This window comes from uncultured Mucilaginibacter sp., from assembly GCF_913773635.1.
In the GTDB taxonomy this organism is placed as follows: Bacteria; Bacteroidota; Bacteroidia; order Sphingobacteriales; family Sphingobacteriaceae; genus Mucilaginibacter.
In genome coordinates, this window is sequence record NZ_CAJYGQ010000011.1 from 230,686 (window position 1) to 288,356 (window position 57,671).

Below are 57,671 nucleotides of genomic sequence, written 5' to 3' on the forward strand. Positions count from 1 at the left end.
GAATAAAAGATAACAACAGCAAGGCGCTCACCATGTATTTAAAAAACACATTTGATTTTAATAAATGGCTAACGGCATCTGTAGGCTTAAATGGAAGATACACCAATTCAAATGCTACTGATAACACTTTTAGTAACTATGATTTACAAGAGCGTTATGCGCGCATTGTTGATGAAAACGGAAATCTTGTTTATTCTGATTATGCAAACGTGAATGATGGTTTTTCGAGTGGAGGTTTAATCAATGGTCAGGTTGCTTCAAAACTTTCAACTAACCCCGATTTTAAATCATATAAGTTTAACGTATTAAATGAGCTTCAAAACGGTATTACCAACACCAAAGCTTACAACCTGCGTGCATTCACCAGCCTGCGTGCTAAGCTGTTAAGAGGTCTGAACTACGAAATATCATTCCAGTACGAAACCAGTAACAGAAACGTAGAGCAGTTTTATGATCAGGAATCGTACAAAATGCGCTTTTTGTATAACGTAATGACTACGTTTAATACAGCCTCCAATAAGTTTGAACACAACGTAATTTCAAACGGCGGGCGCTTATTACAACAAAACGCACGTTCTTACAACTACACCTTCAGGCAGCAGTTGAATTTTGACCGCACTTTCAAAACCGGCAATTTGAACCATAATATAGTTGCTATTGGTGGTTTTGAAGCCCGTCAAAATGAAAGTCCTTTGTTTATAAACGATATCAGATATAGTTATGATCCTCAATTGCTGTCTTCGCAGCCTATGGATTTCAAAACTTTGAGCACAACGGGCATTACCAGTTATTTATATGGCCGCCGTACCATGAGCGGTAACAACGCATCGCTCGAAAACCCGTTAAACCGTTACGTTTCTATTTACGGTAACGCGGCTTATACTTTGAATGATAAGTATAACCTTACCGGTAGCGTGCGTATAGATCAGGCCAGCTTTTTTGGTTTAGATCCTGAGTATCGTTGGAAGCCAATATGGTCTGTAGGTGGTGGCTGGAACTTGAGCAACGAGGAGTTTATGAAAGACGTTGACTGGGTTGATTATATAAAAGCCCGTATAACATATGGTATCAATGGTAACTCCGATTTAACCTCATCGCCTTACGCAACCGCTACTTACCGTAACGATAACCTTTACCCGGCTTTGGTTTACACCAACATTTCGGCGTTCCCTAATCCTAAACTAAGGTGGGAAAAAGTAACGACCACCAACGTTGGGTTCGAATTTTCGATGTTCAAAAACTTACTTAGAGGTAGCATCGATTTGTATAACCGCTACAGTTCAGATTTATTGACCAATAATGATCTGGACCCAACCGTTGGTTTAAAATCACGTGTTATTAACAACGGCAATATGCGCAACCGCGGTATTGAGGTGAGCTTAAGTTCAGACTGGTTTAAAAACAAAGACTTTACACTGGGTTCAACCGTAGTTTATGCTTATAATAAAAACACCATTATTGACGTAAATAACAGCAGCACCAGTGCTTTCAACTATATCTCTGCTCCAACAAACTATTATTTCGCCAATACATCTTTCCAAACTATGTATGCCTACAAATATGGCGGCATGGTTAATGGGTATCCATATTTTTTAGATCAAAACGGCAATCCTAACGTAACGTTTGATGCAAATGGTACGCCTACCGGTGTAGTAGCTATAAACTCACCGGCTGCATTGGTGCCCGTAGGTAAACTACTGCCATCATTTAATGGTTCATTTTCGCAACGCATCCGCTACAAAAATCTGCAGTTAAATATGTTGTTTGTTTATTCGGGCGGCAATAACTTGCGTAAAGAGGTAGTGCCTTTAGACCCAATTGCAAACAATGTATTCAACGAAGGTATTGGCCAGTTATACACAAACGGATTTACTGATAGGCCGCGTTTGTATTTTGAATATCCTAACGCCATTAAAAACTACGCAAGTACACTAAGTAGCAACTGGCGCTATGGCGATAACCAGATACTAAGCGCTGATTATATAAAACTGCGCAATATTTCGCTATCATATAACATTCAAGGCGACTTTTTGAAGCGCATACATATGACCAACCTGCGTTTAACTGCACAGGCTAATAACCTTGTGTATTGGAGCAAAGCCGGCAATGATATTGATCCTGAAGCATACAGCCTTAACAGCGGTACCCGCAGTTTAACAATTCCTAAATCGTTTTTATTTGGTTTAAGTGTCGGATTTTAATAATGCAGTTTATCATGAAATTAAGAACATACATAACGCTTGCCTTAGTTACTTTATTTACCCTGCCTGCGTGCAATAAATATTTGGATATAGTGCCTAAGGCAAAAACGGTAATCTCATCAACTGAAGATTACTATAAATTGATTTCTTTACCAAACAGAGGATATTATACCGGTAATTTTACTTACCTCAGCGATGATTTCTGGATTCGTGAATCATACGTAATAGGTTTGCCAAAAAACATGGACATCATCAACTTCACATTTGATGAGCAAGTCAACCGCCCTGAATACTTAACCTCAAGTAACTATTACAACCAGATATATACTTACATAAACCGCTGGAATATGGTGCTGTCGTTAATTGACGATACTAATGGCGATGCATCGATAAAAACCTTGGCCAAAGCTGAAGCTAAGGTTTTGAGGGCTTTTGATTATTTCATGCTTATTAACGTTTACTCGAAATCATACGACCCGGCAACAGCCGCAACTGACGGTGGTGTGATCATCATGGATAAATATGATCTGGAGGCAAAAAAAGCAAAATCGAGCGTTGAAGAAGTTTATAAGTTTATACAAAACGATCTTGATGAGGCCTTGCCTTATTTGCAGGAAAAGCCTCTAGACGTGTATCATCCATCACTGGCATTTGCTTATGCTTTAAAGACCAAGGTGCATTTATTTAAGCGCGAGTATGCCCAGGCTAAGGCGGCTGCTCAAAAGTCATTAAGTTATAACGGGCAGATATTTGACCTGGTTAAATATACAGCTCAGGGTGGTCCAAACGTGTTGTCGGTTCCGGCTGCTGATAACCCAGAGGTACTTAGTTATGCTTATGTAAGTGGGGTAACTGAAATGAACTTTGCTTACACAAATTTAATGAGCCCTGAACTTAGAAGCTTATTCAACACCACTGATTCCCGTTACAACCTGTTCTTTACCAGTGGTCCAAACTCCAATATTGATGCAGGTTCAGGTACTGCTTACTGGAATGTGCCTTATACGAAGTTTTTTTACCCTACAGTAGGCATGAAAACTACCGAGGTTTACTTAATGCTGGCCGAAATATATGCCCGTGAAGGTAATTACACCGAGGCCATGAGCATTATTAACAATTTGCGTTCAAAACGTATAACCAACCCTGCCCAAGCGCAACTTGCGGTGCCAGCCACCACAAAAGCCACCATGGATATTATTATACAGGAGCGCCGTAAGGAGTTAATGTTTGGCGTTAACCGATTCTTCGACCTTAAGCGATTTAATTTGGAGCCCGATTACGCCAAAACGTTGGTACATACATTCCCTATTGTAAACAAAACGGTACCGCAAGTAACGTATACCTTAAAGCCAAATTCGCGTATGTACATTATTCCGTTTGCGCAGGATGTGCTTAAGCTTAACCCGTTGCTTACACTAAACACCAACGAAACTGTACCATTCAGATAAGCAATCTATTTTAATATTATATGAAGTATGTGATGATGTATGGCCTTTTGCTGTGCGGTTTTGCTGCCTTTGCGCAAAAGGCTGTACCCACCCCGGCAAAAACCGATACAGTGAAAAAGCCAGTTGCTGTGCAGCCGTACAGTAAGATAGTGCCGGCAAGTGCCCGCAAGCAACATGGTGTATTTACCGTGGTTTATAATGATAACAAGTATTATTTTGAAATACCCGACTCGTTGTTTAATCGCTACTTTTTGGTTGTAACCCGTTATGCAGGCACCCCATCGGGCAATGTAAGCATGGGCGGCGAGGCCACTAACGAGCAAACGATTTACTTTGAAAAAGCACCGGGCAATAAAGTATTCATGCGGGGTGTGGTTTACCGTAATGATAGTGCAGATAGTACACAGGCTATTTACAAATCGTTAAAGGTATCAAACGTAAACCCAATAGCAGCTGCGTTTGATATCAAGGCAGTTAATACTGCTGATAAACGCACGGTGATTGACGTAACCGATTTGTTTAAAAAAGATAATCCGGTAATGAGTATCAGTACCAGAGATAAAGGTATATCTAAAGCGGGCAGTATTGCTGACGACCGTTCGTTTATTGAAAAGATCGCTGCTTATCCACTAAATATTGAGGTTCGAACTACCAAAACTTACACATCAACATCATCATCACTTTATGCTGCGCAGGTAGCGGGAGCCATTACTTATAGCTTTAACGTATCAATGGTGTTGTTGCCTAAAGTGCCTATGAAAAAGCGCTTTTTTGATGAGCGTGTAGGTTACTTTGCTAATCGCTTTACCCTGTTTAACGAAAACAGCCAGCGCACCCAAACGCAGGATTATATCCAGCGTTACCGTTTGGAACCTAAACCCGAAGATGTAGATAAATACAACAAAGGGATTTTGGTAGAGCCTCAAAAGCCTATTGTATATTACATTGATCCGGCTACGCCAAAAAAATGGCGTCCATACCTTATTGCCGGTGTAAATGATTGGCAAAAGGCCTTTGAAAAAGCAGGCTTCAAAAATGCCATTATGGCTAAAGAATGGCCTCAAGGTGATAGCACTATGAGTTTGGAGGATGCCCGTTTTTCGGTAATCAGGTATATGGCATCAGAAACACCTAATGCATACGGTCCGCGTATAAGTGACCCGCGCAGCGGCGAAATTATGGAGAGCCACGTGGTTTGGTATCACAATGTAATGAAACTGGTGCACAACTGGTATATGATACAGGCAGGAGCTATTGATCCGCGTGCCCGTAAAATGGAGTTTGATGATGAACTAATGGGTGAGCTGATCCGTTTTGTGTCATCGCATGAAATTGGTCACACCATAGGCCTGAGGCACAACATGGGCGCTAGCAGCCAAACCCCGGTTGAAAAGCTGCGCGACAAAAAATGGGTGGAAGCCAATGGCCATACCGTATCAATTATGGATTATGCGCGCTTTAACTATGTTGCACAGCCTGAAGATCACATTAGCAAAGCAGGTATATATCCGCGCATCGGTGCTTATGATAAGTGGGCCATTCAGTGGGGCTATAAAGTTTTTCCGGGTAATCAAAACGAGGAGCAGGAACATAAGTTGCTAAACAAGCTGGCGGTTGACAGTTTAGGACGTAACCCGCGCCTGTGGTTTGGCGGCGAAGGAAAAAATGAAGATCCGCGCAGCCAGGCCGAAGACTTGAGTGATAACGTAATGCGCGCTAACGAATACGGCATAAAAAACCTGAAAAGAGTAGTAGCCATGCTGCCGCAATGGACGCGTGAAGAAGGCGACCAGTATGATAATTTAAAAGAGCTGCATAAATCTGCAGTTGGTCAGTTTTCACGATACCTCGATCATGTGGCTAAAAACATAGTTGGCAGGTACATCACCTCTAAAAGTGTGGAACAAAGCGGCCCGGTTTACACCTCAATACCTAAGCAACGTACTAAGGACGCCATAAGGTTTATAGGCCGTAATGTATTTGAGGCACCGTTGTGGTTATACCCTGATAACATTACCGATAAACTGGGCACCAAAGTAACCGATGATATCCTTGACCAGCAAAGCAGGTTTATTAACACGCTTATAGCGCCAACATACTTATACAATATGCACAATATGGAGCTTACCACGCGTAAAAATTATCCGGTAGCAGAGTACCTGAATGATATTAAGCGTGAGGTGTGGAAGCCATTTGGCAAAAATGAACTGGCCAACAGCATGAGGCGTAGTTTACAGCGCTCATATGTAGAGAAGCTGCAGTTTATCATTAACCCTAAACAGGTTAAAGAGGGCTGGATAAAATCAAACGCCCAGCGCGATGATACCCGCCTCATTGTAATTGAGCATACTAAGCGTTTGCGTGCCGAAGTACGCACTATGGCTGCACAAAGTCCTAAATACGCAGCCCATTACAATGATATTGTGCACGAGATAAACAAGATACTTCACGAACAAAGTAAACTTTAAATAATACGCTATGAAAATATTAAAAGTGTTAACCATCGCAATAATGGTATTGGCCGGCAAGGTTGCCTTTGCACAGCAAGACAGTACATTGGCCCAACGCGACTCTGCAATTTCGCGCCGTAATGACACAGCCCTGCCAGCCTACCTGGCTGTGAAAGACGGGTTGGTTAAATCAGACTCGGTAGGTGTTGCTGCTGCTGCCCAAAAATTTGCCGATGAATTAATCAAAGTAAGGTTTCGCACACACGTACTGGAGAACTTAATGGCTTTGAAAAAATTGCGTACCGATATTATTGACGAAGCCAAAGCCATAGCTGCTACAAAGAACATTAACGAGCAGCGCAAGCATTTTGCTAACGTATCAAAAGGGTTTTGGGAGCTGGCCGGTAAATACCGTTTTATCAAAGAAACCAAAATATACTATCAGCAATGCCCAATGACGGGCGTAACATGGGTGAGTAACAGCAAAGAAATTAAAAACCCATATTATCCAAAAAACATGCTTACCTGCGGCGAGGTAAAAGCACAACTGTAAAACATTTTAGCCGCTACCAATCTTCATTCGTTCTTTATTTTTGAGTTAGTTATATAGTTATCAAGGCATCTTGTTGAAGAGGATGCCTTGTTTATTAAAAAAGACATTGAGTATACTATCAAAAGGCAGCAATCGTTAACTTTGTAATGTTGGAAAGCAGGAATATATATACGTTTATGCTGATAATAGCTAGCCTGGTATTTTTTTTAATGCCTGCGCAAACTCATGCCTGTTCTTCCACCAGCGCGCACAGCAAAAGCCAGTTATGCAAAATGAAGGCAGGTAAGCATGGTGCGCAAAGCAATTGCTGTAAAAGCAAGAAGCCGCATAGCAAGCAATGCGATGGCAAATGTAAAAGTTGCGTTTGCAGTAATGCTGTGGGTTCCCATCCAAGTTTGTTGGCCGGTACATCTCAAAGTAAAGTTCATCCATTTGCAAGCCTTAATAAGCAAGTATTTGGTTATACGTCATTTTATTTCTCCTCGGGCTACATTTCTGTGTGGTTACCGCCCAAAATAAGCTGAATTTATGGCTTAACAGCCATAGGTGTGTCTTAATAGTAAGGAGCAACGCAGCTTCTTTATATTCTTATTCAGCTTTAAAATTCCAAAATGAAATTAGTATTAAAATTGGTAGTGCTTGCTGTATTGCTGGCTACCCAAACTATAAACGCGCAAATTAAAAATTCAAAAACCGTAAGCGTTAAAGTATATGGCAATTGTGAAATGTGTCAATCGGCTATTGAAAAAGCCGGGAGCCAGAGAAACGTTGCCACCGTAAACTGGAACAAGGATACCAAAATGGCTACGCTTAATTATGATAGCCAAAAAACCGGTACTGATGATATACTTAAGCGCATTGCCCTTGCAGGTTATGACAGTGAAACCTTTTTAGCGCCTGATGATGTTTATGCAAAACTGCCCGAATGCTGCCAGTATAACCGCGATTTAAAACCTGCTGCCGGCGAAAATAAACTTGCCGGTGAGGCATATGCAAATCATAATGCAGCTCAGCAAAAGGGGCAATTACAACTGCTGTTAGATAACTATTTTACTTTAAAAGACGCTTTGGCAAATACTGATGCCGTTGCGGCTGCTCAAAAAGCCTCAGTAATGAGTGTTGCAGCAAAGACTGTGGATATGGGCAAACTTAATGCTAAGGAACACAACGCGTGGATGAAAACAATGAAAGATATAGCTGCCGGTGCCGAGGCTATATCAGCTTCAAAAGATATAGCTAAGCAACGTTCGGCATTTATCACCCTCTCTGCCAATATTTATGAGCTGGCCAAGGCAACCGAAAACAACCAGGCACTATACTACCAGCATTGCCCTATGTTTAACAGTGGTAAAGGCGCTAACTGGTTAAGTAAAGAAGAGGAAATAAAAAACCCTTACTACGGTTCGCAAATGCTCAACTGTGGTTCGGTACAGGATACTATTGGCGGTAAATAAGCCTTGCGTTCAGCAATAAGGTACATGGATGTAAAAAGGCATCCAACAGCAAAGCACTCAAAAATGATCAGATATAAATTAGTAACTAAAGTGGTGTTACAGGCAGTTATGCTGCTGGTAACACCATATGTATATGCTCAAAAGGTTGTACGTTATAACTTAACGGTAACCGACACTATGGTTAACTATGCAGGTAAGGCCAAACGGGCCATTGCAGTTAACGGGCAAATACCCATGCCCACCCTTACATTCACAGAAGGCGACACTGCCGAGATAGTGGTACATAACAAGCTTCAGGAAAATACATCACTCCATTGGCATGGCATCTTTCTTCCAAACAAGGAGGATGGGGTGCCCTTTCTTACCCAGCACCCTATTAAGCCGGGTGCGGTTTATTCTTACCGGTTTCCTGTCATACAAAGTGGTACACACTGGTATCATTCACATTCGGGCTTGCAGGAGCAAATTGGCATGTACGGCAGCCTTATTTTAAAGAAACGTGCTGATGATAAAACCTTTCGTAAAGGAATAGATGATTTACCCGCGGTGCCTTTAATTTTAAGCGAGTGGACAAACCTTAACCCTAATAACATTGACCGTATGCTGCACAATGCTAACGATTGGGCTGCTATTAAAAAAGGTGCAACACAATCATACGCAGAAGCTATACGGGAAGGGAAACTTGGGGTTAAAGTGAAAAATGAATGGAAACGCATGACGGCCATGGATGTGAGTGATGTGTACTATGATAAAATACTTATTAACGGCAGCCATGCCACCGATTTGAAAAGTGTTGAAGGAAAGAACCTTAAGGCTGGCGATAAGGTGCGGCTGCGTATCTCAAACGGCGGGGCATCTTCATACTTCTGGCTGCGTTATGCAGGTGGAAAAATGACAGTTGTAGCCAGTGATGGTAACGATGTTGAGCCTGTTGAGGTTGACCGTTTAATTATTGCCGTATCTGAAACTTATGATGTTGTAGTAACCATACCGCAGCAAGGGCTGGCTTACGAATTTTTAGCCACCACAGAAGATCGTACCCAATCGGCCAGTTACTACGTTGGCAACGGTATCAGGCAGCTTATTTCACCGCTTCCGCGCCTTAAATATTTTGAGGGCATGAAGATGATGAACGACATGATGAAAATGAACGGCGACCTTGATGATATGGGCATGAACATGAGCCTAAATAAAATGGACATGAACGTGGTAATGTACCCGGAGATAACCGGAGAGGCAGGTAAAAAACAAGCCCATAAAGGTATGGATATGGACAAAGATCCAAACCGTTACAATGCCAATGCACTTGCCAGTATTATTACGCTTAATTATGCCATGCTCAAATCGCCGGTCAAAACCACGCTGCCGCCTAATGCCGCTATCAGAAATTTAAAGTTTACCCTAACCGGAAACATGAACCGTTATGTGTGGAGCATGGACAACAGGGTACTATCTGAAAGTGATAAAATTCCGGTTAAAAAGGGTGAGGTACTGCGTATAACGTTGTATAATAACTCGATGATGCGCCATCCTATGCATTTGCACGGGTTTGATTTCAGACTTTTGAACGGTAAAGGTGATAAAGCACCGCTTAAGAATGTTGTAGACATAATGCCAATGGAAACCGACACCATTGAGTTTGCTGCCAATACCGAGGGCGACTGGTTTTTTCATTGCCATATTTTATATCACATGATGGCCGGAATGGACCGTGTTTTTGCGGTAGGCGACTATAAAAATCCATATCTTACCGATAAAGCCGAGGCGTATAAAATGCTGCAAAAGGAAAGTAACATGGCTCATTTTATGGCACAAAATGATTTTGCTACCAACGGTAATGACGGTGAGGCTATGTTTCAAAACACGCGTTGGTCGGTAGGTACGGAGTGGCGCCTGGGTTATAATGACATGCATGGTTATGAGGTGGAAACACATGTAGGGCGCTATATTGGCAAAATGCAATGGCTTATGCCATTTATAGGGTTTGATTGGAGGTACCGCCGTATGGGTATGGACGAGCATGAAAGTAACATATTTGGGCAAACCAACACAAAGGATAACCGCAGCGCTTTCAGCGTTGGTGTGATGTATACCTTGCCAATGCTAATCAATTTCCAATCTGAAATTTACCATGACGGCATAGTACGCTTGTCACTGATGCGTGAAGACATTCCGGTTTCAAAAAGATTACGTGCTGGCTTTATGCTTAACACCGATCGTGAATACATGGCCGATTTACGTTATGTAGTAAATAAAAACGTGGGCGTACGTACGCACTATGATAGTGATATGGGCTGGGGAATTGGCTTGTCGCTTAATTATTAGTATTTATAAACTGATGCATTTTTAGTATTGCATTGTTCTGTTAAACGCCATATATATGCTTTTAAGTGCTATATATGGCGTTTTTTATTTCCATAACTACCTTTAAAATAAAATCATATCACTTTGTGTAAAAAAATAAACTTAAACTTATATTTGCACTTTAAAGTTAAACGGTGAAAGTTGCTGTATTACAAGGTTAAACATCAGTTTTAATTTCATTTTAACGTATTAAACTATATATACCGGCTTTAGATTAACCTCCTTTAGCCACCGTCTATCCCTACCTGAAATGAATAAAGTTGTGCGGCAGTAATGCTGCATAAACTTAGGCAGCCCTCTGTTTAAGAGATGTCTTACAGCTGTTTACGTGCTGATGCACGTAGCTTGGAACTGTATGAAACAAACTGAAATATTATTTCGTAAAGATTAATATTTCTAATTGGTTTTCATATTGCTTTCGCAGCTTGTGTGGCTAATAAACGTGGGCAAAGTTAGTTTGGGTTTGATGTAGTTTTTATACATGGGAAAAACGTTTATAAAAAGGTTACTGATTTTTTTAAGGCTATTTATCGGGGTGTTATTATTGTTGCGGACGAGCATATTGTTTGCATATGTACCTGCAAAAACAGTTGTACATAACCGGGGTAGCCGGCTGGCAATTGACCAAACAATTACGTTTAATAACATTGCTCCAAAAGTTTATACCGATGCCGACTTTTCGCCGGGCGCCACTGCAAGCTCGCAGCTCCCGGTTACCTACATAAGCAGCGACCCTACTGTAGCAAGAGTAGTAAATAACGGTACCACAATACGTATTGTTGGTGCAGGTGAAACAGTTATTACTGCCGAGCAACCCGGCAATGCTGAATATAACAGGGCAATCCGCGTAAGCAAAAGTCTTGTTGTTAATAAAGCCGATTTGACTGTTACCGCAGTGAGTCAAACCCGCTTGTATGGTACAGGTAATGCTGCACTTAAGTTTACCTATACTGGTTTACGTACCAGCGAAACTGCTTTATCACCGCAACCAACTATTTCCACAACCGCAAGGATCGAGTCGCCGGTTGGTGTTTATCCAATAACGATAAGGGCAGCAACCACTAAAAATTACAATATCACCGTTGTTAACGGAACCATCACAATAAATCCGGCTACACTTACCATACGGGCCGACAATAAAACGAAATCATATGGTGCCAATATTCCTGCGCTAACAGTTACTTACGCAGGGTTTAAAAATAACGATAACGTAACCAAGCTTACTACACGCCCGGTTATTACCACTACAGCTGTGCGTTCAAGCGAGCCCGGCATATATCCTATCACTGTTAGCGGGGCATCAAGTAATAACTATAATATCAATTATGTTGATGGTACGCTAACCGTGGGGCGGGCAATCTTAACGGTAACCGTTACTGCAAAAACAAAAACCTATGGCGCTAATCTGCCTGCACTTACTTATACTATTACAGGTTTTGCACAGGGACAAACAGCTGCCGTACTTACCAGCCCGGTTGTTATAAATACTACTGCGCAGAAAGAATCACCTGTTGGTGTTTACCCTATTACAGCCTCGGGGGCAGCTGCCGAAAATTATGATTTTAAATATGTACAAAGTAATTTAAGGGTAACTAAGGCTAATTTGGCTATAAGAGCCGAAAATAAAACAAGAACTTATGGCAGCCAGAACCCTGAATTAACTGTAGCCTATTCGGGCTTTGTATTGGGCGAAACGGCCAGTGTTCTTACCTCCCAACCCATTATAACCACCACCGCCGATTTGGCTTCAAAAGCCGGTAACTATCCTATAAGAGTTACCGGAGCTGCTGCCGAAAGCTATAATATAACCTATACCAATGCCGTGCTTACGGTAAGCAAGGCTCCGCTACGCATAGTAGCAGTTGCAGAAACACGTACTTACGGGAGTGAGAATCCTACGTTCTCGGTTACCTATACCGGTTTTGTGAATGGCGAAAACGAAACCGTGTTAACACAGCTTCCAACTATTAAAACTACGGCAACAGCAAAATCGCCTGTTGGGCGTTATTCAATAACGCCTTCGGGTGCAACATCCGTAAACTATGCCATAACGCATTCCAGCGCTCCACTTATTATTACAAAGGCAACACTTACTATAAAAGCAAATGATGTAACCCGCTTATACGGCGCCACAACCCCTGCTTTTACAATTACTTACACAGGTTTTGTAAACAGCGAAGCCCAGGGAGTGCTGGCCAGGAGGCCGTCGCTTACCTCGCCCGGCACGGCAACCTCACCGGCGGGAACTTACACCATAACCCCTGCCGGTGCCATTGCAACTAATTATGATCTTGTTTACCAAACAGGTACGCTTACTATTGAAAAGCGTGTTTTAACGGTAACTGCTGCCAATAAGGCAAAAACATACGGTCAGCCTAACCCAACTTTAACGGCAACCTATACTGGGTTGGTTAATAATGAAAGGGCATCAGTGATCCTAACCGGCCGGCCTGTGTTTACTACAACGGCAACAACAGCATCAGTACCCGGAACCTATCCCATTGAAATTGATGGTGATTTAAGTGCCGATAACTACGAAATTAAGTTTGTAAACGGTACGCTCACCGTAAATAATGCGCTTCTTACAGTAACGGTTAACAATATAACCAAAACTTATGGGCAAGCTATTCCCAGGCTCCGGTACATCATTACCGGTTACGTAAATGGCGATAATGAATCGGTTTTTGAAACGCTGCCACCTGTGCCGGTAACCACAGCTACTGCCGGATCTTCGGTGGGTAATTACAGTATAACAACCGGCGGGGCTGCTGTACGTGAGGGATATTATGATATTAAATACGTTGCGGGCAGGCTAACTATAGTCAAAGCTCCGCTTAATGTAAGGGCTACTAATCAAACCAGTGTATATGGGCAGCCCCTGCCTGCATTTAATTACACCATATCAGGTTTTGTAAATAACGACAATCAGGAGACAGCCATTACAAAGCAACCTGTTATTACATCTGCAGCAACATCATCATCTCCGGTTGGAACCTATGCCCTTCAAGGTGCCGGAGCAACTGCTGATAACTATACTTTTAATTACATAGCCGGCCGCTTAACCATTACTCCGGCTAATTTAACTATCAGGGTAAACGATACAACCCGCCGTTACGCACAGCCTAACCCGCAATTTACAGCGAGTTACGTGGGACTTGCAACGTTTGATACACCAGGGAGTTTGACCAGTTTGCCCGTTTTCAATACCACAGCAAGTGTAAATTCAGCGCCCGGTGCTTATACTGTTACTGCTAGCGGTGCGGCGTCACCTAATTATAATATAAGTTATGAGAACGGAACGCTTACTGTAGCCAAGCCTCAGTTAATTGTGAAGGCAGTTAACCAATCAAGAAACTATGGGGAAGCCAACCCGGCTTTCACATTAAGCTACGCCGGCTTTGTAGGTAATGATAATGAATCTGTATTTACCGAATTGCCTAAAGCGGTTACAGCGGCAACTCAATCAAGTAATGCCGGCACTTACAGCATCGTTCCGTCCGGAGGTGTTAATCAAACTTATGACGTGGTTTATGAGAATGGTACACTCACGGTTAACAAGGTTAATTTAACTGTCACCGCAAAAGATACTTCGAGGTTTTACGGCGTTGCTAATCCTGTTTTTATGGTCAAATATGCAGGCTTTGTAAATGGTGATAGTGAAGCTTTGCTAACGGTAAAACCTGTTGTAACTACCACCGCTGTTCCAACATCTCCGTTAGGTACTTACGCTTTGGTGCCCGCTGGTGGTGCTTCGGTTAATTACAATCTCATTTACGTAAACGGAACCCTCAGTATTTTACCGGGCACCTCTACTATCTCATTTGCTGCTATCCCTAAAAAAACTTACGGCGACGCTGCTTTTGACGCCGGGGCAATCAGTAACGTTAATGAGCAAGTTTTGTATACATCTCATAATTTAAATGTTGCTGCCATTGTAAACAACCGCATACAAATTAAAGGAGCGGGCACCGCAGTCATAACAGCCGCTTTGCTTCCTGGTAGTAACTATGCACAAACACTACCGGTTTCGCAAACACTTACGGTAACTAAGGCAATGCTTGTAATAAATTCTAATAACCAAAGCCGCGTGTATGGCGGTGCAAATCCGGCTTTTACGCTTTCCTACAACGGTTTTGTAAACAATGAAAATCAATCTGTTTTAAAATCACCGGTTACCGCTTCAACAATTGCCACTACATCCAGCAATGTGGGTGCGTACCCTATAACCTTAGCAGGCGCTGCGGCCGATAATTATGATATTGCTTACACAGCTGGAACGCTGACTGTAAGTAAAGCAACGCTTACCGTAACGGCAAAAAATGCTACAAGAGCTTACGGTGTCAATAACCCGCCTTTTGAGGTGGCATACACCGGCTTTGTAAATGGTGATACGCCAACCGCTTTAACGGTGCAGCCAACAGCATCCTCATCAGCCACGGTAACATCTCCTATAGGTACTTACGCTATAGTGCCTAACGGTGGTGCAGCAACTAATTATGACTTCGGCTACATCAATGGTACTCTCACCATAAGCGGTGGTGCAGCAACAATTGTTTTCAATACATTGCCTGTACAAACCTTCGGAAATCCCGATTTTGATCCGGCTGCTTCAAATAACGTAGGCGAAAGTATTGTTTACTCATCAGGCAATCCGTTGGTAGCAACTATTGTTAACGGGCGCATACGCATTACAGGTGCCGGAACAACAATTATAACGGCTGCCTTTGGCCCTACAAGCGGTTATACACAAACGCAGCCTCAAACGCAGCTTTTAGTAGTAAACAAGGCGCAGCAAACCATTAATTTTAATGCAATACCTACGCTGTCTCGTGGCGAAAATTATTCCTTGCAAGACGTAACTGCTACATCAGGCTTACCGGTTAGTTTCACATCCGCGGATGCATCGGTTGCGGCCATACAAGGGCAATTACTTAACGCCAGGCAAATTGGAAGCACTTTTATAACGGCTACACAGTCGGGCAATAATAATTACCTGCCGGCTACGGCCATAATGCGCAACGTTGAGGTAAAAAACACAGCCCGTAAAATAGAAATTGAAGTGCATCAGGCGGTGTCGCCTAACGGTGATGGTATTAATGATGTGTTATTTATTCAGGGTATTAATAAATATCCGGGTAATAAGGTTACCGTTTACAATCGTAACGGGGTTAAAATATTCGAGGTTGATGGCTACGACAACATAAGCAGGGCCTTCAACGGGCGGTCTAACATCAACGGGCAACTACAGCAGGCCGGTACCTACTTTTATGTAATACAATTTATGGCCGGAGACGCAGGCAGGCGTGCAAGCGGAGCCTTTGTTTTAAAATATTAAGCAGTGCTTAAAATGACCACTTTTTTCAGATACATTACAGTTATCACCATCCTTATTGTTAACAGCGTGCATGTTAATGCACAGCAGTTTTTTAGCTATACCCAGTACATGAATAACCTTACGCCACTTAATTCGGCTTATTCATTACTCGATAAAAATGCCTCGTTGAGTGCCTTGCTACGTAAGCAATGGAATGGTATTAAAGACGGATCGCCAACCACCTTCATATTCAACGGTAATATGCCTATTGAATCAATGAATGCGGCAGCTGGTTTAACGGTGCTTAATGATCAGTTTTTTGTTGAACACCTTACTGAAATTAATGCCTTTTTTGCCAAGGGTATCCAGCTAAGCGAAAAGCAGTTTTTAGGTGTTTCAATCAATGCCGGAATCAGGCGTTATGTAGCAAATTATTCATCTTTAGATCCAAACGACCCGGTTTTTCGCAACGATGTGCGTGATAATAAGCCCAATGTTGGTTTTGGTATAATGCTGTATTCGCCCGATCAATATTACTTCGGCGTTTCTGTTCCTGAATTGAGCATACGTGATTTGGGCAATGCCTCGGTACAAACAGCCGATTTTTTTAGAAACCACTACAACTTTGCTGCAGCCTATCTTTTTGGTAAAGAGGACGACGATGTAAGAGCCAAGCCGGCATTTTTAGCGACTTATACCAAAGGTGTTCCGTTCATTGCCGATATGTCAATGTCGGTTTATGTAAAGAACACGGTAGGCGTTGGCTTCAATTATCGCACCAATAATGAAATGGCGGGGATATTATCAGTAAACTCCGATTTGCTGAAATTGGGCTATAGTTATCAGTTTGGAACCGCATCAAACAACGTTGGCGGGCGGCTGGGCAATGCATCCCACGAAATTACACTCACCTACCGTTTTGGCAGCGATTTGCTAAAGCGAAGCGTACTTTAGATAACTTTACCGTGTAGCTAGCGCACACATACTTATCAAAGGCGTTTATTTCAGAACGAAACATTGCTTTTGGCCTAAGCGGGTTTAAACAAACCAAACAAATTATTACAAAAAGAATGTGCTTTATGTACGCCTGTGGCTTATATTTGGTTAAACCAAACTTTAACGCATGAAATATATAATTGGCCTTATTGCTGTAGTATCGCTAATTGCCGCAACAACCACCAAGCCGGCAAACGGCTACAAAATAACTGGCAATGTTACCGGCTTGCCTAATAATACCTGGCTTTACCTGCGCCTGGCCAAGCCAGATAAAACAATTGACTCATGTTTGGTAAATAACGGAAAGTTTACCATGAATGGTAAGATTGCAGAAAAAGCTACGCAAGTTTATTTATACACAGCTGGTTATACTAATTATGTAAGCTTTTGGCTCGAAAATACCAATATTGACATCAATTTAATGGCCGGGCAGTTTAAGAAGGCAGTAATTAAAGGATCGTCTACCCAGGATGAAAATCATATGCTGGCTGAAATTCAAGAGCCGGTGAGCCGGAAAATTGATAGTCTATCAAAAGCTATGAGAGCAATAAAGGAAAAAGAAGCCCGGAAAAGCATCATAGCACAGATAGAGACACTTGAAGAGGAACAAAGACAACTGGAGCGTAACTATGTGCGCAATAATCCCAACTCAATTGTTTCGGCCAACATACTTAATGTATACTCTTCAACCTGGGGTAAAGACACTACTATTTCCTTGTACAATAATTTCAGCGCTGCAAATAAGGCTTCACATTACGGGCGAGATATAAGTGAATTTATAAAGCTCAATAGAGATGTTAAAGTAGGTGGCCGCTTTGTTGATGTTGAACAGGCAAATGCCTCAGGCAAACTGGTTAAAGTTTCTGATGTGAAAGGTAAATACATCCTGCTCGATTTTTGGGCATCATGGTGTGGCCCATGCCGGGAAGAGAACCCTAACCTGGTAAAAACATATGCGGCTTTTAAAGATAAGGGCTTTGCTGTAGTAGGCATAGCATTAGATGATAACAAAGCGCAATGGCTAAAAGCAGTAAAGGATGATAAGCTAACCTGGGAAAATCTTTGTGATTTACGAGGCGATAAGAACCGGGCGGCGTTAACGTATGGCATTAATGCTGTGCCCACAAACTATTTAATAAACGAGAAAGGTATTATTGTTGCCAAAAACCTGCGCGGTAAGGCACTTGATGATAAACTCAAAGAACTACTGGGAGCAGGTATATAATTTGGCAATTCAGAGATGGCTCCAGCCACATGAACGCTTAAGTTATTTTGAATAAAAATGATGACGACGTCATGTATTTGCCGCCCTGTGATGCGGTAAAGAGATAGGTTGGTTTGCCGTTTTGAAATAATAGCTGCGGGCGCTCAAATCTCCCATACTTCTTTAGGTAAGATGGTGGTGGAGGTTGAATGATGTTGTAGTGCGATGCGCCATAGTAAGCTATCTTGGGTTGCTGCCACTTTTTTCCGTTTTTTGATTCCATGAGCAAACCATTTTCATGATTAAAGATGCCCATATCGCGGGCAAGCATTTTAAACTTTCCTTTATCTAACCAAACAAATGCATCTTCTAACTGAGCGTTGCCGGAGAGTTTAGAGAAATCTACAACAGGGTTGCCATCATATTTAACATAAGGTCCTGCCAAGGTTTCTGCAATGGCCAAACCGTATTTGCGATTGCCTCTTACTGTTAAATCTTTAGCGTTATCATATTCGGCCGTATTCCACGATTTATAAAACAACCAGTATTGTCCGTTGGGATGTTTAATAAAGGCTGGGTTGGTAGTGCAATGGTCGTCCCAGGCACCGGTAGGGCCGGCTTCCAACAAAGGAGTATCAGGGCGAATCCAGGGCCCCTCAAGAGTGGGGGCGGTTGCAAGCCCAATACGCTTGGTGTTGGTTTTGCCGTTAGCATTTCCCATGTAAAACAGATAGTACTTGCCGTCAACAAATTTTATGGAAGGGTTATGGCAGGTTGTAGCATCCCAAAAGCCGGCACCACGGGGAGCTAGTATCACATCGGTAAATTTAAACTCAGCCTCTGGGTGGTCGGCAACCGCATGGCAAACTTCCGAGCCGTTTATCCAGCCGCCCATTTTCTTTTTGTCTACCCAACGTGAAAAATATAGGTGTATGCGGCCGTCTGGTCCCTCTATAGGGCTGTTGCACCAAACATAGTAACCTTCCATTTCAAGCCTGCGGCCAACGGGTTTAAGTCGACGTGCAAAATCCGATTCATCGCCTCCGGCACCAAAGCAAAAGCCGGGCGTAAATACTAATGCCGATGATGCCATTCCAATTTGTTCAATAAACTGGCGTCTTTTCATAATAGTAAACTGGTTGCGGCAATTTAAAAAACAATGTTGTTGTTAGTGCAAGGGTTTGCGTTTTATTAGCGTTGCTGTAAAATAATGGTGCTAAAGTTTTGATTAAAGAGAATGCTTTGCTTTTTGAAAAGTCTCATTATAACGCCACGTTGGTTGCGTTTTTCTTAATTACAAATATGAAAATGTAAGAGAAGTAGAATAATCCGGTGGATATATAATTTGGTGTAATGATATTTATAGCAAATTATTGTACGGTGTATTAAATTTATTTTTATAAATAATTTGCAGCCTGATATTTCTTTCTATATTTGCCAACGTAATGAATGCAAAATTAAATAATCTTACCTGGTGGCACCTTAGCAATAAGGCGGCGTGGTTTGTTTATTAATGAGCTAAAGATATTAAGCAATTATAAACCTGATTTGAGACCCGGCGCTAACCACGACCGGGTTTTTTCATTTATATAATTTTAGGTAATGCAAAAATTTAAACTTACTACAACTTATAAAAAGCTACTGGCCGATACTACCACACCAGTGAGTGTTTATCTGCGCCTGCGCGATATATTTCCAAATTCGCTATTGCTCGAAAGTTCTGACTATCACAGCCGTGATAACAGTTTGAGCTTTATATGCTGCGAACCAATTGCCGGTATGGTGTTAAGAAATGGCACGCTCAGCAAGCAGTACCCTGATGGTAGCCAGGAAACCTTTGCAACGGGTGAATTTACTTTGGTTGACCAAATTGATGCTTTTTTAAAACGCTTTGAGACTGATGAGCTCCCGTTGAAAGTAATATCAAACGGTTTATTTGGCTATTTTACCCATGAGGCCGTTGAGCATTACGAAACCATACAGTTAAAAAAAGTTGATGATGATGCACGCCGCATTCCTGAAATGCAGTATCATATTTATAAATATATTATTGCAATAGATCATTTTAAAAACGAGCTGTATATTTTTCAAAACCTATATGGCAATGAGGGTGATGAAAAGGGTATTGAGAAAATGCAATACCTCCTGAAAAACAAAGATTTTCCGGAATACTACTTCCAAAGTAAAGGGCAAGAGCAATCAAACCTCACCAACGAAGGCTTTATAGCTATTGTTGAAAAAATGAAACAGCACATTTACCGGGGTGATGTTTTTCAGATTGTACCTTCCAGAGCATTTTCGCAGGAGTTTCAGGGCGATGAGTTTAATGTTTACCGCGCTTTGCGTTCTATAAATCCATCGCCTTATCTGTTCTATTTTGATTACGGCGATTTCAGGATATTTGGCTCATCGCCCGAAGCACAAATAACTATTAAAAACCGTTTGGCCAGTATTTACCCTATAGCAGGTACTTTTAAGCGTAGCGGTAACGACGAAAAGGATGCCGAAGCAGCGCGTGCATTGCAAAACGACCCAAAAGAATCGGCAGAGCATGTAATGCTGGTTGATTTGGCCCGTAATGATTTAAGTCGCCACTGTGAGCAGGTAGAAGTTAAGGCATTTAAACAGGTACAATATTACTCACATTTAATTCACCTGGTGTCACATGTAAGCGGCAAATTAAGGCCCGATGTATCGTCATTCAAAATTGTGGCCGATACCTTTCCGGCCGGTACATTGAGCGGTGCTCCAAAATTCAGGGCCATGGAAATTATTGACGAAAATGAGAATATCAAACGCAGCTTTTACAGCGGCGCTATTGGTTACTTAGGCTTTAACGGTGATTTTAATCATGCCATTATGATTCGCTCGCTGCTTAGCAAAAATAACACGCTGCACTACCAGGCCGGTGCCGGCATTGTGGCCGATTCGGTACCCGAAAGCGAATTGAACGAAGTAAATAACAAAGTTGCAGCCCTGCGCCGCGCCATTGAACTGGCAGGCGAAATTTAATAGACCATTACCCATGAACAAAATATTAATAATAGATAATTACGATTCATTTACCTACAACCTTGTGCACCTGGTTAATGAACTGGGGCTGGAGTGTGAAGTATGGCGTAATGACCAGTTTAAGCTGGAGGACGTGGATCAATTTGATAAAATCATTCTATCTCCCGGTCCGGGCATTCCATCTGAAGCGGGTTTACTGCTTGATGTGATACGCACTTATGCGCCTACCAAAAGTATTTTTGGTGTATGTTTGGGTCAGCAGGCCATTGCGGAGGTATTTGGCGGTAGTCTTTATAATCTAAGTCGCCCTATGCACGGAATTTCAACCCCGGTTAAAGTGACTGATGATAATGAGCAGTTGTTTATAGGATTACCTGAATATATTAGCGTTGGCAGGTATCACTCGTGGGTAGTATCAAAACAAGATTTGCCGGAGGTGCTGACTATAACTGCCGTTGATGAAAAAGATGATTCGATAATGGCTTTGCGTCACAAAACATTGGATGTGCGCGGCGTGCAGTTTCACCCCGAATCGGTATTAACAGAATATGGTAAGGAGATGATGGGAAACTGGTTAAATCAAGCCCCCCAGCCCTCTAAAGGGGGAGCCACTGTAGTAGCGGAGAATCAAAATAACAGAAAATAATTACACACTAATAATACTCCCCTTTAGGGGGTTAAGGCATATGACCATCTTAGATCAGATTGTAGCCAAAAAGCATAAAGAAGTAGCAGCATCAAAAATTGTTACACCATATAGTCACCTCGAAGAACGCGAGATGTTCTTGCGCGAGCCGTTATCATTCCGTGAGTTTTTGCTTGATCCGGCGCGTACGGGTATCATAGCAGAGTTTAAGCGTAAATCGCCGTCAAAAGGTATCATAAATGATCAGGTAGCTGTGAAGGATGTAACTACGGCTTACGCAGCTGCAGGTGCATCGGCATTATCAGTGTTAACCGATAGGCACTTTTTTATGGGTGCTAAAAAGGATTTGCTAGAGGCGCGTAAGTATAATAATATACCTTTACTGCGTAAGGATTTCATGGTTGACGAATACCAGATTGTGGAAGCCAAAACACTGGGTGCCGATGTTATATTACTAATAGCCGCCATACTTACGCCCGAGCAAGTGAAGCAATTTGCTGTATTGGCCAAAAGTATTGGCCTGAGCGTGTTGCTTGAAGTTCATAACTTGCAGGAACTTGAACGCAGCCTGTGCGATAACCTTGATGCTATAGGTGTTAACAACCGCAACCTGGCTGATTTTACTGTATCCGTTGAAACATCGTTCCAATTGGCGGAGCATATACCTGATGGGGTAATGAAAATTTCAGAAAGCGCCATCAGCAATACTCAGGTAATAAAGCAATTGAAAACCGCAGGGTTCAACGGCTTTTTGATAGGAGAAAACTTCATGCGTCAACCTGATCCGGGTGCGGCTATGGCCGAGTTTGTGAAGGAGCTTTAATTTACTCAAATATTTGCTTAGCCAATGTGATTACAACTAAAAACTGCCATAATAGCATTAAATAACTGCTATTAACTTTAAATTAACTTATTCTACAACTTGGCATTTCAATTGATATATAATATTTAATGAAGCAAAAATTTTATGATACTGCTGTGAAGCAGGAAACTGCTGTACTGGTTGGCGTAATTACACCCGGCCAAACCGACGTACAGACAAAAGAATATTTAGAAGAACTTGAATTTTTGGTGGATACCGCCGGTGGTAAAACTGTAAATACTTTCACCCAGCGTATGCAAAGACCCGATCGTGCAACTTTTGTTGGCTCGGGCAAGCTGGAGGAAATAAAAGCATATGTAACTGAAGAAGAAATAGATTTAGTGGTTTTTGACGATGAATTGTCGCCGTCGCAACTGCGTAATATAGAGGCTGAATTGAAAGTAAAGATACTTGACCGGAGCAACCTCATCCTTGATATTTTTGCCGGCCGTGCGCAAACCGCTCAGGCTAAAACGCAGGTTGAACTGGCCCAGTTGCAGTACTTACTACCTCGCCTTACCCGTTTATGGACCCACTTGGAGCGCCAAAAGGGTGGTATTGGTATGCGTGGCCCGGGTGAGTCGCAAATTGAGACTGACCGTCGTTTGATCTTGAATAAAATATCATTGTTAAAAGAGCGCTTACGTCAAATAGACAAACAAAACGAAACGCAGCGGAAAAACCGTCATCAACTGGTGCGCACTGCTTTGGTAGGTTATACCAATGTGGGTAAATCGACCATCATGAATATGATTTCCAAATCGGAGGTGTTTGCGGAGAATAAGTTGTTTGCCACGCTTGATACTACCGTGCGTAAGGTTGTGGTTGAAAATTTGCCGTTCCTTTTGTCAGATACGGTTGGATTCATTCGTAAGTTGCCTCACCATTTGGTAGAGTGTTTCAAATCAACGCTTGATGAAGTACGCGAAGCCGATATTTTGATCCATGTGGTTGATGTTTCGCACCCGAGCTTCGAAGATCAGATAAATACGGTTAACGAAACGCTGAAAGACCTTGGGGCATTGGATAAACCGGTTATTACTGTTTTCAATAAAATAGATGCCTATCAGCTAACGCCAATTCACGCAGAAGATCCGGCAGAGCCGCTTACCCTCGAAGACTTTAAGCACAGTTGGATGGCCAGCCATAACAGTCCGGCCATATTTATATCGGCTCTGAAGAAAGAAAACGTTGAGGAATTCAGAAAGCTGCTGTATGATAAGGTGATTGCCATTCATACCGAACGATATCCGTACGATCAGTTATTATACTAACTGTTTAAAATTAAAAAGCCACCTGTAAGGTGGCTTTTTGTTTAATTACTACTTTACTATTTTATAATTCCTGTATTCACTCACGCGCCAGCCTGTCCAATCCTCAATCTTTTGGAGGGCTTTACGCCTGAACGACATATTCTTCTTTAACTTTTCTGTGTCAACTTCCAGTTTCCAGTTTTGCGCATCTATGCGTGGTTGCATTACCGCCGGATGTGTGCCTTCGAATGATAGTAAGCGGTCGGCATTTTTAAAATCAAACTCAAATGTTTCGGGCAGGTTTTCGGCTATCCAGCTATCGTCATGATAAAACTGGTTAAAGTTGCGCAATTTGCCTTCAAGGCCTTTTGGTGGTTTCACCCAGCCATAATGATAAATATAAGCGTCTATTAATTTAACGTTAATCTTACGCCCATCAAGCCTGAAACCCTGTGCATCGCGATAGGCATGTATGCGTTTATCATTACGCAAAACGCGTATTTCGCGGCGGTACCAGCGGCGTGAGTGGGCATAATGGCTATACGAACCATAAAAATGCTGGTATTTAAATAGCAATCCCTCTACTCTGGCATCATTAAGATTGTCCTCCATTTCCTTTTTAATAACTGGAAGATATTTTTCATGAACAACCTCATCACCCTGAATATAAAATGCCCAGTCGGCGTCAGAAGATATAGCTTTAAAGGCTTTATCAGTCTCGGCAGCAAAAACGGCTCCTCCTTCGCGTATCGCCTCATTCCATACGGTATTAATAATTTTTATTTTAGGCGAGTTAATGCTGCGCACCAGTTCTTCGGTACCATCATCACAATTGCCCAGCGCAACTACAAATTCATCACAAATAAGCAATATTGAGGTTATAGCCTCAACAACAGGATAATCATTTTTTACCGCATTGCGGATGAAGGTAAAGCCGGCAACTTTCATTTGTTTATAAGGTATGGTGTAAAGGTAATAAACAAAGTTGGCTTGGTTTAGCCGGTAGCTTAGCCGTGGTACTCGTATATTTGGCCTTGTAATGAATCTGTTTGATCTTAAAGTTGCCATTCAAAAGAATAAAGTGCCATACTACATCGGCAATTTTTTGAGGCAGATGTTACCTGCCGGGGCGCTCGCGAAGCGTCTGAAGCAGATAGAAAGATACGACGCTGCTGAAATTTATGATCGTGTTAACTATTATAATCAGCTTACGCAAAACAGTGTGTTAGGTAGTAGTGCTACCGCGTTAAAAGATTTGCTGAAGCTTAAAAGCCCGAGTGCTTACCGCTTTGACACCTTCAAATATTCGCGGTACTTTTTGCCAAAACTTAAAGCTAACTTTTTGTTTGGCGATGTAATACACACGCCTGATGTGCCAACTATACAAAAAAGCCGACCAGTTGCAGCTGATAATTCGAATGCTGTATTACTCAAGCTTGATGAAAAACGGCATTATGTGTTTGTAAAAGATGATAAGCCATTTTTACAGAAGAAGAACATGCTTATAGGGCGCTCGGCGATAAATCAAGAACACCGCGTCAAATTTATGCAAATGTATTTCAACCATCCATTGTGTGATTTAGGACAGGTGAATACCAATAACGAAAAACCTGAATGGGTAAAACCCAAAACTCCTATAAGTACCCATCTTGATTATAAGTTTATTTTGAGTTTGGAAGGCTGGGATGTGGCTACAAACCTAAAGTGGATCATGTCTTCGAACTCCATTGCGGTAATGCCCAAGCCAAAATATGAGACCTGGTTTATGGAAGGACGGCTTATTCCAAACCATCACTATATCTGTATCAAAGATGATTACTCAGACCTTGAAGAACGGTTAAACTACTACATAGACCATGAGCAGGAAGCGCTCAACATCATCGGCAATGCCAATGCGTGGGTACAACAATTTCAAGATAAACACAAGGAAGACCTGATTGCCTTACTGGTACTGCAAAAGTATTTTGAATGTACGGGGCAGCCGGTTTAAAGTACCGATTGGTAAACCCTGATGGTATTTTGCACGCAAGCTTCCATGGTAAAATGGCCCAGGCGTTCGGAACCTTTTTGCTTTAGCTCTTGTTGTAATGATGTATTGTCCAGTACCTTTTTAACGGCTTGCCTTATATCCTCAGGCTCATGTGGATTAAAATAAACGGCCGCATCGGCAGCCACTTCGGGCAGGCAACTGCTATTGCTGCAAATTGTGGGACATTGGTTGGCAAAGGCTTCCAGCAGCGGCAGGCCAAAGCCTTCATGCAACGACGGGAAAGCAAAGCATAAAGCCTGTGTATAAAGCTGTTGCAATACCTCATCAGTTACATCCATTTGATGGCACTGGCTGGTAACATTCAGCTCTTTAAAGATTTGCAATTCATTCTTTGTAAATGCCTTACCTCCGGCGCAAATAAGGTCCAATGATTTATCCTGTTTTAACAATGGTCCTATACCGGCAATAAACCTAGCGAAGTTTTTATAATGCCAGCGCTCACCCACATATAGAATATATCTGTTTGGAAGATTACGGTTTCGTTCGGCTTTAGTGCTCAAGCCGCAGTAGCCGTGATGCACAACCTGTATTTTACCAGCCATTTGCGGATATACCTTTATAATATCCTGCCTTGTGAACTCTGATATGGCTATAATGGCGTCGGCTTTTTCCATCACCGCTTTTTTGCGCAGAGCAACCTGTGGGGCGTTGCTGATATATTGCGGGTAAAGCTCGTGCACCATGTCATGTATGGTAATTACGCACGGCTTTTTAAGGTATTTTATAAAATAAGGATCATCAAACGTTGGATGGAATACATCAAAATTTCCCCGCTTAACATTCCAGCGTGAGTAGCGGCGGTTCCAGGCGTAGTACTTTTTATGTTTACCGGCAAATAGCTTTCTACCTATATTGTTATTAAATAAAAAGGGCTCGTGTTTAATGTATTCGTTTTCTGAATAAAGTGCAGTGATATTACTATGATGGCCACCATTGTTAAGGCCACTATGCAAGTTGGCAAAGTAGCGTGATATACCGCCATACTTTTGTATCGAAAACATTTGATGATCAATTAATATCTTCATGCTGGCTAAAAAAAGTTACTGCCGGGGCGGCTTTGCTCCTTGCGGCGTTTATATAAAAAGCGCAGGTACATTACCCAGCCCATGCTTTTTTTTATAATTTCTGGCTTGTCGCGCTTAAAGGCGTCATCCTGCACTACGGCCGAAAATCCGGTAAGGTTATACCAGGCCACGTTAATATCTACATACTTTTTATCAAAATCTTTGTCGCCCCAGCATTGCAGATTGAGGGCGTAATCGGCAAATACCTTATAGTTGATATTGTATTTGTATTTTTTGAAAACTGCCGCCGGGTAAAAGATGCTTTGATGATTGATAACATATTTAGCCATGCGATACGCAGAAAATTTGCCGGTAAACAGCGGCCCATCGGCAAGGGTATTGCCATAATAAATGGTATTGGCGTTTTTTAAATGAAAGGCCATCTCGCTAAAACCAGGTAACAAGCGGTCATCGGCACCCAAAAAATATAGCCATTTCCCTGTTGCCAACGCTACACCTTTATTTAAGGCATCATAAATGCCTTTATCCGGTTCGCTAATCCATTTGCTAATGTGCTTATTATACTGCTGTAGTATAGCAGTGGTTCCGTCGGTGCTTTGGGCGTCTACTATAATAAGCTCTATGGATGGATAATTTTGGGCAACAATTGAATCAATGCAAGCAGGTAATACATTGGCAGCATTATAGGTAGCTATAATTATGCTTAAGCGCGGGTGTTCAATGTGTGTGTTGCCTTTATCCATGCCGGAGAGGGCAAATATATAATTGTTTATTAAGGTGCTGATTTAGCATATACTTTTAATTTTGCCACATGGCAGTTAGCATTGATGTAGTTATACCCTCTTTCAGGTTAGATGAACGGTATTTGCTGCCTATTCTTAAGCTTAACGTACCGGCATATATTACTGTTAATTATTACATAATTGCCGATAATCCAAAGGTAAAAGTGCCTGATGCTGTTTGGCAGCAAAGCCAGCTAAATAACGTGCATCTGATTATTAATGAGCACAATCTTGGCTTCTCTAAAACACGCAATAAAGGTATTGATGCGGGTCGGGGTGACTGGATACTGTTACTTGACGACGATATTACACCGCACCCTGATCTTTTAGAGGCTTATGTACAACAAATAAATCTTAAGCCTCATGCATTAGGCTTTGTTGGGGTTACCAATTTTCCCCCTGTGATGAATGCGGTAACACAAGCGCTGCACATTACAGGAGTATCTACCCATTTTCAGCGGGCGCAACGTGAGGAAGAAATGTACTGGTCTGCTACCTCTAATTTTATGCTTAACCGCAAGCTGCTATCGGGTCGCCGATTTTTGCCTGAACTTACCAAAAGTACGGAGGATATGGAGTTTTTATTTCGTAATGCTTTCGAAAACGAATTAAAGCAGTACCAGTCTGCCCCACTGGCTATAGTAACACACCCATGGTGGAATAATGGGGCGCCACAAACACGGCGCATGTTTCTTTACGGACAAGGTGCGGGTGAAGTAGCACGCCTTTGGCCGGTTAAACAGTATAACTTCTACGATTTTACCACCACTACTGAAACGCTTCTGCTTTTAATGCTTATTTCAATACCCTTATACATAGCTAGTGTGCCCTTAAAATACATTTGGTACGCTGCCGGTGCACAAATACTTGCCGAGGTTTTAACCAATGCTTACCGGGCATTTAAAATTGGAAATACGCTTAATCCAGCTGTAATATGGCAGGTTACCTGGCACAAAAATGTGATGGAACTAGGGCGCTTGTGGGATGCTGTAATTAACGCAGATGTAAAGAGCTTTGCCCGCCGTACCGATGGAAGCTTCAGAAAACCGCATCCGCAAGCGTTTAGGTTTAACCGCTTAAAAATTGTGAAGATGGTGTTATTTGTTTTACTATTTGCCTTACTTAATAGTGCGGTTAGTTAAACCTCATGATATCCGCTTGGGCAGTAAGTAAGCTTTTCTTCAACTGTTTTACGATAGATGAGTTCGTTTGGCAAAAAGTTTTCGCGGTCGTGTATACGGTGAAAGATGTGGTAGCTTATAGCTGCCATTTTAAGTCGTTTTTTTAAGATGCCGGCATTAATCAAGCGTGCAGCAAATTCATAATCTTCCCAACCCCAGCCTTCAAAATCATTATAGTAACCGTTTACCTTAACGTAGTCTTCGCGCCAGAATGCCAGATTACAACCCTTTACATTCCAAGGGCTGCGCGGATTGGGTTTGTAAAACATGGAAAACAGGGGAATGCGTACAGCATTAAAACGGCTATATACACCTGGAGAAAGTGAGCTGAAGTCTATCTGTTTGCTTTGAAGAATTTCCATGGTTTTCTCTTCATTGAGCATGGCACGGCTCCCCTGCATAAAAAAGCCTTTACGTGCAGCACGTTCATGATCGGCTACAAATTTTGGTGTTACTATTATATCACCGTCTATTTCAATAATATAATCGGCCGAGCCCATTTTCACAGCCTTATTAAGTGCCAAACATTTACGAAAGCCTTTGTCTTCTTGCCAGGCATGGTGTATGGGAATATCAAAAAGACTACGGTAACGGTCAATGAGATCCCTGGTTTCTTCCCGCGAGCCATCATCGGCAATCATGATTTCGTTGGGTATACGGGTTTGTCTTAACAAGCTTAATAACACCAGTTCAAGGGCTTCGGGCCAGTTATAAGTTGATATCAAAACCCCGATGCTCAACTTTTGGTTATGCTTTGTATTGGTGCTATTAGCCATATTAATTCACAAAGATACAAATTGAGAAGTTTTCGCCTCTGCACTAGCTTGGTGCACTTCACAAAAAAAACGCCCGACTGGTGTTCAGTCGGGCGTCATAAACTATAGCAGCTTTGTTAGCTATTCATTATTTCTTCAATATGTTCGGCCTCCAACGGAATATTGCCCATAAGGTCAAAGTTACCGCCTTCGGTAATAAGTATATCATTTTCCAAACGTATGCCTAAATTTTCGGCCGGTATGTAAATTCCGGGTTCGCAGGTTAAAATGTTCCCAACTTCAAACGGTTTGTAGCGGCTGGCGTAGTCATGCACATCCAAACCTAAATGGTGAGAGGTGCCGTGCATAAAATACCTTTTATATATAGGTGCTTTAGGGTCTTGTTTTTCAACGTCGTGGCGGTCAAGCAAACCAAGATCAATAAGTTCGCCGGTCATTATTTTTCCTACCTCTTCGTGGTATTCATTCCATACAGTACCGGCAACAATCATTTGCGTTGCTTGCTTCATAACACGCAGCACGGCATCATAAACCTGGCGCTGGCGCTGGGTAAAGCGTCCGTTAACCGGTATTGAACGGCTCATATCGGCGTTGTAATTAGCATACTCGGCGGCCCAGTCAAATAAAATAACGTCGCCGTCTTTACAAACCTGGTTATTATCAATATAATGCAGCACATTAGCATTAAAGCCCGATGCTATTATAGGCGTGTAAGCATGTCCAGTAGCGCGCTGGCGTAAAAACTCATGTGTGATTTCTGCTTCTATTTCATATTCGGTAACGCCAGGCTTCACAAATTTTAATACCCTTACAAAAGCATCATGTGTAATATCACATGCTTTTTGCGTAAGCTCAATTTCAATTTCAGATTTTACTACACGCAAATCACGGAGTATAGGGGCAGAGCGTTCGTACTTATGTAAAGGATACTTAATGCGTAAATCGTTCAAAAAACGTAAATCGCGGCTGGGTACGCCGGGCAGGTAACGGTCATTTTCATTGGTATTTATATATACATGCTCAGCATAATTAACAATGCTGTGGAAAATGGCGTCAAAATCCTGAAGCCAGTATATTGCTTCAATACCCGATGCAGTGCGGGCTTCCTCTTTGGTATACTTGTGTCCTTCCCAAATAGCAATGTGCTCGTTGGTTTGTCTTAAAAAGAGTACTTCTCTGTATAGTGGATTAGGACACTCCGGGTATAAAACAAGTATACTTTGCTCCTGATCTATACCTGAGAGGTAAAAAAAGTCGGGGTTTTGTTTAAATACAAAATTCTGGTCGCCGCTACGTGTATATTCTTCATTTGCGTTAAAAACAGCAATGGAAGTAGGTTTTAATCGCGAAACGAAATTTTTTCTATTATAAATAAATAATTGCTTGTTTATAGGTAGATATTTCATGATTTACGCTTATTTAATTTTTATAAAACAATTTTTTCCATTTATTTGTCACCAATATTATAAAAGTGGAACGGAGTTTGGTACACCGATGCCAAACATAAGGACTATTTTTATAAAGTAAATCACAATTAAAAATTGTTTAATCTTAAAACTATGAACTATTCTACATTAAAGAAAACAGTCGCGCTTTCGTTTGCATCGTTGCTGGCCGTTGGTGTAGCCAACGCCCAAACCGATTCAACCATGAGCACTACATCAACCGGCACTGCCAAGGTATTTGGTGGCCGCGGTCAGTACAAAACCTGGAGCTTTGGTTTAAATGCAGGTGCATTATCACCAGTAATCGCTATCGGTGGTGTACATGATTACACTAACAAAAAAATCAACCTGGGTTACGGTGCGTCATTAAGATGGCAACTTGCTCACTCATTTGGTTTACAATTAGACGCTCACGGTGGTAAAATTGGCGGTGATAACGCTGATGCACCAGGTGGTGTTCGTGATGGTATGCGTTCTTACCAAACCCGTTTCTGGTCAGGTACTTTAAGCGGTGTTGTTAACGTTGCAACTATTGACTTCTTACGTCGCAAAAATTCAGTTAACTTCTTCGTTACTGCCGGTGGTGGTATGATCTGGTACAACCCACGTTACGTAACTGCTGCTAGCTCAACTGAGCAACGTTACACTAACGCTGATGGTTCTGATCACCACGTAAAAAGCTTAGTTATCCCAGTTGGTGCTGGTGTTAAATTCCGTTTGTCAGATGCTTGGGCTCTGAACTTAGGTTACACTGCTAACTTCACTGATGACGATAACTTAGACGCTTTAAAAAGAGCTTATCCTACTAAAGATAAATACTCTTACGGTTACGGTGGTTTAGAGTGGACTTTAGGTTCAAGCTCAAAACCAAACTTAGATTGGGTTAACCCAGTTGCTATGATGTATGATGAGTTGTATGATGCAGCTTTACGTCAAGAAGTTGAAGCTTTAAAAGGTCGTGTTACTAACGTTGAAAACGCAGTTAACGATTTGAAAAAGGATTCTGACGGTGACGGTGTATCTGATCAATTTGACAAATGCCCTAACACCCCTGCTGGTACAGTAGTTGACGGTGCTGGTTGCCCAATCAAATTACCTACTGCTGATAGCACTGCTAACACTGCTGAAGCTTACTCAAACATCCAATTTGATTTTGATAGCTCAGTATTAAGAACTTCTTCTTACTCAGTATTAGATGCAGTTTCTGCTGATATGCGTTCAAACTCAGGTAAAACTGTTGAGTTAAACGGTTACGCTTCATCTGAAGGTACTGCTGCTCACAACCTACGTTTATCAAAAGACCGTGCTAACTCAGTTAAAACTTACTTAGTTAACTCTGGTGTTGAAGCAAAACGTATTAAAGTAAAAGGTTTAGGTGAAACTAACCCAATTGCTGACAACTCAACTGAAGAAGGACGTGTAATGAACCGTCGTGTTGAGTTCAAACAAAAATAATCTTAACCAGATTTTTTAATACTTTGAAAAGGCTCCGGATAACCCGGAGCCTTTTTTTATTACTTTTGCTTTATGTACTTCTTCCGTAAGAAAGATCCGAACCGGCCAAAGAACTTCAATTTAAAGGTAATGCACGTCATTAACACAATTGCTATTCTTTTATTTTTAGGTGGGATTATTTGGAAGTTGATAGACTGGTTTATCTTAAAGAAATAATATGAGCAATATAATCAATACTCCCAATGCACCTGCTCCCATTGGCCCTTATAACCAGGCTGTATGGGCGGGTAATACATTATTTGTATCAGGCCAAATTGCACTGCACCCTCAAAGTGGCGAATTGGTGTTAACTAATATTCCGACAGAAACCCACCAAGTAATGGCTAATCTGAAAGCCATTTTAACTGCTGCCGGACTTGATTTTAGCAACGTGGTAAAAACGGGTATTTTTCTGAAAGATATGGGTGATTTTGCGGTTGTTAACGAAATTTACGGATCATATTTTACGTCAAATTTCCCTGCCCGCGAAACTGTACAGGTTGCCGCCCTGCCAAAAAATGTAAACGTTGAAATTTCAGTTGTGGCTTGCAAGCCGTAACACGAAACAGATATTATTGCCTTGAATCAACAGGTATTTCAAACGCCTATCGACTATTTAAAAGGAGTTGGCACCGCAAGGGCCGACGTTTTGAAGAAGGAGCTGGGCATTTTTAATTACGGAGATTTGCTAAGGCATTTTCCATTCAAGTACATTGACCGTACCCGTTTTTATAAGGTACGCGATATAAATCCTGAATTGCCGCATGTTCAGGTTATAGCCCGGGTTACCCACAAAGAAGTTTTAGGAGAAAAGCATACCAAGCGCCTCATTGTTCATGCCATGGATGATACAGGTATAATGGAGCTGGCTTGGTTTCAAGGTATAAAATGGGTTGAAAAGACCATAATGGTTGGTAAAGCTTACATTATTTTTGGTAAGCCATCTGAATTCAACGGCAAAACTCAAATGGCCCACCCCGAAGTAGAGCCATACTCGCCCGATGTTTTAAAGCGAATGAGTAATCTCACGCTTCAACCAGGCTATAACTCCACCGAAAAACTTAAATCTTACTCGTTAGATAGCAGAGGCTTGCAAAAGCTAATGGCTAACTTACTTGAACAATGCCTGCGCGATATTACCGAAACACTACCCCTTTACATTATACAAAAATTTAAGCTGATGAGCAGGGCCGATGCTTACAGGTATATTCATTTCCCTGAAAATGCCCGGCAACTTTACGAGGCACAACATCGGCTTAAATTTGAAGAGCTGTTTTTCATTCAGCTTAAACTGCTGAAAAATAAACTCATCAGAACGCAAAAATTTAAAGGTAATGTATTTGATAAGGTTGGCCATTACTTTAACACCTTTTACCAGGAGAAGATACCCTTTCCGCTTACGGGGGCTCAAAAAAAAGTGTTGAAGGAAATAAGGCTGGATACCCAGCGCGGTGTACAAATGAACCGCCTGCTACAGGGAGATGTAGGTAGTGGCAAAACTGTGGTGGCACTCATGACCATGCTGCTCGCTATCGACAACGGCTTTCAAGCCTGCATTATGGCGCCTACAGAAATACTGGCCAATCAGCATTTCATCTCTATACAAAGTTTGGTGGGAGATGGCTTTGTGGAAGTAGCCCTGCTTACCGGCTCTACTAAAAAGAAAGACCGCAAAGTACTGCATGAAAAGCTACTGAACGGCGAACTGAAGATACTCATTGGTACGCACGCGTTGATTGAAGACGCGGTGCAATTTCAAAACCTTGGCCTGGTTGTTATCGATGAGCAACACCGGTTTGGTGTTGAACAGCGCGCTAAACTCTGGAAGAAAAATACAGTACCTCCCCACATATTAGTAATGACCGCTACGCCTATTCCGCGCACACTGGCCATGACGCTGTATGGCGATTTGGATGTTTCGGTCATTGACGAGTTGCCTGCAGGACGTAAGCCTATTGAAACGCTTCATTTTTATGAAAGCCAGCGCCTGCAAATGTATGGCCTTATTAAACGCGAAATTGCTATAGGCAGGCAGGTGTATGTGGTTTACCCGCTTATACAGGAAAGCGAAAAACTGGACCTCAAGAACCTGATGGATGGGTTTGAAACCATGTCGCACGAGTTTCCAAAACCGCAGTACCAGGTCAGTATAGTGCATGGCAAATTAAAACCAGCCGAGAAGGACGAAGAGATGCAGCGCTTTGTTAAAGGCGAAACACATATTATGGTAGCTACTACTGTAATTGAGGTAGGTGTAAATGTACCAAATGCATCGGTAATGATTATTGAGAATGCTGAGCGTTTTGGCTTATCACAGTTACATCAATTACGCGGTCGAGTAGGTCGCGGGGCCGAACAATCATACTGCTTGTTAATGAGCAGTAACAAGTTAAGCCGTGAGGGGAAAATCAGACTGGAAACTATGGTGCGTACCAATAATGGTTTCGAAATATCAGAGATTGACCTGCAATTGCGTGGGCCCGGCAATATAGAGGGCACTCAGCAAAGCGGGGTGCTCGACCTGAAGCTTGCCGACCTGGCTCAGGATCAGGAGCTGCTTATGCAAGCCCGCAAAACCGTTGAAGAAATCTTTGCCAAAGATCCGCAACTGGCACTGCCCGAAAATCAGATACTCCATTTATCTTTTCAAACCCGAAATGGTGGCTTAAGTTGGGATAAAATATCCTGATTTATTATATTACGGCATTAAACTATTATCTAACACTACAATGAAATTCAAAATTGCCGTACTGGTTGCGTTGGCTATGTCAGGCCTGTACTTACCTGCTGTTGCTCAAAGTACCGATTCCGTTATGCTGCGTAAAATTTTTGATGAAGCCCTGGTAAACGGTAAGTGCTATGAAAATCTACGCTATCTATGCAAAAGGATAGGTCCGCGTTTAAGTGGTTCAGCAGGTGCGGCAAAGTCAGTGCAATGGAGTAAAACGTTAATGGAGAGTTACGGCTTTGATAAGGTTTACCTGCAGGAAGTAATGGTTCCGCATTGGGAACGCGGGCAAAAGGAACAAGGCTTTATAGTTGCCGGAAATAAGCGTGTGCCTGTTGCCTTGGCTGCTTTGGGCATGTCAGTTAGTACCCCTGCAACAGGTATAACCGCCCCGGTAGTAGAGCTGCAAAGTTTAAAGGAACTTGAAGCGTTGGGTGCAGAAAAGATTAAAGGTAAGATTGTGTTTTTTAACCGCCCGTTTGACAGTAGATTTATCGAGACAGGTAGCGCATATGGTACAGCAGGCGATCAGCGTAATGCCGGCCCTGGTATGGCAGCAAAGTATGGTGCTGTTGCAGTCATAGTGCGCTCGCTAACGGCCGCAATTGATGATTTTCCTCATACGGGAGGGACCAATTACGGTAGCAATCCTAAAATACCGGCAGCTGCAATTTCAACTATTGCCGCAAATAAACTAAGTGCAATGCTGAAGCAAAGTAACGGGCAGCCCGTAAAGTTCTTCCTAAAAACAAATTGCCGTACTTTGCCCGATGTGCTTTCTTACAATGTAATTGGGGAAATAAAAGGGTCAGACAACGGCAACAAGTATATAACCGTTGGCGGGCATCTTGATTCATGGGACCTTGCTGAGGGTGCGCATGATGACGGGACTGGGGTAATGCAATCGGCCGAGGTGTTGCGTGTATTTAAAGCAATAGGATATAAGCCCAAAAATAACATAAGAGCTGTTTTTTTTATGAATGAAGAAAATGGCCATAAGGGCGGTATTAAGTATGCTGAGCAAGCTAAGGCTGATAAGGAGGAACACATTGCTGCCATTGAAACAGACGAAGGTGGATTTACACCACGTGGTTTTAGCTTTGAACGCGCTACTCCAGCATTTTTAACCAACATTAACAAGCAATGGAAAAAGCTCCTTGAGCCGTATGAAACCGACCGTTTGGTAGCCGGTGGAGGAGGTACCGATATTGGCCCTTTAAAGGAAACACATCCTGGCATACAACTTATCGGTTTCCGGCCCGATTCGCAGCGTTATTTTGATATTCATCACACCCCAAATGATGTATTTGAAAATGTTAACAAGCGTGAATTGGAACTTGGTGCAGCCTCAATAGCATCGCTGGTTTACTTGATAGATCAGCATGGATTGAGTTTTTAGACATTATAATGAAAAAGCCTGATTGTAATGCAATCAGGCTTCTTCATTTATTACGGTTGTCATCAATAGATCAAAGCCGTTCCAATTGTTTATTTAATTCCAGTGCGGCGCTGATAAGCGATAAGTGAGTGAATGCTTGCGGAAAATTACCAAGCAACTCACCTTTGCTGCTCAACTCTTCGCTAAATAAGCCTAAGTGGTTAGCGTACCCTATCATTTTTTCAAAGTTTTCAACCGCCTCCTCAATACGGCCACTTTTGGCCAGTGCTTCAATATACCAGAACGAACACATATTAAATGTTCCCTCTTCTCCTTCCAGTCCGTCAATTTTTTCAACGTTATTGCGGTACCTGTAAATAAGTACATCTAATTTCAGTTGCTTTTCAATAGCTGTCATGGTGGCAAGCCATCTGGGTTCAAGTGGAGCAATGTAATGAGTAAGCGGCATTAGCAGTACACTTGCGTCAACATGCTTGCTTTCTTTATGTTGTACCCAGGCCTGTACCTCGTCATTCCAAAAGTTATGATAGATGTCTTTGTAAATTTCGTCGCGTACCTGTTGCCATTCAGCCTGCGGATAAGGAAACGATCTGTCATCGGCAATTTTAATAGCGCGGTCGATAGCCACCCAGCACATTAACCGTGAGTGCAAGAACTCGCGTTTCTCACCCCTTATCTCCCATATACCATGGTCGGGCAGTTTCCAATCGCGTATTACGCATGAAATTTGCTTTTCAATCAGTGTCCAAAATTCATAAGTTATGGGCTTGTGAAGTTTATTGTATATATAAATGGTATCAATCAACTCACCATAAATATCAGTTTGAAGCTGATTGGCCGCTGCATTGCCAATACGTACAGGTTTCGATTTCTTGTATCCCTCTAAATGGTCAAGCTCTTTTTCCTCGCCGTCCTTTTTCCCATCTATTTCGTATAGCAAGTTTAAGTCTGTATCGCGGCACAAGCTGCTTATCCACTCCATAAACTGGGTAGCTTCATCATAAAAGCCCAAAGCTAAGAATGCATACATGGTAAAGGCGGCGTCTCTTATCCAGGTAAAGCGATAATCCCAGTTACGGTTGCCGCCAAGTGTTTCAGGAATACCAAACGTTGGCGCCGCTACTACCGAACCAAACTCAATTGAGGTCATGAGTTTAAGCGTTATGGCCGACCGGAAAATAAGCTCGGCGTAACGTCCTTTATAATTACATTTACTTAACCACTTGCGCCATCCGTTAACCGTTTTGTGGTAACTGCCGGCAACATAGTCTTTAACGTGCGCGGTTTTACGGGTCTCCTGCAGGTTAGTATCTGCCGCCTCTAAAACCACATGAGCCATTTGCAGCTCATCCAGTGTAAATTCTGCATATCCATCATTGCCCTTAAGTTCAAGATTAACGTCGGCCATAAGCCTAAGCTCAACATGACCATTGTTCACCGGCGTAAAAACAATCTCATTATCATGCAGTGTGCTGGTATGCTCTGCCGCCGCATAATTAAACCGTGGCACGCAATGCATTTTAAAAGTAATTTTACCCCTTATAGCTTTAATTTTGCGCACTATGGCTGCGGGTGGCTGCTCATCGTGCGGGGTTAATGGCATGTAATCAGTTATTTCAGCTATGCCATCTTCTGAAAAAAAGCGGGTTATTAAAACCGCAGTTCCGGGTAAATACAATTGCTTGGTTTGTAATTCAGCCATTTGCGGCTCGATTGAAAAGTAGCCGCCGCGGTTAGCATCAAGCAATGCGGTGAAAACTGTAGGCGAGTCGAACCGTGGGAACGACATAAAATCAATTGACCCCGACATGGATACCAGGGCAACTGTACGAAGATTACCAATTATACCGTAGTTGGCGATGGGCAAGTAAGGACGGTGCTGATGTTGCATATTCAGCTTCACAACAAATGATTACCTGCTAAGTTTTATAACCGTTTGCCTGCTAAACATCCGGCCAACAAATGGAGAAGTATCATTACAGGAAATAAGGATGCTGCTGAAAAAAACTTGATCACACGTTAGGCGCCGTGCGCTTCAATTTGCGGCTCTTAATAAATTGCTGGGTCTTGATGTTTTCCCACATAATAAGCTTTTCTTCAATGCGGTAAAAAGCCCGGATGTCACCGTCCTGTGATATAACCAGGCCCAAGCTTCCGGGATGATTCCAGCAGTAGGCAATCATAGAGCGGTGCCTTGTGCCAAAGTGATTAGGATCGGTTGTTACAAGAGACTTGGGTGTTGCTGTAGCTGTAGGCGAAACAAATATCTTTTTTGGCGTTTTGCGAGCCTTCAAAACGCCGCCAAAACCTTGCGAAATCATATCAGGGGCAAACAATAATACGCCATCTACACAGGTGTGTGAGGCTAAAAAGGATATACACCCTTTGATTTCATCAGTAATACCCTGCTTAGCCATTAATGATCTTGATTCTTCAATATACCAGTCTTTCGACATCATCTTTTTTCCGCTGGCAATGTGATTCTCAATTAATGTTTCGGCTACATAATTATTGATGGTTTCTTTTGCATAATTACTTACAGCCAATTTAAGCCTGTCGTATGTAATCAGATATTTTACGTCAACATCAGCAAGCGTGTCTGATATAAGTATGGCACCCCCATGATGATACTTTTGTATACGAAGTAACAGCCTTGACAGTGTTTGTATCCAAAGACTGTCAACAAACGTTTCCCAATCATCATAGGCTTCACCCGGATGTTGCTCTGCCAAAAACAGTTTTATATCGGCTTTAAGGCTTGTTGCGTTGGCCTTCAATATTTTTGATATAGGACCTATGGTAAACACATCAAGGTAGCGTGGAATAAGGATGTTTTGCTTCAAAGTGGCCAGCAGCTCATAATCAAATAAAACATCAAGCGTGCCTATATCGCTAACCGATACCTGGAACAAGCCCGGCTGTTCCGACCCCGATTCTGACTCGTAGTTTAGAAAGCTTTGATAATGTAAAGCCTGGTCAATTAATCCCCATATAAATAATTTGCCATTGGCATCATAGTAAACGGCCAGTGACGTACTTGATGGATCGGAGGCTTTAGAAAGTTTTACAAGTCCTTTTATGGTGAATTCAATCGGGCTTTCAAAGCTGATGCTACTCCAGCGTTCGGGCACAATTTTTCGGGGTGGCTTTGGGTCGGGGTTTTGCGGATCAATAAGCGTAACAGTAACCTTAACCAGGTCGCTTTCTTCGGTACGCATGCTGGCAAAAAATACGCATTCAAACAAATTCTCCAAAACTGTTAACGGCGGTATAGGCAATGTAAGTTTGCTATGTTCCAGTTTCTCCAGAACATGCAAAGCCAGATCTTTAGGTTTGGCATTGTTTAAAGCCATTATTACTTGCCGTTAAATTTAAAAAGATGCGCTTCAAGCAAATGCCATTAGGTTAAAAAGCAATGCTCATTTTATATCAACAGCAAAGTGATTATAATGTTGAGTAGACAATATTAAATGTAAATTATCGGTGCAGAAAGCAGCCTTTTTTGTATTGCTATAAAAATTAAAGTGATTAGAGGGTGATTTATCAAAAGTGCTTTAATGTGCTCTTAAAAGCACTTTTTACTGCGTTGTAAAAATTGATGTCAACATTTTTTATAGTATTTGAATCAAATTTTATACCGCCAATTAGGTTAAACAGCTAACATTGCTGAGACAAATCTCCCAAAGATTTGGCCACTAACCAATAAACTATTCTTAAAAAAAAATGACGAAAAGGTAAACACCAACGCTGGAGTTAACGCCTGCGCGTACAGTACTTTGATCAATTAAATAAATACCAAAACCAAATGTAATTATGAGAAGAAGAAATTTACTTCACTTACTTCGTGATTATCGGGCAGACAACCTGAAAAAAGCAATAGTGGTACCGCTTGCATTAGCGGCCATGCTATCGCCGGGTTATGCAGCTGTTAAAGATAATCACCCCCTGAATAATGAAGCCCATCGTGCCGACATTCAGGTAACCGGAACTGTAAGAGATGCTTCGGGAGAAGTTTTGCCTGGCGTATCTGTTAGTGTAAAAGGTGGTGGCAAGTCTACCATCACCGATGCTAACGGAAAGTACAGCATATTGGCGCCCGAAAATTCTACGCTGGTGTTCACCTATATTGGTTTCACAAGCCAGGAGATGGTTGTAGGCAGCAACCCTGTAGTTAATATAACATTGCAAGCATCAAACAGCTCTTTGGATGATGTTGTTGTTATTGGTTACCAATCGGTAAGAAGAAGAGACCTTACCGGGGCAGCAGGTTCAGTAAATACCGCAAACACACAAAAGCTGATTTCACGCTCACTACCCGAAACATTGCAGGGTCAGGTACCAGGTGTATCGGTTAGAACCGGTGGTGCACCCGGACAGGAAGCCGTTGTAAACATCCGGGGTTTAGGGACTTTGGGTAATGCCAACCCGCTTTACGTGATTGATGGTATGATTGGCGATCCTAATACAACCATAAACCCCAATGATATTGAGGATGTACAAATACTTAAAGATGCATCGGCAGCAGCAATTTACGGCTCACGAGCGGGTAATGGAGTTATTTTAATAACTACTAAAAAAGGTAAAGAAGGACCGGCCAAAATCAGTGTAACCGCTCGTTACAGTATTTCGAAGGTGCCAAAAACTTACGATATGATGAATGCTGCAGAGTATGCAGCTACAAATACAAGGGCTTACCAGGCATCGGGTACAGCCATACAGCCAGGTGTGGCTAATTACAATGGCCGGGTAAATACCGATTGGGTGGATGAAACGTTACGTACCGGGTATGTACAGGATTACAATGCCAATATCTCAGGCGGTGGAAACGGATCAAAGTACTTAATATCGGCCGGATATTTCAAAGATAAAGGTGTACTTATTGCCCGCGAGTTTGAACGAGCTTCATTCAGGGTAAATACCGAGACAACCAAGGGGCGTTTTAAATTTGGCGAAAACATTGCGTTGTCTTCTTCAATATCTCGTTCACCTTTCCAAGGTGGTGCGTTTGCAGGTAACCCTTGGTATGATATGTTTAGCAGTGTGCCACTTATACCTGTAAGAGACGATGCTTTAATAAGTGCCAATAACCCTGGCGGTTGGGGCTACGGTTCAAATGCTAACATTAATACATTTTCACGCAACTCTGTTGCTGTAGCAAATATTACATCTTCCAAATCGAATTTTGCCAAGATATTAGGTAATGCTTATATGGATTTCAAGATTATTGAAGGCTTAACTTATAAATTTAACGTAGGTTTAGAATCCAGCTTTGATAAAAATAAGTCAATCCGTAAAGAAGGATCGTGGTACCAAAACCAATCTCCTGACTTTAGCCAGTTGAGCGACAACCGTTCACAGTATCTAAGTTATCTTTTCGAACACACTTTAAACTTCAATTATAATTTCAGTAAGCACAGTATAAACGGTGTTGTTGGTTACACGCAACAAACAACACAAACGGATAATACGTTTGGGTCTGCCATCAATATGACACAGTTTAATGGTGAATATTTCACAACATTAAGCTCTGCAGCAGGAGCTGGTCGTAACTCATCAGGACTTTTAACAAGAAATTTATTAGACTCTTACTTAGGACGTTTAAATTATACTTACTCAGATAAATACCTTCTTTCATTGACCTTCAGAGCTGATAAAGACTCTCGGTTTTCGCCTAAAAACAAAACAGGTTATTTTCCATCAGCGGCACTTGCCTGGAGACTGTCTAAAGAGGACTTTTTCAAAGTCGACTGGATTTCTGATTTAAAAATAAGAGGTTCTTACGGCGTTTTAGGTATAAATACTCTTAACGCCTATGATATATATGCAGCGTTAAATCAAGCTCCAGATGCAGTATTCGGATCAAATCAGGTAACGTATCCAGGAGCAATCCAAGCTAAACTAGCGGCAGACGATTTACGTTGGGAATCTAAAAAGACAATCAACTTAGGTTTCGATGCCGCGATGTTTAACAACGAGTTAATCGTGAACTTCGATATATTCCGATCAACCTCAAAAGACGTATTACTCAGACCACCTTTAGGGTATTATTTAGGAAATTTGATAGACAATCCATATGCAAATATTGGTTCTATACGTAATCAGGGTGTGGAATTAAATCTGACTTATCGTCCAAAGGCTTCAGGCGATTTCCGTTGGGATGTTTCCGGAAACATTAGTGTAATAAGAAACAAAGTGTTATCACTCGGTAATTTAGGTATTGATACCGAAACAGGGCAACCTAAAAATTACTTGCAATCAGGAAATACAAGAACACAAGTTGGCCGTTCGATTGGTGAGTACTATGTATTGAAAACAGATGGTTTATTTCAAAATCAGGCAGAGATTGACGCACATCGTGCACAAAGCGCATATGCCAAACCGGGAGATATACGTTACGTAAATGTTGTGAACGGTGGAACCAATGATGATATTAACGACAAGGATAGGGTTTTTGCCGGATCTCCTTTTCCTAAATTCACATCAGGACTCCAATTCAATTCAAGCTACAAAAGCTTCACCTTCTCTTTACAGCTTTATGGCGCATTTGGTCAAAAACTGTACAATGATGTAATCAGAGATTTGGATAGCTATGGTAATTCAAACTACCGCAGAGCAATTAACCCTTGGACACCAACCAATACCAACACCAGTTATCCAAGATTAGGTTACCAGTTTGCCGCTAATGATCGTGGAATAAACGAAAATGCACGTGGTAATTCAGACCGTTGGGTAGAAGATGGATCGTTCCTGAGATTACGCAACCTTGAGCTTGGTTATAATCTTCCATCTAAATGGCTCACTAAGGCCGGTATAACCAATGCCAGGTTATATGTGAGCGGTCAAAACATTTTCACCATTACTAAGTACAAAGGTCTTGATCCTGACGTGGTAGGCGCAAATGCCAATCTTGAACCTGGTGTAGATAATGGAAATTATCCGTCTTCAAGAATTGTTTCATTCGGCTTTAGTGTTGGATTCTAAATAATTAAAAGAACATGAAAAAATATATAATCCTATTCACATCAGCATTGATTGTATTATCAGGATGCAAAAGAGATTTTAACGAACCTAACCCTAATGCCCTTACAATTGCAAATTTTTGGAAATCAAGTTCAGATGCGACAAAGGGAATTAATGCCGTATATAGTACATTTTACCGTACGGCAAGCTTATACTCGCGGTGGTTATTTTACCACGGTATATTAAAATCAGATGAAGGTTTTGGCTCTGGAGGCGACGGGGGGCTTAATAACCTCATGCGATTTAACCAAACAAATTATAATGATGGGCTTACTGCTCAAACATGGGCCAATTTATACGTAGGCGTATTCCGTGCAAACCAGGTCATTGCTAACGTACCGGGGATTACCATGGACGAGTCGACCAAAAAGCGAATTATTGCTGAAGCAAAGTTTTTGAGAGCGTTGTTTTATTTCAATCTTACGCTCTATTATGGTCGCCCGCCACTTATGTTACAACCATCACAACCTACTGACGCCCCACCTAATGCGACTACAGAACAAGCCTATGCACAGGTGGCAAAGGATTTAACAGAGGCGGCCGTTGATTTGCCGGTAAGCTATCCGGCATCAGATTTAGGAAGAGCAACAAGAGGTGCTGCCTATGCATTGTTGGGTAAAACATACTTGCAGCAACGCAAATATCAGGATGCGTTAAACGCGTTTGCTTACCTGGTAACCGGTGCTGGTAACGGAACATACTCTTTAACCGCCGACTACCGCGACAACTTCATTATATCAAGAGAAAACAACAGCGAGTCGGTATTTGAAATTCAATTTAGTGAAAATCAGTCAGAAAGTACTGATGATGATGTGGATGAATCAAGGATCAATAACACCGGTACGTCTATCTCTCAATTCTTTGCTCCTCCGGGTGTAGGTTTCTCTGATGGTGCTGCACGCCGTTGGGTTGTTGACGAGTTTTTGCAGGAGAGAACCACAACTAATGCACAAGACCCTCGTTTGGCTGCATCGTTTATTTTCAATAATGCTAACCCGGCTGGTCCAACAGCAACTATTGTATACGGTCAAACCTTCCAAAGCCGTTATGGTAATGGTCCTGATGCCAACGGGGTTTGGTTCCGCAAATTACTTAACGACCACTGGAAAAATCAAGAAGGTTTCCGTTCGCCAAACAACTATCGCTTAATACGTTACGCCGATGTATTGTTAATGTATGCCGAGTGTTTAAACGGCCTGAATAGAACAGGTGAGGCTTACCCTTACGTTGACCGTGTTAGACAGCGTGCCGGGTTGGCGCCGCTTTCAACAGCTAAGCCTGGTTTAAATCAGGCACAGTTTTTAACCCAGCTTAAGCATGAGCGTGTTACCGAACTTGCAGGTGAAGGATGGCGTTGGGCAGACTTGCTACGCTGGGGCGATTTAAGTCCGGCACTTGCAAGCAGGGATGCTGAATTTACCGGATTCATTGTTGGCAAACATGAGTACTACCCGATACCTCAATTAGATATCGACTTAAACTCAAACCTTACACAAAATCCAAAATATTAAGCTAATCGGCAATCGTCTTTCCTGCAAGTCAGGAAAGGCGATTGTTAATTGGGTCGGTAATTATATATTAAAATCCATGACCTATGAATAAATACCAAATAAGAAATCGTTTCAAGCTGGCTTCAATTTTATTGGCAGCAGTGATTTCTGTCAATCTATCATGTGGGAAGTCAGATAAGCCAATTAATATTGAGCCTATTGACCCTGCAACAGAAGCTAGCACCTTTTCTAACCCTTTAATGAATGGTGCAGATCCATCAGTATTTCAAAAAGATGGCGTTTATTACTACACGCAAACTAATGGAAGCTCTATTAATTTGTGGAGCACCACCTCTATGTCAAAGTTAAATACGGCTATTCCTAAAACCGTGTTTACACCAACGGCAGGTGCAGCTAATTCACGAAATGTATGGGCCCCGGAGCTATTCTATTTTGATGGCAAGTGGTATATATATTATACCGCAGGTGACGGTAATGATGTTAAACAACGCACCTGGGTTTTAGAAAACAGCAGTGCCGATCCAACCACAGGAACCTGGGTTGATAAAGGCCGCTTATTTACAGCAGACACCGATTTTTGGGCTATAGACGGCTCGGTGTTGGAACTGAACGGAACCCGCTACTTTATGTGGTGTGGCCGTCCCGATGTAACCAACCAAAACTTAACACAGAACATTTACATTGCCAAAATGGCTAACCCTTATACCTTAACAGGAACAGCTACCAAGCTAACTGAGCCTGAATTTGGATGGGAGAAAAATGGTTTTGGTGTAAATGAAGGCCCGCAGGCATTAATATCGCCTGATAATAAAGTGTTTTTGGTTTACTCAGCCAGTTATTGCGGTACTGATGATTATGCTTTAGGTCAGTTGAGTTTAAAAGCCGGCGGTAACCCATTGGTAAAAGCCGACTGGACAAAATCAACTCAACCGGTGTTCAGCAAATTGCCTCAAAGCAATGCTTATGGTCCTGGCCATAACTCATTCTTTAAATCACCTGATGGAAAAGAGTATTGGCTTATTTACCATGCTAATTCGGCTACTAACCAGGGATGTGCCGACCGCAGGAACATCAGAATGCAAAAGTTCACTTTCAAAGCAGATGGCAGCCCCGACTTTGGTCAGCCGGTTGCAACTGGCTTGAAAATTAATAGTCCATCTGGCGAAAAATAGTATGGAGAGAAAAAGCATTCAGTTAAAACTCAAACTGGTTTTTGTGATCATGTTCATTGCAAAAATGAGCATGGCCCAAACGTTCACCAATCCGTTGCTGCCATCAGGGGCCGACCCATGGAGTATTTACAAGGATGGCTACTATTACTATACACATACCGCTCAAAACCGGATTGTAATTTGGAAGACCAAGAATTTAGCTGATTTGAAAACAGCTGAGCGTAAAACCGTTTTTACGCCTCCGCCCAATACAGCTTACTCTAAAGACTTATGGGCTCCCGAAATTCACTTTATCAACGGAAAGTGGTACGTGTATTTCGCGGCCGATGACGGCAACAATAATAATCACCGCATGTATGTGTTGGAAAACGCATCTGCCGATCCGCTTAAAGGCACATGGACCTTTAAAGGCAAAGTTGGCGACGCAACCAATAAGTGGGCAATAGACGGCTCGGTTTTCACTTACAAAAAGCAACTGTACATGATTTGGGCAGGCTGGGAAGGTGATGTAAACCAAAAGCAGGAAATATTCATTGCTAAAATGAAAAACCCATGGACTATTGACGGAAAGAGATATAAGATATCAAGTCCGCAGTTTGAGTGGGAAAAGCATGGCGACTTAAACGATCCCAACAATCCGCCGCATGTAGATGTGAATGAAGGGCCACAAATATTGATGAATAAAGATAAGGTATTCCTCATTTATTCAGCCAGCGGCTGCTGGACAGATTTTTATGCCCTAGGAATGCTTACTCTTAAAGGTAAAAACCTGCTTAGCGCTCAATCTTGGGTAAAAAGCACACAGCCGGTGTTTAAGCAATCACCCGAAAACGGAGTTTACGCACCCGGGCACAACTCATTCTTCAAATCTCCGGATGGAAAGGAAGACTGGATTTTATACCACGCTAATCCGGAGCCGGGACAGGGTTGCGGCGGTAACCGCTCGCCAAGGGCACAAAAGTTTACCTGGAATGCAGATGGATCTCCAAACTTTGGTGCTCCTTTAAAAGCAGGTGTTGAAATGCCTATTCCGTCACAAAAAAATAAATAGTAAATGCAGGGCTTGGCCTTGCTAATAATTTGAACTATGAAAAAATACGTTAGTTTTTTACTGCTACTCATACTGTGTACAACTGCCGCTTTGCATGCGCAGGAGGCCACTCCGATAGTTGGTAAAGTTTGGTCAATTGAAAAGGCAAACGCCTGGTACAAGCAGTACAAGTGGATTAACGGTGCTGACTTTTTACCCAGTACTGCAATTAATCAATTGGAAATGTGGCAGGCAGATACCTTTGATGCCGCAACCATTGATAAGGAATTAGGCTGGGCAGCCGGTATTGGTTTTAACACTGTAAGGGTTTATTTGCACAGCCTGGCCTGGAAACAAGATCCGGCCGGATTTAAAAATAGAATGGACCGGTACTTGGGTATTGCCAACCGTCATCACATCAAAACCATATTTGTGTTTTTTGATGATTGCTGGAATAAGCAGGCCAAAATTGGAAAGCAACCTGCACCGAAGCCTGGCATACACAACTCAGGCTGGGTACAAGATCCGGGTGATCCAAACTCAAAACAGCCGGCCAACTTTCCAGCATTAGAGAAATATGTAAAAGATGTAATGACGCGCTTCAAGGCCGATAAACGCATCTTGTTATGGGATTTATATAATGAACCTGGAAATTCAGGTAAGTTAACTACATCATATCCTCTATTAAAAAGCGTTTTCACTTGGGCAAGAGCCGTTAATCCGCAGCAACCAATTAGCGCAGGGCTTTGGGCCTGGGATTACGATAAGCTAAATGCTTTTCAAGCTTTGAACTCTGATGTTATCACTTATCATGACTATGAAGAACCACAATGGCATCAGCGTGTAATTGGCATGTTGCGTTCACATGGCAGGCCAATGATTTGTACCGAATATATGGCCCGCACACGTGGAAGCCGTTTTGAGAATATTATGCCAATGCTTAAAAAGGAAAACATTGGTGCTATAAACTGGGGTTTGGTTGATGGTAAATCAAACACCAAGTATGCCTGGGATACCCCGCTTCCAAGTGGAGAGGAGCCTAAAGAGTGGTTTCATGAGGTATTTAGAAAAGATGGTACTCCTTACAAAAAAGAAGAGGTAGAAGTAATAAAAAAACTCAATAACATTAAATAGCATAAGCAATAGGTATTTAGCTATATTGTGAAACCTATTTGTATGATAAAGATTGAAAAACCAAGCAGGGCCCTGGCCCTGCTGCTTTTTTTTAGCCTTTTTTTTCAGCAGCTTGCTGCACAAAAAATATTTTTCCGGCATTATACCGTATCTGATGGTTTATGTGCTAATACCATATGGGATATTCAGCAGGACGATCAGGGCTATATGTGGTTTGGAACCAAGTATGGGCTAAGCAGGTTTGATGGCTACACCTTTAAATGCTTCCAATACCAAAAAGGAATTCCCGGTACGTTAGGCAATAGCTTTATACGCAAAATTTTTAAGTACGATGCCAAAACCTTTTGGATAGGTACTGATGAGGGCATTTTCATTTTTGATTTACAGACAGAAAAGTTTACTCACTTTACTGCACTTCGTAACTATTTCATAAATGATCTTATCCGTTCAAAAAACGGTGACATCTGGATTGCAACTAAAGAACGCGGCGTTTTCTGTTATACGCCATCAACCCAAAAACTAACTCATCTTACTACCGCTTCAGCACAACGTCTTTCCTCAAATGAGGTACCCAAGCTTTTGCAGGATGATGACGGGCAGATATGGATTGGAACTTACGGTAAGGGTATAGACATTTTAAACCCTAAAACCAAGCATATCAGGCATTATAGCACCGGTACCACCCCAAAACTTTCCAGTAATGTTATCCTGGATATGTATAAAGATGCAAAGGGTGATGTTTGGATAGGTACTATGGCTGGTGGCTTAAATCATTGGAACAAGCAAACTAATCAAATTACCATCTATCAAAAATCTGCAGGTAATTCCATCAGCGATAATATTGTACGCTCGGTTTATGAACCTAAACCCGGCCTTATTTTTTTAGGAACTGAAAAGGGCTTAAACGTATTTGACAAGAACGCTAACCGCTTTTCTGTGTATCAAAATAAAAACAATGATCCTTTTAGTATAAATGACGATGCCGTTTATAAAGTTTTCAAAGATAAAGAAGGTGGCATATGGGTTGGAACTTATTTTGGAGGACTAAATTATTATCATGAAAGTGGTTCGGGCTTCGAGTTCTATTACCCATCCGGAGTAAAAAACTCACTTTCGGGCAACGCGGTTAGTGCTTTTTTAGAAAACCGTCCGGGAGAGCTTTGGGTAGGTACCGAAGATGGCGGCCTTAATCTTTTTAACACCCGTGATAAATCTTTCAAACGGTTCCCTTTTTTACTAGGTCAGGATAGTTTATCCTATCATAACATACACGCATTGTATAAAGACCGATCAGGCAATGTATGGATTGGTATGTACACGGGAGGGCTTAATATATTGAATCCTGTAACAGGAAAAATTAAACGCTATAAAAACGATGCAGCCGATCCTAACAGCTTAAGCGATAATAGTGTATACTCTATTGATGAAGACAGGCAGGGACGTATATGGGTATCAACCATAGCGGGCTTAAATTGCTACGATCCTAAAAATGACAGGTTCATTCGTATAAGAGGCAAAAATCTTGACAAAAGCTGTATATACCAGGTTTACCAGGATGCTGATATGGTGCTTTGGATTGCTACCTACGATAACGGATTGATTAAGATGGAACCGGATGGTAGACTTACACAATATGCTTATTCCAAAAAAGGAGGTGCCATAAGTTCAAACAAAGTCATTTGTATGCTTGACGATGGTGAAGGCAACTTATGGTTGGGTACAGATGGTAGCGGCCTAAACGTGCTGAATAAAAAGACAGGAGTTTTCAAATCATATGAAGACGAGGATTGGATAAAAAGCGCCGTTGTTTATGGTATTGTGAAAGATAGGTTTGGCAAAATGTGGTTTTCAACCAACAATGGGCTTTTTGAGTACTACCTGCAATCTAAAACCAAAAGAGGCTTCGGTAAGTGGGACAATCTGCAAAGTCAGCAATATAATTACAAAGCCTACTACAAGGATGCATCGGGCAAGTTATACTTTGGCGGTATAAATGGATTTAATGCATTTTATCCTGATGCGGTACAAGGTGTTAGTTCAACACCTAAAGTATCGTTTACCAACTTTCAGCTTTTTAACAAAGACCTTGATTTTACTGACAAAAATAGTCCGCTTAAAAAGTCGGTTAGCTATACAAATGAGATAACGCTGCGGCACAATCAATCTGTATTGAGTATTGAATATGCGTGTTTGAGTTACGTAGCGCCTAACAAGCTGCAATATGCCTTTAAAATGGAAGGCTTTGATAAGGGATGGAATAGCGTTGGCAGTCAGCGTAAGGCAACCTATACCAACTTACCTGCTGGTGAGTACAACTTCCAGGTAAAGGTTACAGATGATGCAGGGGACGATTTGGGAAGCATTTCAAGCATTAAGGTGAAAATATTGCCGCCTTTTTATAAAACGTATACAGCATACTTAATATACTTGCTTGTGTTTGTGCTTGGGGCAATTTGGTTACGCCGTTACCTGGTTGAAAAGGCACGTAAGCAAAACGAGATAAAGCTTGAGCGGCTTAGGAACAAAAGTGAGCAGGATTTTTATAAGCAAAAGATAGACTTTTTCACCGCAATGGCTCATGAAATCAGAACGCCACTTGCACTGATTATTGCACCATTGGAAAGGCTTTTGTCGGGTAAGAAAAAAAGTGCTGAAAGCATGGAGCAATTGCACCTGATGGAGGAAAATGCTGACAGGTTGCTAACCCTTGTAAATCAATTGCTTGATTTCAGGCGTATTGAAAGTGATATTTTTGAGATACACCCCGAGCCGTTAGAGTTGGTATACCTGATTAACAGTCTGCATAATCGCTTTTCTCCAATTGCGGTAAAACGAGGGCTGGAGTTTAAAGTAAACACAGCGTTTCAAAAACTGGATGTAGTGGCAGATCCGGAAGCGATGATGAAGATATTGAGCAATTTATTGATCAATGCTTTTAAGTTTGCCCGCACCCAGCTTGCCATTAACGTTAACGCTATAAAAAAGGATGAGAATGGCAGGGAGATGTTTTCGATAAGTGTTGAGGACGATGGTATTGGTATTCCTGAAGACCAGCTCGATTCTATATTTAAAAAGTTTTTCAAGGTTTCAACAGAGGAGCATCAATATACCAATTTGGGAGGAACAGGCATTGGTTTGGCATTAGCAAAGTCACTGTGTGAGAAGCACGGCGGCCAGCTCATGGTAGAAAGTGAAGAAGGTGTAAAAACCATTTTTACTGTGCTTATTCCTTTTGAAGCAAATGCCGGCATTGTTGAAACAGAACCGGAAGAAACGCACGAACCGGACGGAAAACAGACGATATTAGTTGTTGAAGATGATCCATCATTGCTTGATTTCCTTTCTAAAAGCTTCCAGCAGGAAGGATATCATGTTATAAAGGCTAAACATGGTAAGGAAGCCTTAAAGCAATTGGATCAGCACACGGTTGACCTGGTGATTTCAGACGTAATGATGCCCTTGATGGACGGAACGGAGTTATGTAAGCTGATAAAAAATGACATTGATTACAGTCATTTACCTGTTGTGCTGCTTACCGCTAAAACCAATAGCGATGCTGAAATCGAAGGGTTGGAAAGCGGAGCAGATGCATACTTGTCAAAACCTTTTAAATGGAAGCAGCTGTCGCTTGTGATCAAGAATTTGTTGGATTTGCAGTCCAACTTAAAGCAGCGTTTTGCACAAAGCCCGCTGGAAGGAACGGAAATATTAATCAATAGTAATCGCGATCAAAAGTTTTTAGAAAAGATAACGCAAATTATTGAAGCCAAAATAGCTAACCCGCAGCTTTCAGTTGAGGATCTTGGCAGGGAAGTAGGTTTAAGCAGGTCAAGCCTTTACAAGAAAATTAAAGCCAAAACAGGCCATGTGCCAAACGAATTTGTGAGAATAATCAGGTTAAAAACCGCGGCAAAACTGTTATTGGAACAAGAACACACCATAGCTGAAATTGGCTATATGGTGGGTTTCAACTCGCCGTCATATTTCAGTAAATGCTTTTATACCCAATTTGAACTTACACCTAGCGAGTTTGTAGACAAGCATAAAAAGGATGCAAGTATTTCTTAAGAATGGTAGCGTTAAAACAAAAGCTTGGTTGCTAAAATTAAAAATTAGCTATGTCAACTTTAAAATACATCATTGTGCTTTTCATAATATCATTTATTGGTGGAACGCTCGCTTATCTTTTATATCCAATCTTCATCAATGACAAGTATAACATAAATAAATACTCATCGAATCTCGGCTTGGCTCTTCTTGCAACGCTAATCACCTATAGTACCTATTTAATAACCACTTCGTTTCTCAAACGTAAGCCTACATTAATGTTGGCTTTACTATGTTTAGTCGTTTCATCCGCAATTTGGATAATTCCGGCAAGTGCTACCTTTGGTTTTCAATTAAACGGAGCACTCCTATTTGTTGTGTCAATTGGCTTGACTAACGCAATAGCTCCCTATTTAGACACTTTTATTTGTAAGTTATTCAGCAATCATAATCGGCTTGCACAATAAGCATACATGATGTGTAATTTAAATAAATAAACTCAACCAATTTAGTTAGCGCTAATTTGCTATTTCAAAAAGTTTAGGAATTTAAATTTTATAGAAGGTCTTTGAATTTCAATTTTTGTGGCTTGCCTTGTAACCGAATAGCTCATCAATATCTTTAAAAGTAAACATAGGCAAGATAGTACTCAAGTAGCTGCATATAATTGCTTGTAATGCTGCTCTAACTTCGTATTAAGCGTATCCCATAATTGAGGCTACTTGTTGATAAAGTCGCTGTACTATAAGATTGTGCTAAGATTGCAGAGTTGCGAAAGTATATTAAACAAAAAACCCCTCAGAACTAATCTGAAGGGCTTTCTTTAGTGGGAGCAACAGGATTCGAACCTGTGACCCTCTGCTTGTAAGGTGAGGCCGATTAATGGCCCCCATGCTTACGAAAAGCCCTTTTCTGAATATATATATGTCGATGTACTATCGTTGTACTATCAAGTAACCCGGGTCAATAATTTAATGAACTGTAATGCGAATATAAGTGTTTCGCTTGTAATGATTGAATGAGTTTAAGATGTATCTACCATAGTCTTTGAAGTTAAATGAATAAAAGAATTATGGTGCCCATACACACTTATAGCAATCAAGTGCAAGATGGCAAACGAATAAATGAAGGGTAGTGTGTAGGGATGTGTTTATGCGGGAAAGCTCTTGCACGCTACAGCAGCTATGAGTGTAACTTTGCTGAATAATTCTATGATTCCCATTCTACATTAATCCACAAATTTTCAAAAATCTTACTTTATACAGGATGAATAAATTTTGGATTACAATTAATTAATCAATCCAGAAAAATTGAAATTTCTTACTTTATACCGGGAAGTAAAATCTTGGATTGAACATTTTAAAGACACTACACTTTTCAAGTGAAAAAGGGTTTTATAACCCCTAGTTATGTAATGTGTAGTTGATTGTTTTTGAGAATTGATGTTGCCGACTTTACGCTACAACCTTTAAAAGGTAAGATTTCTGAGTAAAATGTAAACATATTTCAACTACACTTTCATTAAAAAAAGGGTTTTTAGATCCCCTTCATATAAACTGTTGTTGAGAATTGTTAGAATTGAGGAAGTTGGATTTCGCCTTTTAGCCTTTAAAAGGTAAATAGCGCAAATCATAGTTACTTACTTCTGCTTCTTGAATTTATAAAAAATCACCTTGCCACTTTCGGTATCAACCATTGCATAGCCTGCTCGCATACCCAAATAAATGTGCTTTGAATCTTTAACTGCAACTGAATTAGGGTATAAATAGCGCCAAAATAGCCTATCTGCTATAAGTTGTGCCTTCCAATCACGTATGATATAAAATCGCTCTAGTGTAGCCAGATAGATTGCTTCCTCATGTATCACATAAGCCATAGGAGCGTCGTCAAGCTTTAATACCTCCTTGTAATTAACCTCATTTTTTTTAACCTCTATATCATTAAAACTACCATAGCTGGACGACATATGTGCCAATCCTTCTACCGTGTAAAGCGTACCTTTATACTCAAACACATCTTTGATGTTTCCTGGTTTAATAGGTATTAATCTGATTTTTGCAGCTTTACCATTATTGATAAATGCTATTCCCTGATAATATATGCCTTCTTTTGGTAATGCAAGTTTCCCGTTCACTGTCATGTGTTTGACATTGGTATCTATAGGGTCATAATATAGACCTCCACCAAACTCACCATGATCTTCACCAATCAAACTACCGCCTGCTACTTTAATTCTAACTGATGTTTTGTTGTAGGTTTCTTTGCTGATCTTCAAGTAGCCATTGGTTATTGACACTTTGAAATACTGATCTACTATGTTATTCCACTCATTCAATTGCTTGCCATAAGGTGCTGGTATAGATACTTCTTCAAAGTCATCCAATGAGTAAGTTTGAGCTGTCGAGTGTTGCGTCATCAAGACGAATACAGTTACCAGCAAAGCAAAGTATTTCATTGTGATATTATATTGGATATAAAGTTATAAGTAAATGCTAGCTTTGAAAGGTAAATAAGTTATTGAATGTCAAATGCATTTTTAAATTATAAAATGAAATTACACTTACTTGAAACACGTGGTGTTATAACGCCTTCATATGAACTGTAGTTCAGTTTTGTTTTGGGAACAAGTAAAACATAACCCTCACTCATCAACCTTTAAATGCACACATTGGTAAGTAACAGGTCAAACAGCATTTGTAAGCATCAATTAAGTAGCATTTAACTAAGTACCTTTTAATGTTAAATGAGTAAATATTTTTTTTTGTAGCACACTATAAAGCTATGTAGCTACACCTTAATTCAATTTTAGGGTTGATAACAGCCCTTTTAATCAGGTGTGGTTAAATAAAGGGCTTGAATTTTTACAAGTCTTATTATTCCTTTCAGGCTTCAAAAGGAACAATGCTTTTTTTCGCATGAGTAATTACGATTTCTATGCGTTATTGAGTAGTATATACACGTAATATTGATGATTAAGACTCAATATTTAAACTTAATAGCAAATCTCCATCTGGCGCTTTATAAACCATTATTTCTGCTAGCATCAAGTCTGCTATGTCATGTCCCCAAATTCCATATCTACCGTTAGTTTGATTTCTGTTATAAACTGTGGTCCTTTTTTCAACAGGTATAGTCTTTACTGTTGCTGTAGCTTCCTCTTCTTCGAACAATTTATAGTATGCTTTACTGACTTCCATTACTAACTCACCTCTGGTAAAGCCATGTTTAGAATTAATCTTTAATCTGCATTCGTTAGTTAGGGGATAATCAATAAGTAATGTGATCGTATCATCTTTAACCACAATCTCATCTTTGTTGATCAATTGTTTTATGTCTTTTTCAGGATGCTCAATTTTTACGAATGGAATGAATCCTTTAGGATAGTCAGTAAGATTACTAGTCTTAACCATAAAATCAATTGTTAAGATTAAGCTTCCCAGGTTATTATGGCTTTTCTCAGATGCTTGCTGTTCAAGTCTGGTTAAAAGATCGCTGTAATCTTTGGTTGTGTCAGCTGCTGACCTTGTATTCGAGCCGTTTTCCTGAGCTTTGCAAACAGATGATGTAAGTAATAGAAGACAGATTGCTATTTTGTAGAACATGATAAGTTGGTTTTGTAAACACAAGTTTAATAAATTTTACGAATGTTACAGTTTGAGCTATAGCAGCTTGTTCTTTATAAGTTAATATAGGCAAGTCAGCAATCAAGTAGCTGCACATTATTTATTATATACTACTTATACTATACCATGTGTTCAGAAAATGTGCAGGCATGTCAATTCAACAAATCATCAATTACTTACTTTGTACGGGTTGTTCAAATTCTGAATTGAACTTAATAATTTGCTCCTTGGGTTTATCCTCAACATCCTTCAACAAAGTATCATCAACAAATATCAGCTTACAGTTAACTCGTCTGCAATGACTGTTTCGATATGTTTATAACAATTAAAATACGACCATTCGATTGGCTTAGGTGAATAGAGGTAACTCTCCATATAATTCCAATGGACTTCTGTTGCACTTCGCCATATCAAGGTAAATTGCTTCTTACAAGGCATATGTACAGCTGCCCTTGCTCGTTTATGCCAACATCTTTAATTTAGTCTATATCCATAATATAAATGCAATTCAACAAATCTCAACTTTAGTCTTTATAGAGGGTGTTTGAATGTTGAATTGATGCTGTCTTTAAGCGTGACAGATACGATTAATAACGAATTTCAACTACACCAAGCGTGTAAGGATTAACCCTGTAGTAAGCAATTACTTCAAACTTATTGTTTACTTCATGGCAAACCCAAGCATTCGGATGATTAGGATCTGCGTCAGTTGGGTTTACTACTTTTACAAATATACTACCGCGCTTGGCTGAATCGCACTTATGACTGAGCTCTCGAACATTTGTTTTGTTCATCACCGCTTGATAGATACGATCCTCGCTTTGAATTCTGAAGAGTGAATCAACACTGGTGTCAAAACTTGCTCTCCATTGCTTACCCAACTTCTTCTCCAATGCTTTTGTCATTACAGCATTATAAGCATCTGCTCCATTGACGTTAGACCTGGAGATGATGCAACCAGCAATAGTCTTCATTCGAAACCCCATCGTGTTAGCAACAGCCACTTGTTCCTTAGCAACTGTCAATTCTTCACCATAGCTTAAAAGCTGAAGCTTCCCTTGTCTTTTATCCCACTGCGCTGTAAAGTAGTTATAGCGCGTAAACAAACCATATTGCAAGTGTAGGAAGGTACAGGCAGCTATAACTACAAAAGCAAATATGATGACGGTGGCTTTAAGCTTCATATAGGTTTAATCAAGTTAGCATTTCCTTTTACAAGTTAAGACGTTTACCCCTGTTTGCAATGAATTGTCAATTGTTTGGATAGCATCAATCAGTCCTTGGTGGTGCAAAGTATCCTTGTATCACATCTTTAGTGTCTTTACTCATAGCATCTCTGCGTCTACCTATCCATATGTCACCATATCGCTTTGCATAGTATATCAGTCCATCACTTTGTTGTTTTCTTATGTATCCATCCGCTAACAAGTCTTCAGCAGTAAAGTTGGCATCCTCAAAATCATCTTCAAAGTGAATATGCTCATCATCAGCTAGTAT

Annotated in this window: 39 protein-coding genes (2 of these 39 only partly in view); 26 read left to right on the forward strand and 13 right to left on the reverse strand. The window is 41.3% G+C overall.

The features are described 5' to 3' along the window. The 9 genes from QZ407_RS14425 to QZ407_RS14465 all read left to right on the forward strand — a co-directional run. On the forward strand, nucleotides 1-2,201 hold the 3' portion of the coding sequence (locus QZ407_RS14425) for a SusC/RagA family TonB-linked outer membrane protein (protein WP_295772292.1). 1,405 nt of this gene lie to the left of the window's left edge; the window shows 2,201 of its 3,606 coding nt (coding positions 1,406-3,606); the start codon falls outside the window, past its left edge; the stop codon is at nucleotides 2,199-2,201. Nucleotides 2,202-2,215: 14 nt separating this feature from the next. After that, nucleotides 2,216-3,649: a RagB/SusD family nutrient uptake outer membrane protein gene (locus QZ407_RS14430; RefSeq protein WP_295772293.1), complete on the forward strand. Its 1,434-nt coding sequence runs from the start codon at nucleotides 2,216-2,218 to the stop codon at nucleotides 3,647-3,649. A 20-nt stretch (nucleotides 3,650-3,669) separates the two neighbouring features. Further along, nucleotides 3,670-6,117: a zinc-dependent metalloprotease gene (locus QZ407_RS14435; protein ID WP_295772294.1), complete on the forward strand. Its 2,448-nt coding sequence runs from the start codon at nucleotides 3,670-3,672 to the stop codon at nucleotides 6,115-6,117. Nucleotides 6,118-6,127: 10 nt separating this feature from the next. After that, a complete protein-coding gene (locus QZ407_RS14440; RefSeq protein ID WP_295772295.1) occupies nucleotides 6,128-6,652 on the forward strand; it encodes a DUF3347 domain-containing protein in 525 nt (174 codons plus the stop codon). Between the two features lie 611 nt (nucleotides 6,653-7,263). Beyond that, a complete protein-coding gene (locus QZ407_RS14445; protein ID WP_295772296.1) occupies nucleotides 7,264-8,106 on the forward strand; it encodes a DUF3347 domain-containing protein in 843 nt (280 codons plus the stop codon). A gap of 63 nt (nucleotides 8,107-8,169) precedes the next feature. Continuing rightward, a complete protein-coding gene (locus QZ407_RS14450; protein WP_295772297.1) occupies nucleotides 8,170-10,431 on the forward strand; it encodes a multicopper oxidase domain-containing protein in 2,262 nt (753 codons plus the stop codon). Nucleotides 10,432-11,032: 601 nt separating this feature from the next. Next, a complete protein-coding gene (locus QZ407_RS14455; protein WP_295772298.1) occupies nucleotides 11,033-15,805 on the forward strand; it encodes an MBG domain-containing protein in 4,773 nt (1,590 codons plus the stop codon). Nucleotides 15,806-15,817: 12 nt separating this feature from the next. Further along, nucleotides 15,818-16,738: a PorP/SprF family type IX secretion system membrane protein gene (locus tag QZ407_RS14460; RefSeq protein ID WP_295772300.1), complete on the forward strand. Its 921-nt coding sequence runs from the start codon at nucleotides 15,818-15,820 to the stop codon at nucleotides 16,736-16,738. A 169-nt stretch (nucleotides 16,739-16,907) separates the two neighbouring features. Next, nucleotides 16,908-18,005, forward strand: coding sequence for a TlpA disulfide reductase family protein (locus QZ407_RS14465; protein WP_295772302.1), 1,098 nt, complete (start codon nucleotides 16,908-16,910; stop codon nucleotides 18,003-18,005). A gap of 37 nt (nucleotides 18,006-18,042) precedes the next feature. Here QZ407_RS14465 and QZ407_RS14470 read toward each other — a convergent pair whose 3' ends face one another. Further along, nucleotides 18,043-19,110, reverse strand: coding sequence for a glycoside hydrolase family protein (locus QZ407_RS14470; protein ID WP_295772303.1), 1,068 nt, complete (start codon nucleotides 19,108-19,110; stop codon nucleotides 18,043-18,045). A 476-nt stretch (nucleotides 19,111-19,586) separates the two neighbouring features. Between QZ407_RS14470 and QZ407_RS14475 the strand changes: the two genes are divergently transcribed. From QZ407_RS14475 to hflX, 4 genes are all read left to right on the forward strand, one after another. Continuing rightward, on the forward strand, nucleotides 19,587-20,996 hold the full coding sequence (locus QZ407_RS14475) for an anthranilate synthase component I family protein (RefSeq protein WP_295772305.1): 1,410 nt from the start codon (nucleotides 19,587-19,589) through the stop codon (nucleotides 20,994-20,996). A gap of 13 nt (nucleotides 20,997-21,009) precedes the next feature. After that, on the forward strand, nucleotides 21,010-21,642 hold the full coding sequence (locus QZ407_RS14480; RefSeq protein ID WP_295772307.1) for an aminodeoxychorismate/anthranilate synthase component II: 633 nt from the start codon (nucleotides 21,010-21,012) through the stop codon (nucleotides 21,640-21,642). A gap of 40 nt (nucleotides 21,643-21,682) precedes the next feature. Further along, the gene (trpC, locus tag QZ407_RS14485) at nucleotides 21,683-22,465 is read left to right on the forward strand and encodes an indole-3-glycerol phosphate synthase TrpC (RefSeq protein WP_295772308.1); all 783 of its coding nucleotides are present in this window, start codon (nucleotides 21,683-21,685) and stop codon (nucleotides 22,463-22,465) included. Nucleotides 22,466-22,593: 128 nt separating this feature from the next. Then, nucleotides 22,594-23,778 carry a GTPase HflX gene (hflX, locus tag QZ407_RS14490; protein WP_295772310.1) on the forward strand — a complete coding sequence of 395 codons (1,185 nt, stop codon included), beginning with the start codon at nucleotides 22,594-22,596 and terminating at the stop codon, nucleotides 23,776-23,778. Between the two features lie 48 nt (nucleotides 23,779-23,826). On the opposite strand, the gene QZ407_RS14495 is transcribed toward hflX, so the two are convergent. Further along, nucleotides 23,827-24,705, reverse strand: a complete 879-nt coding sequence (locus QZ407_RS14495) for a glycosyltransferase family 2 protein (RefSeq protein ID WP_295772311.1) — start codon at nucleotides 24,703-24,705, stop codon at nucleotides 23,827-23,829. Between the two features lie 91 nt (nucleotides 24,706-24,796). Between QZ407_RS14495 and QZ407_RS14500 the strand changes: the two genes are divergently transcribed. Next, nucleotides 24,797-25,747: a glycosyl transferase family 90 gene (locus tag QZ407_RS14500; protein WP_295772313.1), complete on the forward strand. Its 951-nt coding sequence runs from the start codon at nucleotides 24,797-24,799 to the stop codon at nucleotides 25,745-25,747. Here the strand turns inward: QZ407_RS14500 and QZ407_RS14505 are convergent. Together QZ407_RS14505 and QZ407_RS14510 are read right to left on the reverse strand one after the other, a co-directional pair. Further along, nucleotides 25,744-26,832, reverse strand: coding sequence for a glycosyltransferase family 1 protein (locus tag QZ407_RS14505; RefSeq protein WP_295772315.1), 1,089 nt, complete (start codon nucleotides 26,830-26,832; stop codon nucleotides 25,744-25,746). The two genes, QZ407_RS14500 and QZ407_RS14505, sit on opposite strands and share 4 nt — an antisense overlap. Before the next feature lie 5 nt (nucleotides 26,833-26,837). Further along, on the reverse strand, nucleotides 26,838-27,575 hold the full coding sequence (locus QZ407_RS14510; RefSeq protein WP_295772316.1) for a glycosyltransferase family 2 protein: 738 nt from the start codon (nucleotides 27,573-27,575) through the stop codon (nucleotides 26,838-26,840). Between the two features lie 68 nt (nucleotides 27,576-27,643). Between QZ407_RS14510 and QZ407_RS14515 the strand changes: the two genes are divergently transcribed. Further along, nucleotides 27,644-28,756 carry a glycosyltransferase gene (locus tag QZ407_RS14515; RefSeq protein ID WP_295772318.1) on the forward strand — a complete coding sequence of 371 codons (1,113 nt, stop codon included), beginning with the start codon at nucleotides 27,644-27,646 and terminating at the stop codon, nucleotides 28,754-28,756. Here the strand turns inward: QZ407_RS14515 and QZ407_RS14520 are convergent. Continuing rightward, nucleotides 28,753-29,571 carry a glycosyltransferase family 2 protein gene (locus tag QZ407_RS14520; protein ID WP_295772319.1) on the reverse strand — a complete coding sequence of 273 codons (819 nt, stop codon included), beginning with the start codon at nucleotides 29,569-29,571 and terminating at the stop codon, nucleotides 28,753-28,755. The genes QZ407_RS14515 and QZ407_RS14520 overlap by 4 nt on opposite strands. A 116-nt stretch (nucleotides 29,572-29,687) precedes the next feature. Continuing rightward, nucleotides 29,688-30,977: an aminopeptidase P family protein gene (locus QZ407_RS14525; protein ID WP_295772322.1), complete on the reverse strand. Its 1,290-nt coding sequence runs from the start codon at nucleotides 30,975-30,977 to the stop codon at nucleotides 29,688-29,690. Nucleotides 30,978-31,130: 153 nt separating this feature from the next. Between QZ407_RS14525 and QZ407_RS14530 the strand changes: the two genes are divergently transcribed. The 5 genes from QZ407_RS14530 (at nucleotide 31,131) to QZ407_RS14545 (ending at nucleotide 36,637) form a co-directional block, all read left to right on the forward strand. Further along, complete coding sequence (locus QZ407_RS14530; RefSeq protein ID WP_295772324.1) at nucleotides 31,131-32,471, forward strand: OmpA family protein; 1,341 nt, start codon at nucleotides 31,131-31,133, stop codon at nucleotides 32,469-32,471. Nucleotides 32,472-32,543: 72 nt separating this feature from the next. Beyond that, a complete protein-coding gene (locus QZ407_RS17560) occupies nucleotides 32,544-32,687 on the forward strand; it encodes a DUF6728 family protein (protein WP_317163595.1) in 144 nt (47 codons plus the stop codon). Nucleotide 32,688: 1 nt separating this feature from the next. Beyond that, a complete protein-coding gene (locus QZ407_RS14535) occupies nucleotides 32,689-33,069 on the forward strand; it encodes a RidA family protein (RefSeq protein ID WP_295772326.1) in 381 nt (126 codons plus the stop codon). Between the two features lie 21 nt (nucleotides 33,070-33,090). After that, nucleotides 33,091-35,199 (forward strand): ATP-dependent DNA helicase RecG, encoded by a 2,109-nt coding sequence (recG, locus tag QZ407_RS14540; protein ID WP_295772327.1) that lies wholly within the window; start codon nucleotides 33,091-33,093, stop codon nucleotides 35,197-35,199. Nucleotides 35,200-35,239: 40 nt separating this feature from the next. After that, a complete protein-coding gene (locus QZ407_RS14545; protein ID WP_295772329.1) occupies nucleotides 35,240-36,637 on the forward strand; it encodes a M20/M25/M40 family metallo-hydrolase in 1,398 nt (465 codons plus the stop codon). A 70-nt stretch (nucleotides 36,638-36,707) separates the two neighbouring features. Here QZ407_RS14545 and QZ407_RS14550 read toward each other — a convergent pair whose 3' ends face one another. After that, nucleotides 36,708-38,528 carry a glycoside hydrolase family 15 protein gene (locus QZ407_RS14550; protein ID WP_295772331.1) on the reverse strand — a complete coding sequence of 607 codons (1,821 nt, stop codon included), beginning with the start codon at nucleotides 38,526-38,528 and terminating at the stop codon, nucleotides 36,708-36,710. Between the two features lie 121 nt (nucleotides 38,529-38,649). Further along, the gene (locus QZ407_RS14555) at nucleotides 38,650-39,990 is read right to left on the reverse strand and encodes a putative sensor domain DACNV-containing protein (protein ID WP_295772333.1); all 1,341 of its coding nucleotides are present in this window, start codon (nucleotides 39,988-39,990) and stop codon (nucleotides 38,650-38,652) included. 460 nt (nucleotides 39,991-40,450) lie between these two features. On the opposite strand from QZ407_RS14555, the gene QZ407_RS14560 reads away from it, so the two are divergent. From QZ407_RS14560 to QZ407_RS14585, 6 genes are all read left to right on the forward strand, one after another. After that, a complete protein-coding gene (locus tag QZ407_RS14560; RefSeq protein ID WP_295772335.1) occupies nucleotides 40,451-43,618 on the forward strand; it encodes a TonB-dependent receptor in 3,168 nt (1,055 codons plus the stop codon). A 14-nt stretch (nucleotides 43,619-43,632) separates the two neighbouring features. Beyond that, nucleotides 43,633-45,168, forward strand: a complete 1,536-nt coding sequence (locus QZ407_RS14565; RefSeq protein WP_295772337.1) for a RagB/SusD family nutrient uptake outer membrane protein — start codon at nucleotides 43,633-43,635, stop codon at nucleotides 45,166-45,168. An 83-nt stretch (nucleotides 45,169-45,251) separates the two neighbouring features. Then, nucleotides 45,252-46,340, forward strand: a complete 1,089-nt coding sequence (locus QZ407_RS14570; RefSeq protein ID WP_295772339.1) for a glycoside hydrolase family 43 protein — start codon at nucleotides 45,252-45,254, stop codon at nucleotides 46,338-46,340. 1 nt (nucleotide 46,341) lies between these two features. Beyond that, entirely contained in the window at nucleotides 46,342-47,391 is a 1,050-nt protein-coding gene (locus tag QZ407_RS14575) for a glycoside hydrolase family 43 protein (RefSeq protein ID WP_295772341.1), read from the forward strand. Nucleotides 47,392-47,427: 36 nt separating this feature from the next. After that, entirely contained in the window at nucleotides 47,428-48,504 is a 1,077-nt protein-coding gene (locus tag QZ407_RS14580) for a cellulase family glycosylhydrolase (protein WP_295772342.1), read from the forward strand. Nucleotides 48,505-48,546: 42 nt separating this feature from the next. Further along, on the forward strand, nucleotides 48,547-52,572 hold the full coding sequence (locus QZ407_RS14585) for a two-component regulator propeller domain-containing protein (protein ID WP_295772345.1): 4,026 nt from the start codon (nucleotides 48,547-48,549) through the stop codon (nucleotides 52,570-52,572). A 1,618-nt stretch (nucleotides 52,573-54,190) separates the two neighbouring features. Here QZ407_RS14585 and QZ407_RS14590 read toward each other — a convergent pair. The 5 genes from QZ407_RS14590 to QZ407_RS14605 all read right to left on the reverse strand — a co-directional run. Beyond that, nucleotides 54,191-55,006: a hypothetical protein gene (locus QZ407_RS14590; RefSeq protein WP_295772347.1), complete on the reverse strand. Its 816-nt coding sequence runs from the start codon at nucleotides 55,004-55,006 to the stop codon at nucleotides 54,191-54,193. Between the two features lie 517 nt (nucleotides 55,007-55,523). Continuing rightward, nucleotides 55,524-56,153 (reverse strand): hypothetical protein, encoded by a 630-nt coding sequence (locus QZ407_RS14595; RefSeq protein WP_295772348.1) that lies wholly within the window; start codon nucleotides 56,151-56,153, stop codon nucleotides 55,524-55,526. 294 nt (nucleotides 56,154-56,447) lie between these two features. Beyond that, nucleotides 56,448-56,612, reverse strand: coding sequence for a hypothetical protein (locus QZ407_RS17565; protein ID WP_365335452.1), 165 nt, complete (start codon nucleotides 56,610-56,612; stop codon nucleotides 56,448-56,450). A gap of 149 nt (nucleotides 56,613-56,761) precedes the next feature. After that, nucleotides 56,762-57,358, reverse strand: a complete 597-nt coding sequence (locus tag QZ407_RS14600) for a hypothetical protein (RefSeq protein WP_295772350.1) — start codon at nucleotides 57,356-57,358, stop codon at nucleotides 56,762-56,764. Between the two features lie 85 nt (nucleotides 57,359-57,443). Then, nucleotides 57,444-57,671, reverse strand: partial view of a hypothetical protein gene (locus tag QZ407_RS14605; protein ID WP_295772352.1) — the 3' end only. 444 nt of this gene lie beyond the right edge of the window; 228 of the gene's 672 nt are visible here — the last part of the coding sequence; its start codon lies off the right edge, out of view; the stop codon is at nucleotides 57,444-57,446.

What these genes read in the sequence shown, in the direction of transcription:
- QZ407_RS14430 (WP_295772293.1), top strand. Translation starts at nt 2,216, where the DNA reads ATGAAATTAAGAACATACATAACGCTTGCCTTAGTTACTTTATTTACC.
- QZ407_RS14435 (WP_295772294.1), top strand. Translation starts at nt 3,670, where the DNA reads ATGAAGTATGTGATGATGTATGGCCTTTTGCTGTGCGGTTTTGCTGCC.
- QZ407_RS14440 (WP_295772295.1), top strand. Translation starts at nt 6,128, where the DNA reads ATGAAAATATTAAAAGTGTTAACCATCGCAATAATGGTATTGGCCGGC.
- QZ407_RS14445 (WP_295772296.1), top strand. Translation starts at nt 7,264, where the DNA reads ATGAAATTAGTATTAAAATTGGTAGTGCTTGCTGTATTGCTGGCTACC.
- QZ407_RS14450 (WP_295772297.1), top strand. Translation starts at nt 8,170, where the DNA reads ATGATCAGATATAAATTAGTAACTAAAGTGGTGTTACAGGCAGTTATG.
- QZ407_RS14460 (WP_295772300.1), top strand. Translation starts at nt 15,818, where the DNA reads ATGACCACTTTTTTCAGATACATTACAGTTATCACCATCCTTATTGTT.
- QZ407_RS14465 (WP_295772302.1), top strand. Translation starts at nt 16,908, where the DNA reads ATGAAATATATAATTGGCCTTATTGCTGTAGTATCGCTAATTGCCGCA.
- QZ407_RS14470 (WP_295772303.1), bottom strand. Translation starts at nt 19,110, where the DNA reads ATGAAAAGACGCCAGTTTATTGAACAAATTGGAATGGCATCATCGGCA.
- QZ407_RS14475 (WP_295772305.1), top strand. Translation starts at nt 19,587, where the DNA reads ATGCAAAAATTTAAACTTACTACAACTTATAAAAAGCTACTGGCCGAT.
- QZ407_RS14480 (WP_295772307.1), top strand. Translation starts at nt 21,010, where the DNA reads ATGAACAAAATATTAATAATAGATAATTACGATTCATTTACCTACAAC.
- trpC (WP_295772308.1), top strand. Translation starts at nt 21,683, where the DNA reads ATGACCATCTTAGATCAGATTGTAGCCAAAAAGCATAAAGAAGTAGCA.
- hflX (WP_295772310.1), top strand. Translation starts at nt 22,594, where the DNA reads ATGAAGCAAAAATTTTATGATACTGCTGTGAAGCAGGAAACTGCTGTA.
- QZ407_RS14495 (WP_295772311.1), bottom strand. Translation starts at nt 24,705, where the DNA reads ATGAAAGTTGCCGGCTTTACCTTCATCCGCAATGCGGTAAAAAATGAT.
- QZ407_RS14500 (WP_295772313.1), top strand. Translation starts at nt 24,797, where the DNA reads ATGAATCTGTTTGATCTTAAAGTTGCCATTCAAAAGAATAAAGTGCCA.
- QZ407_RS14505 (WP_295772315.1), bottom strand. Translation starts at nt 26,832, where the DNA reads ATGAAGATATTAATTGATCATCAAATGTTTTCGATACAAAAGTATGGC.
- QZ407_RS14510 (WP_295772316.1), bottom strand. Translation starts at nt 27,575, where the DNA reads ATGGATAAAGGCAACACACACATTGAACACCCGCGCTTAAGCATAATT.
- QZ407_RS14515 (WP_295772318.1), top strand. Translation starts at nt 27,644, where the DNA reads ATGGCAGTTAGCATTGATGTAGTTATACCCTCTTTCAGGTTAGATGAA.
- QZ407_RS14520 (WP_295772319.1), bottom strand. Translation starts at nt 29,571, where the DNA reads ATGGCTAATAGCACCAATACAAAGCATAACCAAAAGTTGAGCATCGGG.
- QZ407_RS14525 (WP_295772322.1), bottom strand. Translation starts at nt 30,977, where the DNA reads ATGAAATATCTACCTATAAACAAGCAATTATTTATTTATAATAGAAAA.
- QZ407_RS14530 (WP_295772324.1), top strand. Translation starts at nt 31,131, where the DNA reads ATGAACTATTCTACATTAAAGAAAACAGTCGCGCTTTCGTTTGCATCG.
- QZ407_RS17560 (WP_317163595.1), top strand. Translation starts at nt 32,544, where the DNA reads ATGTACTTCTTCCGTAAGAAAGATCCGAACCGGCCAAAGAACTTCAAT.
- QZ407_RS14535 (WP_295772326.1), top strand. Translation starts at nt 32,689, where the DNA reads ATGAGCAATATAATCAATACTCCCAATGCACCTGCTCCCATTGGCCCT.
- QZ407_RS14545 (WP_295772329.1), top strand. Translation starts at nt 35,240, where the DNA reads ATGAAATTCAAAATTGCCGTACTGGTTGCGTTGGCTATGTCAGGCCTG.
- QZ407_RS14550 (WP_295772331.1), bottom strand. Translation starts at nt 38,528, where the DNA reads ATGCAACATCAGCACCGTCCTTACTTGCCCATCGCCAACTACGGTATA.
- QZ407_RS14555 (WP_295772333.1), bottom strand. Translation starts at nt 39,990, where the DNA reads ATGGCTTTAAACAATGCCAAACCTAAAGATCTGGCTTTGCATGTTCTG.
- QZ407_RS14560 (WP_295772335.1), top strand. Translation starts at nt 40,451, where the DNA reads ATGAGAAGAAGAAATTTACTTCACTTACTTCGTGATTATCGGGCAGAC.
- QZ407_RS14565 (WP_295772337.1), top strand. Translation starts at nt 43,633, where the DNA reads ATGAAAAAATATATAATCCTATTCACATCAGCATTGATTGTATTATCA.
- QZ407_RS14570 (WP_295772339.1), top strand. Translation starts at nt 45,252, where the DNA reads ATGAATAAATACCAAATAAGAAATCGTTTCAAGCTGGCTTCAATTTTA.
- QZ407_RS14575 (WP_295772341.1), top strand. Translation starts at nt 46,342, where the DNA reads ATGGAGAGAAAAAGCATTCAGTTAAAACTCAAACTGGTTTTTGTGATC.
- QZ407_RS14580 (WP_295772342.1), top strand. Translation starts at nt 47,428, where the DNA reads ATGAAAAAATACGTTAGTTTTTTACTGCTACTCATACTGTGTACAACT.
- QZ407_RS14585 (WP_295772345.1), top strand. Translation starts at nt 48,547, where the DNA reads ATGATAAAGATTGAAAAACCAAGCAGGGCCCTGGCCCTGCTGCTTTTT.
- QZ407_RS14590 (WP_295772347.1), bottom strand. Translation starts at nt 55,006, where the DNA reads ATGAAATACTTTGCTTTGCTGGTAACTGTATTCGTCTTGATGACGCAA.
- QZ407_RS14595 (WP_295772348.1), bottom strand. Translation starts at nt 56,153, where the DNA reads ATGTTCTACAAAATAGCAATCTGTCTTCTATTACTTACATCATCTGTT.
- QZ407_RS17565 (WP_365335452.1), bottom strand. Translation starts at nt 56,612, where the DNA reads ATGCCTTGTAAGAAGCAATTTACCTTGATATGGCGAAGTGCAACAGAA.
- QZ407_RS14600 (WP_295772350.1), bottom strand. Translation starts at nt 57,358, where the DNA reads ATGAAGCTTAAAGCCACCGTCATCATATTTGCTTTTGTAGTTATAGCT.